The 57,145-nt window shown below is 55.5% G+C and carries 52 protein-coding genes (2 of these 52 running past the window's edge); 24 read left to right on the forward strand and 28 right to left on the reverse strand.

The window, feature by feature from the left end; translation table 11 throughout:
• Window positions 1-2,128 carry the 3' portion of a glycoside hydrolase family 3 protein gene (locus O5O45_RS26795; protein ID WP_305902364.1) on the forward strand. 1,043 nt of this gene lie to the left of the window's left edge, so only the last 2,128 of its 3,171 coding nucleotides appear in the window; its start codon lies off the left edge, out of view; its stop codon occupies window positions 2,126-2,128.
• A 111-nt stretch (window positions 2,129-2,239) separates the two neighbouring features.
• Here the strand turns inward: O5O45_RS26795 and O5O45_RS26800 are convergent, their stop codons facing one another.
• Window positions 2,240-3,610 (reverse strand): MATE family efflux transporter, encoded by a 1,371-nt coding sequence (locus O5O45_RS26800; RefSeq protein WP_305902365.1) that lies wholly within the window; start codon window positions 3,608-3,610, stop codon window positions 2,240-2,242.
• 565 nt (window positions 3,611-4,175) lie between these two features.
• On the opposite strand from O5O45_RS26800, the gene O5O45_RS26805 reads away from it, so the two are divergent.
• The 3 genes from O5O45_RS26805 to O5O45_RS26815 all read left to right on the forward strand — a co-directional run bounded on the left by O5O45_RS26805 (window position 4,176) and on the right by O5O45_RS26815 (window position 7,890).
• A complete protein-coding gene (locus O5O45_RS26805; RefSeq protein ID WP_305902366.1) occupies window positions 4,176-6,401 on the forward strand; it encodes a hypothetical protein in 2,226 nt (741 codons plus the stop codon).
• Window positions 6,402-6,525: 124 nt separating this feature from the next.
• Window positions 6,526-7,641: a TonB-dependent receptor gene (locus O5O45_RS26810; protein ID WP_305902367.1), complete on the forward strand. Its 1,116-nt coding sequence runs from the start codon at window positions 6,526-6,528 to the stop codon at window positions 7,639-7,641.
• Between the two features lie 42 nt (window positions 7,642-7,683).
• Window positions 7,684-7,890 (forward strand): hypothetical protein, encoded by a 207-nt coding sequence (locus tag O5O45_RS26815; RefSeq protein ID WP_305902368.1) that lies wholly within the window; start codon window positions 7,684-7,686, stop codon window positions 7,888-7,890.
• A gap of 1 nt (window position 7,891) precedes the next feature.
• Here O5O45_RS26815 and O5O45_RS26820 read toward each other — a convergent pair whose 3' ends face one another.
• From O5O45_RS26820 to O5O45_RS26830, 3 genes are all read right to left on the reverse strand, one after another.
• The gene (locus O5O45_RS26820; protein ID WP_305902369.1) at window positions 7,892-8,848 is read right to left on the reverse strand and encodes an ABC transporter substrate-binding protein; all 957 of its coding nucleotides are present in this window, start codon (window positions 8,846-8,848) and stop codon (window positions 7,892-7,894) included.
• 106 nt (window positions 8,849-8,954) lie between these two features.
• Window positions 8,955-9,971, reverse strand: coding sequence for a hypothetical protein (locus O5O45_RS26825; RefSeq protein ID WP_305902370.1), 1,017 nt, complete (start codon window positions 9,969-9,971; stop codon window positions 8,955-8,957).
• Window positions 9,972-10,033: 62 nt separating this feature from the next.
• Window positions 10,034-11,017 carry a carbohydrate kinase family protein gene (locus O5O45_RS26830; protein WP_305902371.1) on the reverse strand — a complete coding sequence of 328 codons (984 nt, stop codon included), beginning with the start codon at window positions 11,015-11,017 and terminating at the stop codon, window positions 10,034-10,036.
• A gap of 187 nt (window positions 11,018-11,204) precedes the next feature.
• Here O5O45_RS26830 and O5O45_RS26835 point away from each other — a divergent pair, with 187 nt between their 5' ends.
• Complete coding sequence (locus tag O5O45_RS26835; RefSeq protein WP_305902372.1) at window positions 11,205-11,492, forward strand: hypothetical protein; 288 nt, start codon at window positions 11,205-11,207, stop codon at window positions 11,490-11,492.
• Between the two features lie 71 nt (window positions 11,493-11,563).
• On the opposite strand, the gene O5O45_RS26840 is transcribed toward O5O45_RS26835, so the two are convergent.
• Together O5O45_RS26840 and O5O45_RS26845 are read right to left on the reverse strand one after the other, a co-directional pair.
• Window positions 11,564-12,325: an SDR family NAD(P)-dependent oxidoreductase gene (locus O5O45_RS26840; protein WP_305902373.1), complete on the reverse strand. Its 762-nt coding sequence runs from the start codon at window positions 12,323-12,325 to the stop codon at window positions 11,564-11,566.
• Between the two features lie 11 nt (window positions 12,326-12,336).
• A complete protein-coding gene (locus O5O45_RS26845) occupies window positions 12,337-13,350 on the reverse strand; it encodes an NADP-dependent oxidoreductase (RefSeq protein WP_305902374.1) in 1,014 nt (337 codons plus the stop codon).
• 319 nt (window positions 13,351-13,669) lie between these two features.
• On the opposite strand from O5O45_RS26845, the gene O5O45_RS26850 reads away from it, so the two are divergent.
• A complete protein-coding gene (locus tag O5O45_RS26850; RefSeq protein ID WP_305902375.1) occupies window positions 13,670-14,443 on the forward strand; it encodes a substrate-binding periplasmic protein in 774 nt (257 codons plus the stop codon).
• Between the two features lie 39 nt (window positions 14,444-14,482).
• Here O5O45_RS26850 and O5O45_RS26855 read toward each other — a convergent pair whose 3' ends face one another.
• The 3 genes from O5O45_RS26855 to O5O45_RS26865 form a co-directional block, all read right to left on the reverse strand.
• The gene (locus O5O45_RS26855) at window positions 14,483-15,583 is read right to left on the reverse strand and encodes an acyltransferase family protein (RefSeq protein WP_305902376.1); all 1,101 of its coding nucleotides are present in this window, start codon (window positions 15,581-15,583) and stop codon (window positions 14,483-14,485) included.
• 264 nt (window positions 15,584-15,847) lie between these two features.
• Complete coding sequence (locus tag O5O45_RS26860) at window positions 15,848-16,741, reverse strand: NAD(P)-dependent oxidoreductase (protein ID WP_305902377.1); 894 nt, start codon at window positions 16,739-16,741, stop codon at window positions 15,848-15,850.
• A 27-nt stretch (window positions 16,742-16,768) separates the two neighbouring features.
• Window positions 16,769-17,182, reverse strand: a complete 414-nt coding sequence (locus O5O45_RS26865; RefSeq protein WP_305902378.1) for a VOC family protein — start codon at window positions 17,180-17,182, stop codon at window positions 16,769-16,771.
• A gap of 104 nt (window positions 17,183-17,286) precedes the next feature.
• Between O5O45_RS26865 and O5O45_RS26870 the strand changes: the two genes are divergently transcribed.
• Window positions 17,287-18,243 carry a LysR substrate-binding domain-containing protein gene (locus O5O45_RS26870; protein WP_305902379.1) on the forward strand — a complete coding sequence of 319 codons (957 nt, stop codon included), beginning with the start codon at window positions 17,287-17,289 and terminating at the stop codon, window positions 18,241-18,243.
• A complete protein-coding gene (locus O5O45_RS26875; protein WP_305902380.1) occupies window positions 18,243-18,716 on the forward strand; it encodes a hypothetical protein in 474 nt (157 codons plus the stop codon). The genes O5O45_RS26870 and O5O45_RS26875 overlap by 1 nt, the downstream gene beginning before the upstream one ends.
• On the opposite strand, the gene O5O45_RS26880 is transcribed toward O5O45_RS26875, so the two are convergent.
• Window positions 18,710-19,480 (reverse strand): substrate-binding periplasmic protein, encoded by a 771-nt coding sequence (locus O5O45_RS26880; RefSeq protein ID WP_305902381.1) that lies wholly within the window; start codon window positions 19,478-19,480, stop codon window positions 18,710-18,712. The genes O5O45_RS26875 and O5O45_RS26880 overlap by 7 nt on opposite strands.
• A gap of 271 nt (window positions 19,481-19,751) precedes the next feature.
• Between O5O45_RS26880 and O5O45_RS26885 the strand changes: the two genes are divergently transcribed.
• Window positions 19,752-20,207, forward strand: a complete 456-nt coding sequence (locus O5O45_RS26885) for a GNAT family N-acetyltransferase (protein ID WP_305902382.1) — start codon at window positions 19,752-19,754, stop codon at window positions 20,205-20,207.
• Window positions 20,208-20,216: 9 nt separating this feature from the next.
• Here O5O45_RS26885 and O5O45_RS26890 read toward each other — a convergent pair whose 3' ends face one another.
• Window positions 20,217-20,981: a zinc ribbon domain-containing protein gene (locus tag O5O45_RS26890; RefSeq protein ID WP_305902383.1), complete on the reverse strand. Its 765-nt coding sequence runs from the start codon at window positions 20,979-20,981 to the stop codon at window positions 20,217-20,219.
• 143 nt (window positions 20,982-21,124) lie between these two features.
• Here O5O45_RS26890 and O5O45_RS26895 point away from each other — a divergent pair, with 143 nt between their 5' ends.
• Window positions 21,125-22,681, forward strand: a complete 1,557-nt coding sequence (locus O5O45_RS26895) for a cryptochrome/photolyase family protein (RefSeq protein ID WP_305902384.1) — start codon at window positions 21,125-21,127, stop codon at window positions 22,679-22,681.
• Here the strand turns inward: O5O45_RS26895 and O5O45_RS26900 are convergent, their stop codons facing one another.
• From O5O45_RS26900 to O5O45_RS26910, 3 genes are all read right to left on the reverse strand, one after another.
• Entirely contained in the window at window positions 22,682-23,131 is a 450-nt protein-coding gene (locus O5O45_RS26900; protein WP_305902385.1) for a hypothetical protein, read from the reverse strand. It abuts the gene before it with no gap.
• 51 nt (window positions 23,132-23,182) lie between these two features.
• The gene (locus O5O45_RS26905) at window positions 23,183-23,602 is read right to left on the reverse strand and encodes a MarR family winged helix-turn-helix transcriptional regulator (protein WP_305902386.1); all 420 of its coding nucleotides are present in this window, start codon (window positions 23,600-23,602) and stop codon (window positions 23,183-23,185) included.
• Window positions 23,603-23,670: 68 nt separating this feature from the next.
• The gene (locus O5O45_RS26910; protein ID WP_305902387.1) at window positions 23,671-24,549 is read right to left on the reverse strand and encodes a metal-dependent hydrolase; all 879 of its coding nucleotides are present in this window, start codon (window positions 24,547-24,549) and stop codon (window positions 23,671-23,673) included.
• Between the two features lie 163 nt (window positions 24,550-24,712).
• On the opposite strand from O5O45_RS26910, the gene O5O45_RS26915 reads away from it, so the two are divergent.
• The 3 genes from O5O45_RS26915 to O5O45_RS26925 all read left to right on the forward strand — a co-directional run bounded on the left by O5O45_RS26915 (window position 24,713) and on the right by O5O45_RS26925 (window position 29,339).
• A complete protein-coding gene (locus O5O45_RS26915) occupies window positions 24,713-25,696 on the forward strand; it encodes an AraC family transcriptional regulator (RefSeq protein ID WP_305902388.1) in 984 nt (327 codons plus the stop codon).
• 72 nt (window positions 25,697-25,768) lie between these two features.
• Window positions 25,769-27,541 (forward strand): gamma-glutamyltransferase, encoded by a 1,773-nt coding sequence (gene ggt, locus O5O45_RS26920; protein WP_305902389.1) that lies wholly within the window; start codon window positions 25,769-25,771, stop codon window positions 27,539-27,541.
• A 178-nt stretch (window positions 27,542-27,719) separates the two neighbouring features.
• Window positions 27,720-29,339 (forward strand): NINE protein, encoded by a 1,620-nt coding sequence (locus O5O45_RS26925; RefSeq protein WP_305902390.1) that lies wholly within the window; start codon window positions 27,720-27,722, stop codon window positions 29,337-29,339.
• A gap of 8 nt (window positions 29,340-29,347) precedes the next feature.
• Here the strand turns inward: O5O45_RS26925 and O5O45_RS26930 are convergent, their stop codons facing one another.
• Window positions 29,348-29,899, reverse strand: coding sequence for a TetR/AcrR family transcriptional regulator (locus O5O45_RS26930; protein ID WP_305902391.1), 552 nt, complete (start codon window positions 29,897-29,899; stop codon window positions 29,348-29,350).
• Window positions 29,900-30,030: 131 nt separating this feature from the next.
• Here O5O45_RS26930 and O5O45_RS26935 point away from each other — a divergent pair, with 131 nt between their 5' ends.
• Window positions 30,031-30,471: a nuclear transport factor 2 family protein gene (locus O5O45_RS26935; protein ID WP_305902392.1), complete on the forward strand. Its 441-nt coding sequence runs from the start codon at window positions 30,031-30,033 to the stop codon at window positions 30,469-30,471.
• Between the two features lie 3 nt (window positions 30,472-30,474).
• On the opposite strand, the gene O5O45_RS26940 is transcribed toward O5O45_RS26935, so the two are convergent.
• Complete coding sequence (locus tag O5O45_RS26940; protein ID WP_305902393.1) at window positions 30,475-31,401, reverse strand: isopenicillin N synthase family dioxygenase; 927 nt, start codon at window positions 31,399-31,401, stop codon at window positions 30,475-30,477.
• Between the two features lie 405 nt (window positions 31,402-31,806).
• Here O5O45_RS26940 and O5O45_RS26945 point away from each other — a divergent pair, with 405 nt between their 5' ends.
• Together O5O45_RS26945 and O5O45_RS26950 are read left to right on the forward strand one after the other, a co-directional pair.
• Window positions 31,807-32,601 (forward strand): DUF4349 domain-containing protein, encoded by a 795-nt coding sequence (locus O5O45_RS26945; RefSeq protein ID WP_305902394.1) that lies wholly within the window; start codon window positions 31,807-31,809, stop codon window positions 32,599-32,601.
• Window positions 32,602-32,775: 174 nt separating this feature from the next.
• Window positions 32,776-34,455: a glycosyl hydrolase family 8 gene (locus O5O45_RS26950; protein ID WP_305902395.1), complete on the forward strand. Its 1,680-nt coding sequence runs from the start codon at window positions 32,776-32,778 to the stop codon at window positions 34,453-34,455.
• A 15-nt stretch (window positions 34,456-34,470) separates the two neighbouring features.
• Here the strand turns inward: O5O45_RS26950 and O5O45_RS26955 are convergent, their stop codons facing one another.
• Window positions 34,471-37,593, reverse strand: coding sequence for a transglycosylase domain-containing protein (locus tag O5O45_RS26955; RefSeq protein WP_305902396.1), 3,123 nt, complete (start codon window positions 37,591-37,593; stop codon window positions 34,471-34,473).
• A 300-nt stretch (window positions 37,594-37,893) separates the two neighbouring features.
• On the reverse strand, window positions 37,894-38,625 hold the full coding sequence (locus tag O5O45_RS26960; RefSeq protein ID WP_305902397.1) for a hypothetical protein: 732 nt from the start codon (window positions 38,623-38,625) through the stop codon (window positions 37,894-37,896).
• 274 nt (window positions 38,626-38,899) lie between these two features.
• Here O5O45_RS26960 and O5O45_RS26965 point away from each other — a divergent pair, with 274 nt between their 5' ends.
• Complete coding sequence (locus O5O45_RS26965) at window positions 38,900-40,108, forward strand: IS256 family transposase (protein ID WP_305900391.1); 1,209 nt, start codon at window positions 38,900-38,902, stop codon at window positions 40,106-40,108.
• Window positions 40,109-40,133: 25 nt separating this feature from the next.
• Here the strand turns inward: O5O45_RS26965 and O5O45_RS26970 are convergent, their stop codons facing one another.
• The 4 genes from O5O45_RS26970 to O5O45_RS26985 form a co-directional block, all read right to left on the reverse strand.
• Window positions 40,134-40,766 carry a hypothetical protein gene (locus O5O45_RS26970; RefSeq protein WP_305902398.1) on the reverse strand — a complete coding sequence of 211 codons (633 nt, stop codon included), beginning with the start codon at window positions 40,764-40,766 and terminating at the stop codon, window positions 40,134-40,136.
• A gap of 147 nt (window positions 40,767-40,913) precedes the next feature.
• Window positions 40,914-41,642, reverse strand: a complete 729-nt coding sequence (locus O5O45_RS26975; protein WP_305902399.1) for a hypothetical protein — start codon at window positions 41,640-41,642, stop codon at window positions 40,914-40,916.
• Complete coding sequence (locus O5O45_RS26980; RefSeq protein ID WP_305902400.1) at window positions 41,642-43,042, reverse strand: hypothetical protein; 1,401 nt, start codon at window positions 43,040-43,042, stop codon at window positions 41,642-41,644. Before O5O45_RS26980 ends, O5O45_RS26975 begins: the two co-directional genes overlap by 1 nt.
• Window positions 43,043-43,252: 210 nt before the next feature.
• Window positions 43,253-44,128, reverse strand: coding sequence for a LysR family transcriptional regulator (locus tag O5O45_RS26985; RefSeq protein WP_305902401.1), 876 nt, complete (start codon window positions 44,126-44,128; stop codon window positions 43,253-43,255).
• 231 nt (window positions 44,129-44,359) lie between these two features.
• Here O5O45_RS26985 and O5O45_RS26990 point away from each other — a divergent pair, with 231 nt between their 5' ends.
• From O5O45_RS26990 to O5O45_RS27000, 3 genes are all read left to right on the forward strand, one after another.
• Entirely contained in the window at window positions 44,360-45,565 is a 1,206-nt protein-coding gene (locus O5O45_RS26990) for an MFS transporter (protein WP_305902402.1), read from the forward strand.
• 65 nt (window positions 45,566-45,630) lie between these two features.
• Window positions 45,631-46,506, forward strand: a complete 876-nt coding sequence (locus O5O45_RS26995; RefSeq protein ID WP_305902403.1) for a substrate-binding periplasmic protein — start codon at window positions 45,631-45,633, stop codon at window positions 46,504-46,506.
• 272 nt (window positions 46,507-46,778) lie between these two features.
• Entirely contained in the window at window positions 46,779-48,113 is a 1,335-nt protein-coding gene (locus O5O45_RS27000) for a reverse transcriptase family protein (protein ID WP_305902404.1), read from the forward strand.
• Window positions 48,114-48,135: 22 nt separating this feature from the next.
• On the opposite strand, the gene O5O45_RS27005 is transcribed toward O5O45_RS27000, so the two are convergent.
• Together O5O45_RS27005 and O5O45_RS27010 are read right to left on the reverse strand one after the other, a co-directional pair.
• Window positions 48,136-48,501: a thiol-disulfide oxidoreductase DCC family protein gene (locus O5O45_RS27005; RefSeq protein ID WP_305902405.1), complete on the reverse strand. Its 366-nt coding sequence runs from the start codon at window positions 48,499-48,501 to the stop codon at window positions 48,136-48,138.
• A gap of 20 nt (window positions 48,502-48,521) precedes the next feature.
• A complete protein-coding gene (locus tag O5O45_RS27010) occupies window positions 48,522-48,971 on the reverse strand; it encodes a tellurite resistance TerB family protein (RefSeq protein ID WP_305902406.1) in 450 nt (149 codons plus the stop codon).
• A gap of 116 nt (window positions 48,972-49,087) precedes the next feature.
• On the opposite strand from O5O45_RS27010, the gene O5O45_RS27015 reads away from it, so the two are divergent.
• Entirely contained in the window at window positions 49,088-50,023 is a 936-nt protein-coding gene (locus O5O45_RS27015) for a hypothetical protein (RefSeq protein WP_305902407.1), read from the forward strand.
• A 6-nt stretch (window positions 50,024-50,029) separates the two neighbouring features.
• Here O5O45_RS27015 and O5O45_RS27020 read toward each other — a convergent pair whose 3' ends face one another.
• The 4 genes from O5O45_RS27020 to O5O45_RS27035 are packed head-to-tail and all read right to left on the reverse strand — an operon-like array spanning window position 50,030 to window position 53,961.
• On the reverse strand, window positions 50,030-50,500 hold the full coding sequence (locus O5O45_RS27020; protein ID WP_305902408.1) for a DUF411 domain-containing protein: 471 nt from the start codon (window positions 50,498-50,500) through the stop codon (window positions 50,030-50,032).
• A 39-nt stretch (window positions 50,501-50,539) separates the two neighbouring features.
• Window positions 50,540-50,899 carry a cupredoxin domain-containing protein gene (locus tag O5O45_RS27025; protein WP_305902409.1) on the reverse strand — a complete coding sequence of 120 codons (360 nt, stop codon included), beginning with the start codon at window positions 50,897-50,899 and terminating at the stop codon, window positions 50,540-50,542.
• Window positions 50,896-53,502 (reverse strand): heavy metal translocating P-type ATPase, encoded by a 2,607-nt coding sequence (locus O5O45_RS27030; protein WP_305902410.1) that lies wholly within the window; start codon window positions 53,500-53,502, stop codon window positions 50,896-50,898. The genes O5O45_RS27025 and O5O45_RS27030 overlap by 4 nt, the downstream gene beginning before the upstream one ends.
• 27 nt (window positions 53,503-53,529) lie before the next feature.
• On the reverse strand, window positions 53,530-53,961 hold the full coding sequence (locus tag O5O45_RS27035) for a MerR family transcriptional regulator (protein ID WP_305902411.1): 432 nt from the start codon (window positions 53,959-53,961) through the stop codon (window positions 53,530-53,532).
• 181 nt (window positions 53,962-54,142) lie between these two features.
• On the opposite strand from O5O45_RS27035, the gene O5O45_RS27040 reads away from it, so the two are divergent.
• The 3 genes from O5O45_RS27040 to O5O45_RS27050 all read left to right on the forward strand — a co-directional run.
• A complete protein-coding gene (locus O5O45_RS27040) occupies window positions 54,143-54,487 on the forward strand; it encodes a winged helix-turn-helix transcriptional regulator (protein ID WP_305902412.1) in 345 nt (114 codons plus the stop codon).
• A gap of 268 nt (window positions 54,488-54,755) precedes the next feature.
• The gene (locus tag O5O45_RS27045) at window positions 54,756-55,271 is read left to right on the forward strand and encodes a lactoylglutathione lyase family protein (RefSeq protein WP_305902413.1); all 516 of its coding nucleotides are present in this window, start codon (window positions 54,756-54,758) and stop codon (window positions 55,269-55,271) included.
• A gap of 339 nt (window positions 55,272-55,610) precedes the next feature.
• Window positions 55,611-57,145 carry the 5' portion of an AGE family epimerase/isomerase gene (locus tag O5O45_RS27050; protein WP_305902414.1) on the forward strand. 409 nt of this gene lie beyond the right edge of the window, so the window shows 1,535 of its 1,944 coding nt (coding positions 1-1,535); it begins with the start codon at window positions 55,611-55,613; its stop codon lies beyond the right edge, outside the window.

The following is a 57,145-nucleotide window of genomic DNA, read 5'->3' on the forward strand; positions in this document are numbered from 1 at the left end:
CAACTGTCCGCAGGCGGTCAATGCAGGCATCGATTTGTTTATGGTGCCCTACAAAGTGGATTGGAAGGCGTTTTATCAAAATACCATCGACTCCGTAAACGCCGGCGCCATTGAGATGTCGCGTATCGATGACGCCGTAGCTCGCATCCTGCGGGTCAAACTGCGCGCAGGCTTGTTTGAGAAGCCAAAGCCCTCCCAGCGCGCTCTGGCGGGGAAAGTGGAAGTACTGGGCTCCAACGAGCATCGGGAATTGGCGCGGGAAGCGGTGCGTAAGTCGCTGGTGCTGTTGAAGAATAAAAACGGCATCCTGCCTCTGAGCCGGGATGCACGAATTCTGGTGGTGGGAAAATCCGCGGACAGCCTGTCCAATCAAAGCGGCGGCTGGACTATTTCCTGGCAGGGAACCGGCCTCAATGAAGCGGAGGACTTTCCCGGCGCGACGTCGATCCTGAAAGGCATTCAGGATGTCGCTTCCAATGTGACTTACGATGCGGACGGCGGCGACGCTGACCCTAACCTGCACGACGTGGCGATTGTAGTGATCGGGGAAACGCCCTATGCGGAAGGCGTCGGCGATCTTGAAGGCGCCAAGACGCTGGAGCACGCGCGCAATTATGCGCAGGATCTGGCGGTGCTGGAAACCATCCGCAACGCCGGCGTGCCGGTGGTGACGGTATTTCTGTCCGGGCGTCCCTTGTATGTGAATAAAGAGCTGAATCGCTCCAACGCCTTTGTCGCCGCCTGGTTACCCGGCAGTGAGGGTGAGGGCGTGGCGGATGTGCTGTTCGCCAAAGCCGAAGGCGGCGTCAATTTCGACTTCGTCGGGAAGCTGTCTTATTCCTGGCCCAATTCACCCTGTCATACGCCCTTGAATAAAGGCGACGCCAGCGACGCGCTGTTCGCCTACGGCTTTGGACTGAGCTATCAGGATGCGGACAGTCTGGGCGACGACCTGAGCGAGGCAAGTCAGGCCTTCGGCTGTGATCAGAGCGACCCCGGCGACGGTGGAACCACCAACGTGAATCTTGATCTGTTCACCAGCGGACAGAATCAGGGCGACTGGGTCATGCGCATCGGCGGCCCTTCCAACTGGGGCGGAACGCCTGTCAGCATGGACCCGGCGGTGACCACGGCGCTGGAAGGAAATGAGGTGAGCGTCTCCACGGAAGACGGCGCTATTCAGTTCAGCGCCAAACGGGTGAAGTGGACTGATGTGGGCCAAGTTTACATGCAGGCGACGGAAGATAACGAAGGCAAGGATCTGACGCCGTACTACAACTCAAAAACGTCGGTGAAGTTCCGGGTCAAAGTGAATGAAGCGCCTGCTGGCGACGTTAATCTTTCGCTGCATTGCGTCTACCCCTGTTTGGGTGAAGTCGCGGTTGGCGACTTCATGCGTGGTCTGCCAGTGGGCGAATGGACGGAAGTAAGCATTCCATTCCAATGCTTTGTCGATGACGGCCTTGATTTCAGCAACGTCAATACGCCGTTTCTGCTTTACTCTGGCGGCGCCATGGATCTGTCTCTGGAAAATATCCGTTGGGAGCCGAATACCGCCGCGGACACCCCGGACTGCAGCAGTTTCGCCCAGGAAAATATAGCGTTGACGGAAACCACGGACGTTTACACGGATGGCGTGACGAATACGGAGCTATTCGCTCAACCCGGCGTGTGGGCGGTCTCCTCCTGGGACCCCTATCAGGAAGACGCCAGCTTCGTGACTCTCGACGCGGCGCTTGCTGACGGAGCGGGAACCGTTGTGGATGCGCAATACGGCGCTCCGGCGGCGGAGCATGCAGCGAAAGGCGTTGTGCTGTTCAAGTCGGCCAAGCCGCTAAACGTTTCCGCCCTGAGCAAGCTCACTTTCGATGTAAAAGTCATCGATTTCGCCGCCTCTACCGGACTGGTGGCGAAAGTGAATTGCGGCGCGGATTGCGGCACGGGTGATATCGCTATTCTGGACAGCGCCGCCGCGCTGAATGTCTGGCATCCGGTGGAGATTAACTTTGCAGACTATGATGGCCTCAATACAGCGGAGGTGACTTCAGTGCTGGAGATTTTGCCAGTGTGGGATTCAGAAATGCGCAATGTGCATTTCCAGGTGGATAACGTACGGCTGGTGAAATAAGTCCTGCGCCGTCTCTTACCTGATATGGCAATTTGACCAAGACGCGACAGGGATGCGCGAACCATGAAAAAAGCCCGGTTTCCCGGGCTTTTCTTTATCAAGAGAGGCGCATCAGGCGGGGATTTCCGCCATACCCTCCTCGTCGGTGTCGTGGCGGATGCCTTTGCTGCGCCACTTGCCGGTGCGCCAGCGCCACAGGTTGATGACCGCCCGCAGGGATTCATCCACGACAAAGCACATCCACACGCCCAGCATACCGTAGCCCATATCGAGCCCGACCCAGAACACGAAAGGAATCACCGCCCACATGAAGATCATGCTGTTGACGGCGGAAAAGCGGGCGTCGCCCACCCCTTTCAGACCCATGCCGGCGATGATATTCACCGCTCGCGCCGGCTCCATGATGATACAGGCCGCCAGCATCCACTTGCCCAGTTCGATAATCTGCTGATTATCCGTGAACAGGGTCAGCAGGCTGTCGTAGATCCATACAAACATCAGCATGTTGATGAAGGCGAAACCAGACGCGTAGGCCACTGACTTCCAGAAGATGCGGTTCACCTCTTTGAAGTTCTCAGCGCCCATGAAATGGGCCATCAGAATCTGGCTGCCGGCGCCCAGGGCGAAAGCGAAGGTGATTTCCACCACCAGCACCCGCAACACATAGGTGTTGGCGCCCATCGCCTCCAGCCCCAGACTGATTACCGCCATGGATACGACAATCTGCTGCACGGTGTAACTGAACGGCTCCATCGCCGAAGGGATGCCGATTTTCAGAATCGGACGCATCACGCGTCGAATCGGCCCGGACATGCCTTTGAAGCGAAAACGGATCTTCATCGGTCCATGCACCACCCACATCACCAGCAGCGCGCCCACGGCGAAGGAAATCGACGTCGCCATGGCGATGCCCAAAAGCCCCATCTTGGGCAGCCCGAACCAGCCCAGGAAGAACGCAGCGTTCAACACCACGTTGAGCGCATTGGTCGCCAGCGCAGTGGCCATGTTCCAGTGAGTCATGCCCCGAGACGCCAGGATAGAGGCGTAGGAGAAACGCACTGCGATACAGAAGAAGCTGAACGACACCGCCATGAGATAAGTCTCTGAGTGCGCGTTCAACTCCGGCGTCATGCCCAGCCACAAGCCGACGCGGTCGGCGTAGATGAAGCTGACGATGAACATCAGCAACCCAAGCAGACTGCTGATGCCGATATTCGCCATGTAGGTTGGCAATATATGCTGCGTTTTTTTCGCGCCCATATATTGCGAGGCGACGCTGGTGCCTGCAGTGGTGAACATCGGGATGATGAAGAACCCCAGTAATAACACTGGCAGCAGCACGCCAACCGTAGCGGCGACTTCGTCTGAGATTCGGCTGAGGAAATAGGCGTCGGCGAGAAACACCAGACCGCCGGTTATTTCTTCAATAAAGATTGGCCATGAAAGCACCCACAGGTTGTGGGACCTTAATTCGTGGTTCATTGATTGTATACCCTGGCTAAAAGCCTACAACTGGCCTGCGGCGCAGATAGAGCGCAATCCCGGTAAATAAACGGGAATATTCGAAGACCTATTTGTTTCTGTCAGAAAATATCAATAAGGGGGTCGCTGATGACGCGCGTTGTGCGCAACGCGCCCGGGCGCGATCAATATCAGCCGGCCTGGAGCGTTCTTCGTCAGGCGACGAGAGGAATGTTTTCAGTTTGCATGGACGCCAGGCCTCCATTGGGGTTTGGAGTTGAAGAGAGCTGGCCAATATACACCCGCGATCAAAAAATGCCAATAGCGCTAAACACTTACGCAGTGGCCCAAAAACTGGTAACAAATAGTCACGATTTATCCAGCCCGCCAAGCATTCCGTCAGGCCTACTGTGCTTTACTTAAATACTGCGCCAAGTACGAATTATGGTCGACACAGACTCAGCTTCGTCATTCGGGAGGGGGATTTCGCTGTTGGCGCCGGCGGGTAAGTACGAAACATTCACAGGCCTGACGCGATTATTCACAACTGAAGCCCCAGGCTACGGCTATCGTGAGGAGCAAAAGCATGTCTAAGTTTGATAAGTTCAAAAATAATCTGACGCCTCTTGTGCTGGCGGTTGCTTTGACCGCATGTGGAGGAGGCGGTGGCGGCGGCGATGATGACGACGACGATGACAGCGTGACTCTGAGTGGCGCCGCATCCAAGGGGATTATCATCGGCGGTCTTGTACGCGCTTATCCCGTGATCAATGGCGAGGCGGATACTTCCAATATTCTGGGGCAGGCCACAACGGGTTCGGATGGAACTTACAACCTGACAATAGACTCGGGATACAGTGGTCCTGTGGTCGTGCGTGTAACGCCAACCACTGGCACGCTGATGCGATGCGACCTCAGCGGAGGATGTGGAAGCGGCGTGGACTTTGGACAGGATTACGCTCTGACGGACAGCGGTTTTGCATTGAACGCAGTGGTCCCCTCGGGCTCGTCGAACATATCGGTCAATATAACGGTGTTGACTGATGTCGCCACCCAAGTGGCGTTGCAAGATATCACCATGGGCGGCATCACCAGCGCCGCTGAAATCCAGGCGGCGGTGACGGCGGCGAATTCGAAGGTGGCGAATCGTTTTGGCGTAGCGGGTGATCTGACCAAAATCGCAGTAGTGGACATCACCAATCCGACAGCGGTGGCCGCCGCTGGTCAAGGCGGGATCAAATACAACACGCTAAGCGCAGCCATTGTGCAGGCGGTGCAGGGAGACTCTCCTGGACTCAGTATTGAGCAAGCAGTGGCGGCTTTCGCGGAAGACTTCGCTGATGGCGGCATTGCGGATACAGCAGATTCGGATGGCGTTGGCACAACCCTTGAGGAAATTCTGGAGAGCACGCTGGAGATATTAAATGCAGCAGTAGCGGCGGATGAGTCCGGCGATTTGGATCTGGATGGCCTGATCACCATCATTGCGGCGGAAGAAAGCGACGCCCAGAATAATGGATCATCCGAAGAGTCCCAGGGTGAGGCCAGCGATACCGCTAACGCGACGGAACTGGCGCAGGCCAAGGCTATGGTGCAGGCGATTCGCAACTTGGGGACTGGCATGCTACTGAGCAGTGAAGACCGCAGTGCGCTGGAAGATTTCGCCGGTCAGATAGAGGCCGCCACGTTTGCTTCAGAAGATAACACCGCTGAAGTCGTGAATGTGATGACTGTCGCGTTGGAGCAGATTGCCATGTCCTATATGGCTTATGCGGAAGACGGCTCTCTGGATGGCTCTCCCATAGTCGACGTTAGTGTGAATAGTGATGAGGTTACTTTCTCTGTTGACACTACAATTGAAGGCGTGGCGGTGTCGCTGACCGCTACAGATGCTTCTGTTGTGGAAGTTGGCGATGAGGTCGAAACCCCGACGACAGGGGGAACCAATACGACCCAGGAAATCTCCGTTGAGGTCAGTTTCTCCATCAATGGCAGTGTCGCATCCAGTTCCGTTTCACTCACGATTAACGACGGAAGCCGCGCCGAAGTTATGGCTTCATTCAGTAGCAATGAAGATGAAACGACTAATGGCGACGTAACTACCACCGAGTTGGAGGAATCTTTTAACGTCAACGATATGGACTTGAGCCTGAGTGTGACATTGTCGGAAGTCGGCGTTACGGATCCTGTTTCATTCACAGGCAGCATGGACGTTCAGTTGTCGTCGTTCACTGCGGACATTTCTGAAACTGATACAGAAACCAGCTCCAGCTATGAGGAAATCTGGACGGAAGTCTTTACGGCGGGGACATTGGGCATGACCCTGGCTGGTGAGTTCAGCAATACTACTGGCGAGGCATTTAGCGGCTCCCTTTCAATCAATGCTGACGCCACTGGTTTGACTTTGACTTGCGAAGGGAGCGAGACCAACGGCTCTTTCTCTGAAAACTGTACGGATGAAAGCGAGGACGGCTACGTGGACGTCAATATCGGGTTGGCGTTTATGGCGGAGATCAATGGCGTATCCGATGCTGTTTCCGTCACATTGTCTGCGGAACGGACCGGACTGGAGTCCGGACAGGTAGGAGTGAGTTTGTCTTATGATGGCATTACGCTGGAAGCGAGCTTGGATTCTGAGGCGGAAACGTTGACTGTCACCAACCAAGATGGCGTCACACTGTCCGTGGAGGAAGGCGAAGATGGCAAAGCCACCGGCTCCATCACTAACAACGGAACCCAGTACGCCACCATTTCCGAAGTGAGTGGTGTGGTGTTGGTGCGGTTCAGCGATGGTGACTTTGAATCGTTTTAAACTAAGCTGAATACAGCGTGCGCAACGTAAAGGGAGGCTTGTCCTCCCTTTCTAACGAATGGCGCATGCGAAACGGATCACTGGTAAGTGACTGGAATGAATCACTAAAAACGGAATCTGGCTTTTGTCTGATTATGGAAAAAAGGTAAGGCGTATTGCGCAGATCGGCGCATTAGGCTGGACATTGGTCTGTGCGAAGACGGGTGCGGCGAGCGACGATGGCTGGCGGCTGTATACGGAGGTGGAGAGCTTTTCCTACAGCAATGCGGCGCCGATTTATCAGATCGCTCATGACCTGAAAGGCGATCCGGTGGCGCGGGGCGATGTGGCGTACACGCATGATCATATCGAGATCGGCGCCGAGTATCGCAATCTCAGTCTTTCCTTTGTCGAGCGTTATGACTATTACCTTGAATTCAGTTCCGACGCGGCGGAACTGATATACCTCTACAACAATGACCTTCCTCATGAAAGCGACGCCCACTATGACCTTTACCTGGCGGCGAACCAACTGCGTGCTAAAGGCGTTAAGCTGGGTTACCGGTTTGCATTAACGGAGGCCTTCAACGTCAAATTGGCCCTTTCATACTTGCGTGCGGATGAGCTGACCGAAGGGTATCTGCGCGGTTATCTGGATACGCCGGACGCCTCTCCCACGGGAGAGCTGGAGCTGGATTACGCCTATACGGAAGACCGCCTGTTGGACCGATCGCCGGAAAACGTCAGCGGTGATGGGTTTGCGGTGGATCTGTATCTGCGATGGCGGCCTCACCCGCAGTGGGAGGCGCGATTGGCGCTGGAGGATGCTTTCAATCGCATATACTGGGATCGCGCTACGGCGACAGTCGCCCGCGCTACCTCCGACACCATTTCTTATGATGAAGATGGGGCTTTGGATGTGTCGCCGGCGTTGAGCGGCAATGAAGGCTATCGCGACCACATACAGGAGTTGCCGTTGCGAGGGTTTTTATGGAGCGAATATCGCCTGAATGATGCAGTCAGTCTGGGCGCCGGTTGGCGGCGTTACGATAATATCGATCTGGGGCTGGTAGGGGCCGCCTACCGTTTTAATGAGAGGCTGACACTGGAGGGGCGTTATTATTTCAACGCTGACGCCCTCAATCTCAATCTGCAGGTTTTTGACCTGTATCTTGGCGTGACCATGGATCGTCTGCAGTGGAAGCAGGCGAAAACGTTAGGGCTGAGTCTGTGGTGGAGTTATCGTTTCGGTGGCGTCTGATAGGATTTAATGAGACCTTCAGGTTTTGATCAGGAGAGGTTCATGCTTGCCAGACTGGTCAGCCGCGCCTATCGGCTCAGGCTATGCGGCGTGTTGCTGCTCTTATTGTTTCTACTCAATCTCGTGTTGCCTGAGGAGGCGACTCAGTCGCCGCCTGGATGGTTGATTACGCTGTATATTTTCGGCTGCTCGATATCTATGGTGTTCGCCATGGATCTGTTTCGCTGGTTTCAAGGCGACCGCGATTAATTCAGGGCTTGGGCAGCGGCTGCAGTAGTTTGACGCCGGTGTCGGTGAACGCCGGTATGGGGTTTCCTTTGATCAGATCCAATGCTCTCTGCACCGCCAGATAGCCCATATACTCCGGATTCTGTACCACCAGATTACTGATTTCTCCCGCATACATGGCTGCTTCCAATTCTTCGGTCTGATCGAAGCCGATGAAGCCAAACCGCTTTGACATGCCCGATTGTCGAATCGCCACTAACGCGCCGATAGTGGTGGACTCATTGGGTGTAAACAGGCCGTCGATGGTCGGCAATTCCTTCAGCAGCCGCAACATTTCGCTGCGTGCGGCTCCGCGATCGTCTCCTACATACGGAGCGGCGGCGATGCGGATTTTGTCGTAATCCATCAGGACGTCCAGAAATCCCTGTTCCCGCTGATCAGTCGAGGCGTTGCCCGCCCGCAGGCGCAGCAGCACAATATTGCGTTTCTCGCTCAAATCGAGAGTGGCGAGCAGGGCGCGGGCGGCCAGTTGACCGGCGGCGTAATTGTCGGTGGCGACCAGCCCTTGATGAGCGTTGCCGGCGAGATTGGAGTCCACCACCAGCACAGGGATATTTCTGGTGCGGTATTGAGCCACGCTGGCGGACAGATCCTCGTCGGAGTTCGGCGCCAGAATCAGGACGTCCGGCGGCGTTTGACTGAGATGATAAGACAGAATCTGTATTTGTCCCGCTATATCGCCGTCATCTTTAGTGCTGCGATGCAGCATAGTGACGCCGGCTTCTTCGGCGGCTTTCTGCGCACCCTGATAAACCTGGCGCCAATAGGCGTTGCTTTCGCCTTTTAACACAAGCAAAAGCTTGGGGTGATGGATGTCGGCCTGGGATAACGGACAGGCGATGAGCCACACTAACGCCAGTAGCGCAGCGCAAACACTGAAATATCGGACGGCTCCGGGCGAACGGAGTGCGGAAGGCATAAATCTGGTCGGTCTGTTGGATTTATTTACTTTAAGTTTAGACGGGCTTTCACAATAGCCAATGAAAAAGGGCGGCAGCGCCGCCCTTAATACTCGCCCAGTGGAATTATTTGCGGCTCATTTGCTCGGTAAAGGCGTATTCCCGGGACTGGGTTGCAATAAGATCCTGCACCAGGGCCAGAACCACTGCGATGGCTTTTTCCACGCCTGAATTGTGCTGGGACAGCTGTTGTTTGATTTCTTCGTCCGCGTCGTGATAGCCCAGAGCTGGACGGCGCACGGGGTGCTCACCGAGAAACAGAGCGTGACGCAGGCGATACAGCTCTTTGAAGCAGTCCGCCGACTCAGGGGGGCGGCCGAGCACAAGACTGACCCGCTCGCGCAGGTGCTGCATGTCTTCGTCATTGCGGGCGCCAATCAGCATTTCCAGCTGATTGGCGACCAGCATGGCGGTGCGGGCGCCGTAACGATAGCGTTGCTGGGCGATTTTCAGCATATCCACCAGCACTTTGTTGGCGGTGGAAATCGCCGTATTGCGTTGGCTGACGCCCAGCATTTCGAACCAGTCCCAGACCTTGGCGAAACTCAATTGGGTGATGTGCGGCCAGCCGTGATCCACGGCGCTCTGATTGGCGTCGTAGAACGCCTTGGAATCAAAATCCTGCGCTTCGAAGCGGTGCGCCTGCTTGCCGAGGAATTGGGTCGCCAAGAGCTGGCAGGAGCCCGGCAGTGCGATGTTCATGCCCAGCATCAGTTGTTGAATGAACACGCTGGCGGCGTGGTAAATGGAATAGGGAGCGGTCAAGTCATTGCGGGCCACTACCTTCAGGTTCAGCGTGGCGCCCAGGCTGACGCTGCTGTCCTCAGCATGCTTGCGGCGATAGTGATTGAAACTGCCGGAGCTGTCCTTGGCTTGTTGCAGGGCGCGCACCATGTCTGATGCGTCCAAAGATATATCGTACTCCCCGAGGCTGCCGCGATAGGGATCTTCCACCTTGAAAGGACGATCCTTGAAGAAACCGTCAATCTGACGCCATAAGTCGATGCACAACGCCGTCTCTTGTTCGCCGCCGCTGGGAACCGCGTTTTTGACTTCCAATTGAATCGTTTCTGTGCTTTGCATTAAAGAGGCTCCACTGTCGTGCTGTGCGCTGCGGGGCGCGTCATTCGGACGCCGCCGGCGAGTTATAAATTCAGTGTTTCAATATCTCTACGGGTTCTGGCTGCAATATCCCGTAGCTCCACTAATGGTAACAGCTTTTCCTTGGCGCCTTTATGTTGCAGGACAGATTCCGAGTTTGTCATGGCGTAGTGGAGAGCTGTGGCGGTATTCTCGCCGAGAATAATAGCTGCGGTAAAGGTTGCGGCGAAGGCGTCGCCAGCGCCGGTGGTCTCCACCACCTGCAGGTCCGGCAGAGGGCGCGCATAGTACAAATGCTCGCGATCATAGACATATGCTCCTTCTGCGCCATCAGTGATGGCGAAAATGGCCGGCGGCAGTTTCGCCAGCTCTGGGATCAGGTCGGGAACCGATGGTGATTTGAAGAAATTGAGGCCGAGGAATTTGCAGGCTTCTTCTTTATTCATAACCAGAATCTCCACCCGGTCGATCAATTTCGCCAGCTTGGCGTAACCTAACTCCGCCTGATAGTTGCTGGGATTGAAGGCCAGTTTGAAGCCGTTGCCGGCGACCAGATCGCAGACGGTCTGGAAGCTCTGCTCCAGCATGCTCGACAGATATACCCAACGGGTCTGAAAGGGCTGAATATCCGCGGCTTCAAGATGATCGTTAGCCCCTTTGTAGGCGAGAATGGAGCGATCATCCTTGATGCTGTTGAGGATAACGGAGAAGCCGGTCTGTCCTCCCCGGGCGCCAATGAAACTGATGTGTTCCTCGCGCAGTTTATCCAGTACGAAATCGCCGTTAGCGTCATCGCCTATTTTGCCCAGGAAACCGGTATTCAGTCCCAGCCTGGAGAACGCCACCGCGGTATTGGTGCCGCCGCCGCCAGTGGTGGTTCTGAGCTCTTTGATTAAAAGTTTACTACCTAACGGGAAGGCGATGAGTTCGGAATGGCTGGTGCGCGTGTCGATGCGGATCAGCTCGGAATCCGTGTCTGCGAAGTGATCTACGGTGGCGCTGCCGATGGTGACAACATCAAATGTCATAGGCAATATCCTTAATTATTGTTAGCGGAGTTTCGGAATATTACTAGGATAGCTCTAGCTAACGCTATCTTGCTGACCCAAGTCAAGTGCGCGGACGACATCGTTTTTCTGCCTTGGATCAAACTCCTTGTGATACCAAAGAGTATAGTATTTTCGCATGTGGAATAACCTGCGGAGGAGCGGAGCGATGCATGAATTTGAACTTACGTGCGGGGTCGACGGACTGAGCGATTTTCTCGACGCATTGGGTGGGCAACTGGATGAACCACTGGCGCAGGACAAAATCGCGCTGGCGTTAGCGGCCCTGGCTCAACTGGGCGACGGAGAGGAGGAAGACATCGAGTTTGATCTGCGCTACCAGGAGGCGCTAACTCCGATCGTCATCAAAGCGGCGGTGACCCATAATGTCGGTCCCCGGTTGGTGTTCGCCACGCCCTCAGAATCTCTCTACGAGACGGCGCGCCGATTGGCGTAATTACCTTGCTGCAAGTCCGGCGTCGCGTCTTCAACTGACGAACGACGCCGGGATGCCTACGCAAGATTAGCTTAGGCGGTCAGCCCGCCATCCAGCGCCACCGCCTGTCCGGTCATGAAGCTGGATTCGTCTGAACACAGCCAGGCGATCATGCGTCCTATTTCCTCAGGCTCGCCCAGCCGTTGCATCGGGTTGGCGCGCACCACCTTCTGCGCCTTTTTCTCATCCATCGCCTGTAGCGCGCGTTGCACCATGGGCGTGTTGATAAAGCTGGGACAAACCGCATTGATGCGAATTCCGGAGCTGGCGTATTCGACCGCTGCGGACTTGCTCAGCCCGACCACGCCGAACTTGCTGGCGGAGTACGGCGCAAGCGACGGTGCGCTGCGCAGACCAGCGATGGAGGCGAGATTGATGATGCGTCCGTCACGGCGCGGCAGCATGCATTTGATCTGCTCGCGCATGCACAGGAACACGCCCTTCAGGTTGATGTCGATTACCTGATCCCAGGTGGCTTCGTCGATGTCCGCCATCCTGGCGTTGACGTGCTCCACGCCCGCACTGTTGACGGCGCAATCGAGCCTGCCGCAGACTTCCATTACGAAGGCGTGTAAATGGGCGACTTGCACCGCCTGTGTCACATCAGCGGCGCAGAAATGCGCCCGGCCGCCCTGGTCGCGAATCAACGCGGCGACAGCGTCGCCCTGTTCCGCATTGATGTCGGACAGGATCAATTCCGCCCCCAACTGAGCCAGTAGAAGGGCGGTCTCTTTACCAATACCGGAGGCGGCGCCGGTGATCAAATTCACCTTGTCCTGCAGATCGTAAGCCATATCCGCGCTCCTTAGTTGTCCGCTACCTTGAGCACCAACTTGCCGAAGTTGTCGCCGCTGAACAGCATCATCAGCGTGTTGGGGAAGTTTTCAATGCCTTCCACCACGTGCTCTTTCGCTTTCAGCTTGCCAGCGGCCATCCAGCCGGCCATTTCCATCGCCGCTTTGCCGTAATGCTTGGCGTTGTCGAACACCACAATGCCCTCCATGCGGGCGCGATTGACCAGCAGTGACAGATAGTTGGAAGGACCTTTCACCGGCTTGGTGTTGTTGTATTGGGAAATAGCGCCGCAAATCACAATGCGCGCATGCAGATTGATGCGGGTGAGCACGGCGTCCAGGATATCGCCGCCGACATTGTCGAAGAACACGTCGACACCATTGGGACATTCCCGTTTCAGGCCGGCCATGACGTCCTCGTTTTTGTAATCCACCACGCCGTCAAAGCCAAGTTCTTCGGTCAGATAGCGACATTTCTCTGGACCGCCGGCGATGCCCACAACGCGACATCCTTTGATCTTGGCGATCTGACCTACCACACCGCCCACCGCGCCTGCGGCGCCGGACACCACCACGGTCTCGCCCTCTTGCGGCTTGCCGGTGTCCAACAGTCCGAAATAGGCGGTCATGCCGGGCATGCCGAGGACGCCAAGATAGCGTGGCGCCGGAGCGATGCGCGTATCGACTTTGTGCAGTTCTTTACCATTGCAGATGGCGTATTGCTGGACGCCCAGCATGCCCACCACCATGTCGCCGGGACTGAAATCTGCGTGGTTGGAGGCGATGACTTCGCCGACGGCGCCGGCGCGCATGACCTCGCCGATTTGCACCGGCGCAATATAGGACTTGCCTTCGTTGAGCCAGCCGCGCATGGCAGGATCAAGGGAGACGTATTGAATTTTCACCAGTACTTCATCAGCGCCCGGCTGCGCGACAGGTTGCTCGCAGAATTCCCAGGTATCGTCGCCGGGTTCGCCCACTGGTCGCTTGGCCAGACGATATTGCTTATTAAGCAGTTCGCTCATGGATGTATTACCTTTATTGTTGATTGCGTCTACTGTGTTTCAGATAGCCATTTGGATTTTTCAGCGTCGCACATGGCGTTGAGGATTAATACTGGCGTATATGACATAAAACAGGTTGTTTTAGCCATATCTTTGCCTCTGTACGGCGCCATTGGAAAGGCGTGAAGGCTGCGAATCCTTAATCCTGGAGGGGTTAAAAAGCGGCGCGCAGGGGCATAGAATGGGTCAGGTTCAGGTCTAATACTCCCGGTCCGGACACCGCTTCAAGCAGGACAATCCCACGCCGGGACCGCGCTTTCAGCCACAAGGGATACCCCTGATGATGACAAAATTTTCTGCTCTGATCAGACTTTCCATTCGCCTCGCCTTGCTGTGTTTCGCATTGGCGGGCGCCTGCCGCGCCGCAGACAATTTAAATATGATGACGGAGGACTACGCTCCGCTGAACTTTGCAGAGAATGGTCGTCTGCAAGGCGTATCTGTGGATCTGATGGAAGAGATGCTGCAGATCGCCGGTTACTCGCAAACCCGCGCGGATATGTTGTTAATGCCTTGGGCGCGGGCGTACACCCATGTGCAGCAAAGCCGCAATGCGGTGCTGTTCGCCATGACCCGCACAGAACACCGCGATGGGCTGTTCAAGTGGGTGGGGCCGATTATTCCCTCTCATATCGTGATCACCGCCCGCCGTGACAAATCCCTGCGTGTTGCGTCTCTGCAGGACTTGAAGACGTTGCGCATCGCCACCGTGCGCGACGATATCGGCGAGCAGTTGTTACTGAATAACGGCGTGCCCGACAGCGCGTTGCGTCGCACCTCCAGCCCGCAGGTGGCGTTGGCGATGCTGAGCCTTGGACAGGTGGACGCCTGGGCCTACGGCAGGCTTGGCGCAGCCTGGTACATCAAGCAGATGAAGCTGAAACCGGCGGACTACGAAGAGATCTTTACCCTGAAAGATTCGGATCAATATTTCGCGTTCAGCCTGCAGACTCCCGATGAAATAGTGCAGCGCTTTCAGCAGGCGTTGGACCAGCTGAAGAACAACGGCCGCCATCAGGCCATTGTGAACAAATATGTGGAAGGGGCGTTGTAAACGGACCCGATGCGTCTGCCGCAACGGGCCCATTTGCGTTTAACGTTTCAATACCAGAGCGGAAAGACGCGCCGCCCGCACATGGAAATCCGGCGCGGTGTAAAGAAAGACGCCAGGACCGCGATTGGTGAGGCTCCAGACGAACAGAGACAGCGCAGTCACGCCAAGGGTGGCCAGGGTGGGATACAGTGCGTACCAGCCGGTGATCGCCGCACTACTGTCGAACACGCCGGCTTTGACCAGCGCCGGCGCCAGCCAGACTCCCGCCATTTCAATAAATATCCGATGCAGGACATAGATCTGCAGCGTGTTCTTACCCATCCACCGCAACATTTTGAAATCCGCAATGGACTGCGTGAATGCGAAACCCATGATGCTGATGCTCACCAGCAGTAGACTGGTGAAAAGAAAGTGTTCCCAGTGCAGCAGCTTCAGGCTCAGGGACGCCAGACCGAAAACCGCCAATAGTCCGATACTGCGTAGACTGATGCGGCTGAGCAGGGAAAACAGATGGCGGCCGAAGAAGCAGCCCAGCCCGTAAAATACGCCATTGGCGATGATACTTTTGGTGGGCCAGTCATGGACAAAGGTTTGCCCGATAAAATGACCCGTCAGCAAAACCAGCATCGCCAGCGGCCAACGACTGGATAACAGTTTGCAGATGGCGAAATACCAGGGCAGGGCGTAGAGATACCAAAGGCTGCTGGAGCCGGTCAGGGTCAGAGAGATGAACTCCGCCGGATTGGAGGAATATAGCGCGTTGGTGACTTCCGTCAGTTGTTTTTCAGAACCGCCGGCCCAGTTCACCAGGGTGACGCCCAGCCATTGCAGCGCGCCCCAAAGCACAAAAAGGTAAGCCAGATTATAGATGCGCTTCTGCGCCACATCGCTCCAACGATACTGAGTGACGGCGCGATGCACCAGAAAGCCGGAGATCATGAAAAACAGCGGCATGCGCAACGGCGCCAGATAAATGCTCACCAAATGGTGAAAATGTTCAAATTTGACGGCGGTGGAGCTTAACTCAACTCCAGGCAAAGCATAGGAAGTAATAATGACGTGGTGAAGCACCACCAACAAAATACAAACGCCCTTCGCCGTATCAATCCAGTCGATGTTGGTTTTGGCTTGGTTCGCCATGGTGTAACCCTTATCCATTGGTGGCGGTAAAAGTGGAAAGTCCCGGAAGATAACAAAAAACTTTTACCCTGCATACCGCGTACCAAAAGGCGCTGCCTGGCAAGTGAGTGAGCGCACGCTTTTTGCTGTTTTAACAAGATAAAAAGTCGTGTTTGGGCCGATAAAAATAGCCCTGAAATGAGGCGTATCAACGATGTGGCGCCCGTCCATGACGCGGGAGAAGGAAGAAGAGATGAATAACGACGTTGGGAGCGGTTGCGGGGTTCAGTCCAGCCCTCGCTCCCGCAGAATATCCATGACTTCCCGCAACGCCGGTTCGATTTGGGTGGGTGCACTTTGATGGGGCGTCACCCACACTTTAGGGTGGTTCCATAGCGGATGCGTGGCGGGTAAGGGTTCCTGCTGGAATACATCCATCATCGCCCCGCGTAAATGGCCGTTGTCCAAGTGTTCCAGAAGGGCGTTTTCGTTCGTCACCGCGCCGCGGGATAAGCACACTACGGCGGCCCCTTGCGGCAAGCGGGAGAGGCGGTTCAGACTCAGGAAACCTTCCGTCGCCGCGTTATGAGGCAGCATATTGATAAGAATGTCACATTGCCTGAGAAATTCATTCAGCGCGGTCTCTCCGGCGAAAGTGGCGACGCCGGCCAGGGACTTGCCGCTACGCGACCAGCCTGACGTTGAGTATCCCAACTGACTCAGATGTTGCGCAACTGTCCCTCCCAGGCTGCCCAGTCCCAGCACGCCGACGCGGGTGTCCCGATTGGCGCGGTAGTAAGGGCTGTGAGGCAGCCAGACTTTGTCCTGTTGCGCCTGCCGAAACTGGTCGAAGTTGCGTTGAAAGTGCAGCACGGCGTAGGTGGCGTATTCCGACATAGCCTGACGCATGCCGGCGTCCCGCATACGCTCTACGGGCGTTCCCGCCGGCAGGCGCAACTGTCGGATCAGTCCATCTATGCCTGCGCCCAATCCAATGACCAGTTTCAGATTGCGCGCCTGGGTCCAGTCCGTCAGGGTGGGGCGCCAAATGAGCAGAACATCGATCTCTTCGATAGCGATTTCTTCCGGCGCCAGAAGCTGGAGTGCGGGACTGATGGTCTGCGCCGCCTGTCGCCATTCCTGCAGGTCGAACGCGCCGCTGTGAAACACGATGTTCATGAGAATCTCTATGGTTGTTAAACGGGATCAGGTTCTGAAAATATCGGCGTCGCTGTTGAAGTATTTAAACTCCAGCACGTTGCCCGACGGGTCGCTGACAAAGAAAGTGCCTTGCTCGCCAGGTTCACCGACGAAGCGGATTTTCGGCGGCAGCAGGAAGGTGTCGCAGCGTTCGGTGATGCGATCACGCACTTTTTCCCATTCGCTTTTATCCAGAATAACGCCGAAATGCGGTACGCGGATGCTGTCGCCATCAACGGCGTTGCGGCCGGCGTCTTCCTGGGGGCTTTCCACGAGATGGGCGGTAATCTGGTGGCCGAAAAAGTCAAAGTCGATCCAGCGCTCCGCAGTACGACCGATGGCGCAGCCGAAACGATCCACATAAAAGGCGCGGGCGGCGTCCAGATTGGTCACGGGAAAGGCCAGATGAAACGGCCGCATACATACCTCCTGAAATAAGTGATAATTGAGCTGTGTGCAATTATCACTGTGAAATTCGCGATTAAGAAGCGATATTAATTCAATTTGATTGAGATTTTCTCACAATGCGGATGCTGCCTCCTTTAAACGCGGTGCGTACGTTTGAATGCGCCGCCCGTCATCTCAGCTTCACCAAGGCCGCAGAAGAACTCTGTGTGACGCCGGGCGCCGTGAGTCGCGCTATCGCCGGACTGGAGGAGCGTCTGCAAACGCCATTGTTCAGTCAGCACAAGCGTCGCCTGCAACTTACCGCCGCCGGACGCGCCTACCTGTTTCATGTCACACAGGCGTTAGACCGCCTGTCCCTGGGCACGGATGAATTGCTGCAACATCGAGGCGAGGGCGGCCTGCTGACGATCGGCGCGTTGCCGACGTTAGGCTCCCGATGGCTGATTCCCAAGCTGCAGGACTTTCAGCGGCGCTATCCCAATATCTCCGTAGAAGTGAAAACGACGCCTTCCGATTTCTCCAAGGCGTTCACCGAACTGGATCTGAATGAGCACGGGCTGGATGTGGCGCTGTATATCGGTCAGGGCGACTGGTCCGGCGTGCGACGCCATAAACTGTTCCCGGAGCGGTTGCTGCCGGTGGCGGCGCCATCGCTGCGCGAGGAGCTGGAGGCCTTGGGGCGGGGCGAGGCTGACCCTGGTCGCTTACTGTTGCATTCCACCCGGCCCCATGTGTGGGCGCATTGGTTTGAAGCGCAGGGTTTTGACTTTACGACGCCAACCTGGCGCGCCCGCTTTGAACATTACTACATGGTGATCGAGGCGGCCATGCATGGACTGGGCGTCGCCCTGTTGCCGGAGGTGTTGGTGGCGCAGGAACTGCGCTCCGGCGCGCTGCTGGCGTTGAGTGAACGGGACTTGCCGCAAGCGGAAAATTACTATTTATTGCATCACCCGGCGCGCAGTGAGGAAAATAAAATCCGCGCGTTCAGGGACTGGTTGATGCGGACGGAAGGCGCGAGAGAAAACCCCGTCTTAAAGGGCAAATCTGCCGATGTGGAAAAGGATGGTTGATGAAAAACATGGCGCTCAAAGTGTTTAAAGTGTTGTTGGGCCTACTGTTTATTCTGCCAACGACGGTGTTGTATGTAATGGGAGTCTCTCTTGTCATTGAGAACTCCATATCGGATGCACGTTTTCCTCCTCTTGGTTCGATGGCGTATTTGGCAATGGCCTTTGTGGCGCTTCTGTCATTGATTTGGCTATGGGCGCGACACTCAGGCTATGTATTGAAAGATATCCAGATATGGGTATGGTTGGGTTTGATCATAGGGAATGGATTATTTTTTCATGTTATGAGTGACCCAGGCCCACTTGGCGTCTACACCATGACTAACAAGCTGATGATGGGTAACTTTAAAGTACTGCTGTGGTTTTGGCTTGTCGGCGGCGGACCCGCGCTGTTCTCATGGTATTTACTGTATAAGGTGTACAGGCAAGGTACGCGTCCACCACTACAGGATTACCCGACTGAAAACTCTCAGTGAGCGGGAATCAGCCGGCGGTTTTCCAGCGCGCCCTCATACTCCAGCACTTCCCGGAAACCATGGCGGGTATATATATCCTGTAGGGTTCCGTCTCTTTTCACGGCTTTCAATCCTGCGTTGAAGGCCGCCAGTTGATCTTCATAGTCAGGCGCTTTTTTGGAAAACACCACGTACAGGAATTTAACTTCCAGGGGCGGCTCCAGAAAACGGAGGTCGCGCAGATATTGTGGGTAGTTTTTTTCCAGCAGGTAGCGGGCGACGAATTTGTCGATGAAGATAAGCTGCACCCGATTATAGTAAAGACGCTGTAAGTTGGTGAGGTCGTCGACGACGTCTTCCTTGTACAGGAAGGACGCGCTGTCAAAAGTGTCGGTGTTGATATAGCCGCGCACCACGCCGAATTTATACTGTGACAGCGCCTGTAACGCCGCAAGCTGATTGATTCTGGGGTCTACGCTGAACTGGATGTCGCTGTCGTTGCGTACATAGAAGCCCACCGGACCGCCGAGAAAGGGATCGGAGTAAGCGAAATCCTCCAGGCGGGAGGAGGAGTAATATTCCGGGAACAGCGCGTCCATTTCCCCTCGTTCGGTCATATCCAGCGCCCGCGCCCAGGGCAGGAACTTGACGTTGGGAGTGTAGCCGCCGCGCTTGAAAGCCTCCGTCACCAGTTCGTAGACGAATCCAGAATTACGCATCTCTTCGCCGACATAAGGCTCCCAGTTGAGTGTGGCCAATGTCGTCGTCGGTCTTTGTGTCGCCATGACGGATGCGGACGGGAGCAGTAGGAAAGACAGCGTCAGCCCGGCGACTGCGCGGCGCGCTGATCCTGATCGCAGGAGGAGCCGTATCCAGTGAAAACGCCGTATCATCGGATATCCGTTATGATGTTTTGATTTACGGGTGCGTTCTAAAGCTTAGGTGAGTCCACCGTATTTGGCCAAAACAGGCGCTTCCTGTCGCCTGCGCCGGTGGATGGGGACGGCGAGCGGCGGCTGTCCGATCAGGCTATGCTTGTTCGAGAGGTAGTGAACGATGAATGTAGTATTGCGACCGGCCACGGCGGCTGACGCCGATACCGTGACCGATATTATGTTGGCGTCGCGAAAGAAGTTTCTGGCTTATGCTCCTATGGCCCACTCGGAACGGGAAGTCCGCGGTTGGGTGCGATATCTGTTGCTTCCCCGCGAGTCCGTGACCCTCGCCGTGGCGGATGAGCGTATTGCCGGCTTTCTCTCGCTGGACAAAGGCGACCGCCTGACCTGGCTGACTCAGTTTTATCTCGCCCCTGAATTTGTCGGACGCGGCATCGGCTCCCAGCTGTTGAGCCATGCATTGTCGCTGGCGTCGAAGCCGATCAGGCTGCATTGTTTTCAGCAAAACCAGGATGCCCGACGCTTCTACGAACGCCATGGGTTTGTCCCGGTGCGCTTTACCGACGGCTCCGGCAATGAAGAACGTTGTCCCGACGTTCTTTACGAGTTGGCGTAGCCGTCGGCGTTAGTCCTGTTCGCGCATCAGAAGAAACTGGCCATACAGCACCAGGCCGCCCCAGATGACCGCTGCAATCATGATCAACGAGCCCAGTAAATGGGCGCCTTGGGCGATGCCATGGTCGAAGCGCAGCAACCCGGTTTCCGTGAGCAGATATTCCCAGTCATGGAAGCCGTAAGGGGAAGAGTGACCGAAGTTGCCGCCCAGCAACGGCAGTTGGCCCGCCCGTGCGTCGTTGATGTAAGGCGCCAGGTCGAGAAAGTTTTCTCCGAACCACCAGGCGCAAACGGCGGCGCCAAAGGTGTTGTGATGTTTGAACAGCAGAACGCCAAAACAGATGGCGGGCATGATCAGTTGTCCCAGACTGCCTCCCAGGGAGGCGATGAACTGCCCGAACGGACGAAAAATCACATGCCCGGCTTCGTGAAAAGGCAGATTAATCAGGTGAAGAAAGGATTCGCCCGCCGCATTGGACGCGATGGGGGACGTCATCAACCACATTCCCCAGAGCGTCAGCGCCGCCAACAGCAGCGCGCGTCCGCCGACGGAAATGGGATCAGGAGAGGCGTCACCGGGATACAGCAAAATTTCCCGCCAGGAAACTTTATCTTCTGCTTCCTCCGCTTCCAGTTCGGGTTCCTGCGCCGGGCGCTGGCCGTCATGGGCCTGTTGCGGCGGGTGATATTTCAAATATTTTGCGAAAACAATGCCGCAGCTTTCGCAGTCGACGTTGCTATCCCTCTGTTCAAAACCGCACTTGGGACATTTCATATACGGGCGTGATCTTTTCGTAAATGGGTTTTGTGATTCTAGGTCAGCAGAGATCCGAAGCAAGCGTCAGGGCGTAATCATGACAACCCGTTTGCAACACTCATGCAAAGGGGCTTCACCGTTCAAGCCAGGCAGAGTGTATTATGTCCGCCCATTTTCACACGCTGAGGTTGTTGCTCGGCGATCAGCTCAACGCCGCCCACAGTTGGTTTCGGGAAACAGATCAGGGCGTCCTTTACGTGATTGCGGAGCTGCCACAGGAAGTCGATTATGTAATGCATCATGTGCAGAAAGTCTGCGCCTTCTTCGCCTCTATGCAGGCATTCGCCTATGCCCTGCGGAAGGCCGGCCATGAAGTGCGGCATCTGACCCTGGATGACACTCAGAAGTTCGCCGACTTGCCGGCGCTATTGAAACATCTGTGCGAGCTTCATCAAGTGCGCCGTTTCGAGTATCAGCGCCCGGACGAATACCGTCTGTTGCAGCAGATGGAGCGACTGCAATTAGGAGAGCGGATTGAAATCGCACAGGCGGACACGGAGCATTTTCTGCTGCCTTTTGCGGAAATCTCCGACCATTTTGTGCGCGGCGAGCATCTCACCATGGAGAATTTTTACCGGCGCATGCGCAAGCGTTTCGCCATCCTGATGCAGGACGGCGCGCCACTGGGCGGCAAGTGGAATTTCGACAGCGAAAATCGCAATAAAATCAAAGCGGAGCAGTTAACGGATATCCCCGATCCCCTGTGTTTCGATAATGATGTGAGCGCTATTCTCGAACGTCTGCGGCGACATGGGGCGAAGACCTTCGGCGTCGCCCATGAGCGTTTGCTGTGGCCGGTGACGCGACGTCAGGCGCTGCAATTGCTGCAACACTTTTGCGAACGTTGTCTGCCTCAGTTCGGGCGCTTTCAGGACGCCATGACCGACGCAGTGGAGGCGCAATGGAGTTTGTACCACTCCCGCCTGTCGTTCGCCTTGAATACCAAAATGCTGCATCCCATGCAGGTGATCCGCGCCGCGCTGGAGCGTTATGAACAGGCCGGGGGCGACATCAGCCTGCCTCAAATCGAGGGCTTCGTGCGGCAGATTCTTGGCTGGCGTGAATACGTACGTGGCGTGTATTGGGCGAATATGCCGGAATATATGCAAAGCAACGCGCATGACGCAGGGCGAAACCTTCCCCGTTATTTCTGGGACGGCGACACCCACATGCGTTGCGTCAGCAAGGTGGTGGGGCAATCGCTGCAGTACGCCTACGCCCACCATATTCAACGGCTGATGGTGACGGGCAACTTCTGTCTGCTGACCGGGATCGATCCAGACCAAGTGGATCAATGGTATCTAGGCGTTTACGTGGACGCCATTGAGTGGGTGGAAGCCCCCAACACCCGGGGCATGAGCCAGTTCGCCGACGGCGGCCTGATTGCCACCAAACCTTACGTCAGCGGCGGCGCTTATATTCATCGCATGAGCGATTACTGCAAGGGGTGCCGCTACGACGTCAAAGCCAAAACCGGCGCCAACGCCTGTCCCTTCAACAGTCTGTACTGGCGCTTTATAGAGCAACATCGGGAGCGGCTCCAGAACAACCCCCGGCTCGCCATGATCTACCGGACCTGGGCGCGTTTCTCTCAGGAGCAGCAGCGGGAGATCCTGGCGCAGGCGGAGGATTATCTGGAGCGGATTGAGTCTCTGTGATCAGGCGGCGGGCTGGCTGCGGCGGAAGGGTTTCTTAATCGCCACCACCACAAGGGCCAGTATCAGCAGCACGTTGAATGCGCCGAATACCGCTTCCCTCAACATGGCGTGGTCAAAGACCTGATTGGCGTCGTTGACGGTCTCCAGGGATAGCAGAATGGCCGGATATACCATCAACTGCGCATTCAGGGCGATCAGAACGAACCCGGCGACTTTTATCCATAACCAGGTCGCTTTGGGCTTTCCAGATAACAGAATGCCGCTGAGGCCGGCGAGCCACATCGCCGGCAGCGTCAGCCAGGCTGTGCCGGCGGCGACCCACTCCCGGTTCAGCGTCAGGGCGCGTAAGTCGTCTTCCGGCAGGATCGCCCCGAAGAAGATATAGGCGGCGATGCTGCCAAAGAACACGGCGATCGCCAGTAGATGAACGGTTTTCAGTAAAGTTCTCACAAACATACTCCTTTTTTGTTAGTGCGCTAACTATGTATTTAAAAAAACGCCTTACGATATGTTTTTCAAAACGCGCCGCAAGTAATTTTTGAATTCGGAGGCCTCTTCGGGCGTAAAGGCGTTTAATGCCCGCGCATTAATGTCCTGGGCCAGGATCGGCAACTCGCCCATCAGCTCGACGCCCTTGGCGCTGATGTGTATCCGATAAGCGCGTTGATCGCTTGCGTCCGGGACTTTCAGGATCAGCCCTTTGGCGTCCAGCCTGCGGATAATGCCCGACATGGTGGGGCGGTCGAAAAACAGCGATTTTCCCAGCTCGCTGATTTTCTGGCCGTCGTTTTGCCGCAATCGCGCCAGCACAGACCATTGTCCCGGCGTCAGATCATAAGGGCGCAGCGCCATCTCCAGAGCGAATTTCATTTCCCCGGCGGCTTTGTTGAGCAGAAAACCCAGGCTGTCATCTAATTTCATAGCGCAGTATGTTAGTGCGCTAACAATATCTCTGCAAGTAGAAGTTTAAACAGCGCCTTCCAGAGCTCTCAAGCCGCCTCCGTTGGGCGCTCATTATTGTTGAGCCAGCGCGCCACTTCCTCCCGGTCATCCACTTCCCAGGGATGGAAGTCGCGACGTAAATAGCGCAGAAACTGAGGCAATGACTGGCGTAGCACGCCGGGTTTGCCCCACAGAAAATTCAGTCCGTGCAGCCAGGTTTTCAGATCCCAGAATTTTCCTTCTGTTTTCAGCATGGAGCAGGTGTTCAGGAAGGTGAAGCGGAAGAACTGGAAGGTCACGATCCAGAACGCCACGAAGCGCATGCGATAGAGACCGACCTGACTTTGGTAGACATCGAAGGCCACGGATTTATGCTCGATTTCCTCCACCGCATGCCAGCGCCATAACGCCTGCATGGTTGGGCTGGCGCCCGCCATCCAGTCAGGATTCTTCAATACGCCGTGAGCCAATACGGCGGTGTAGTGTTCGGCGGCGCAGGTTCCCGCCAGGCGGCGACTGCGTTTGAATCCGCCGACAAACTCCATGTGTTTGTGAAAGCGGGCGTTCATTTTGTCCAGGTTATAGCCCCGTTGCGCCAGGGCGTCGTTGTAGCGGGCGTGCTCCCGGCTATGCATGCCTTCCTGTCCGATAAACCCCCGAATATGTTGTTGCAGCTGGGGATCTTTCACATGCTTGCGGTAGTCGCGCACGGCCTTGATGAACAGATGCTCGCCCTCGGGAAATTGCAGGGAGAGCGCATTGAAGAATGCGGTTTTAAACGCGTCGCCGCTGTGCCACAGGGTGCTTAATTCGGCCTCCACATCGAAGCTGAGATTGCGCGGTTCGACGTTGATTTCCGGTGGTGTGCGGCTGTCGCTTGTTTCGGCGATGGCGTGGCGTGGGGCGGTTGTGTGTTCCATTGTCATGACGGCGTCTCCCGTTGACCCAAGTGATCTGATTACAATCTATAACCGGGAGCGGCTCGCAAACAGGTTGCGGCCCATCGAATAGCGGGTCATTCTTTGTCACAACGACAGACTCGGCGCCGGACGCCGCCAACAACAATAAACCAGAGCGGATAAAGCTGTCATGAGAGGTCATTACGTTGCAGCGTTGATCGACTTGTTAGTGGAGCGAGGCGTTGATCGCGCGGAATTTCTACAGGATTGCCAGTTACAGGAAGACGAACTCAATGCGGACACCCTGATTGATCAACGCCGATTAGAGCGGGTGACACGCTTGGCGGCGGAGCGGGTGCAAGAGACCGGTATTGGCCTGCTGGTAGGGCGACGCCTGAACATCAATACGCATGGCGCGCTGGGTTACGCCGCCATGGCCAGCGCCAGCTATGAACAGGCGTTGCAGCTACTGGTGAAGTTCTACACAGTGCAGGCGCCCAAGGCGCACTTTGAGCTGCGGGAGCGGAGCGACGTATACGAACTCGTTTGCGAATCCAGTTTCATCCTGCCGGAACGGCCCTGGGTGACCACGGAATTTCTGATTAGCAGCATCTACACCTCCACGGAATTCCTCCTGAGCGGACGCATGCAGGGCGTGGAAATCCACCTCCGTTACGCCGAGCCACCTCATGTGGCCTTGTATCGAGAGATGTTTCAGGCGCCGGTGCGGTTTCAGCAGGCGTTTACCGGCATCCTCATTCCCTTCTCCGTGGCGCGGCAGCCGCTGCCTTCGGCGGACCCCTTGGCGGCGAGCCTGTTCACCAAACGCTGTGAGTCCATCCAGCATGACGACCGGGACGAACAACTGCCGCGACGGGTGAAGGAAATGCTGTACGCCGGCGCAGGAGAATTCCCCAGTCAGACCGAACTCGCCTCGCGATTGCACATGAGTGTGAGCACCTTGCACCGTAAGCTGGCGGAGCAGGGCGCTACTTACAAAGCGTTGCTGGCGGAAGTGAAAAAAGAACTGGCGCTACAGCACTTGCGGGACAGCCGTCTCACCGTGGATGAAATCGCGCAGTTACTGGGCTTCAGCGACGCTTCCAATTTCCGCCGCGCCTTCGTCGGCTGGACCGGCGAGACGCCCAGTGAATTTCGCAAACGATGCTTGTAGGCGCTTGTTATTACTGGCATGTTATTGGCGTACAAGAACGGCATTGTCCATTCACCAATAAGGAATGTTGTTATGCTAAGCGAAACAAAAAAAATAACTGACGCTCGCCTTTTTGGCTTCAAGTCTCTCGTATCCATCCTCTCGAAACCTTTCCTGCTCACCCTGACCCTGACGGTTGCGGCGCCGACCAACGCTGAATTCATTCTGGAAGGAGACCGGAGCGTTCCCACGGAAGCGCATCATGGCATGGTGGCCACCAGCCATACTCTGGCGACGGAAGAAGCATTGAAGGTGTTGAAAAACGGCGGCAACGCCATTGACGCTGCAGTCACCGCCGCCTTCGCCCTGGCGGTGACGCAGCCCCGTTCCGGCAATATTGGCGGCGGCGGCTTCATGCTGATCTCCTCGGAAAGCCGTAATGAAGTGATCGCTATCGATTACCGGGAAAAAGCGCCGGCGGCCGCGTCCCGGGATATGTATCTGAACAAGGACGGCGAGGCGGATAGCAATCTGAGTCGCTTCTCCCACAAAGCGGCGGGCGTGCCCGGCACTGTGGCGGGATTGGCGCTGGCGCTGGAGAAGTACGGCACGATTTCCCTGCAAGAGGCCCTGGCCCCGGCCATCCGGCTGGCGGATGAAGGCTTTATTGTCACGCCCCGCTTCAGCCATGGCGTCAAAGACAGCGCCGAAAGACTGCGTAAATGGGACTCTTCCCGCAAAGTGTTTTTCAAACAGGACGGCTCTTTCTATGAACCCGGCGACCGCTTTATCCAGAAAGATCTGGCGGCGACCCTGAAACGCATTTCCGAGCAAGGGATTAAAGGATTCTATGAGGGTGAAACCGCCAAGCTGATCGTGGAGGAAATGAAGCGCGGCGGCGGACTGATTACGCTGGAAGACCTGAAGAGCTATCAGCCAGTCATTCGCGAGCCCGTTCATGGGACTTACCGGGGCTTTGATATCTATTCCATGAGTCCGCCCAGCTCCGGCGGCATTCATGTGATTCAGATTCTGAACATTCTGGAAGGCTATCCCATCGGCTATCTTGGGCATAACTCCGCACAAACGATTCACCTGATGTCAGAAGCCATGAAGCGGGCTTATGCGGACCGCTCCAAGTACCTGGGCGATCCCGATTTTGTGGACGTGCCGCAGAAAGGGTTGATGTCCAAAGACTACGCGGCGAAGCAGCGTAAGGACATTCCCATGAATCGCGCCACGCCCAGCGCCACGCTGGCGCCGGACAACCCCTTGCCTTATGAAAGCAATGAGACCACGCACTTCTCCGTCGCCGACAACAAGGGCAATGCGGTGTCCACGACATACACCATTAACTTCAGCTACGGGTCGCACATTGTGGTCGATGGCGCCGGCTTTCTGTTGAACAACGAAATGGACGACTTCAGCGCTAAACCGGGCGTGCCCAACGCTTATGGCTTATTGGGCGGCGAGGCTAACAAGATTGAAGGCAATAAGCGCATGCTCAGCTCCATGTCGCCCACGATTGTGAAAAACAAAGGCAAGAACTTTCTGATTACCGGCAGCCCTGGCGGTTCTCGCATCATCACTACGACCTTGCAGGTGATCATGAATGTCATCGACCATCGCCTGAATATTCAGGCTGCGGTGAACGCGCCTCGTATTCACCATCAGTGGTCGCCGGATGAGATTCGCGTGGAGGAAGGCCTCAGTCCCGATACCGTCAAGTTGTTGGAAGGAATGGGGCACGCGGTGAACCAGAAGGCGGCCATGGGCGCCAGCCAAAGTATTCTCATCGATGAAAACGGCGTGTTTTTTGGCGCCGCCGACCCTCGTCGCAGTACGTCCTCCGCCATGGGTTTTTGACCCTTCGGGCTTTTAAACTATCCTTACATCCTAGTACTATGCGCCGCTTTTTCTTAACGGAGAAGCGGACGCTTCTCCTATCTCAGTTTTGACCACCACGTCGTAGAACGAACTCAGGATGGTCGTATAATAGCGTAGTATCAATCACTTAGCGGCTGTAAGGCTGACAGGAATAGTCGTGTCTGAATTAAAATTCGATGTTGTTTTATTGGGGCAGTGCCAACAGGGCATGAACCCAGATGATGTAATAAACAAACTGGCCGCCTTGTTCAGGACGGATGTGGACAAGGTGGAAAAAATGATGGTGAAGAGCCGTCATGTGATCAAGAAAAATGTCGATGGCGCTACCGCCAAAAAATATAAAACGGCGATAGAACAAGCCGGCGGCGTATGTGAAGTGGTCAAGAGCGCGGCGGCGCCAGTGAAGAAAGAACCTCCTATACGCGCAGCCCAGCCTGCGCCAAAGCCCAGCGCCCCCAAACCCGCTGCGGCGCAAAAGACGGCTACCAATGCCGCCGTGAATAACGCCTACCGCGCGCCTGTGGCGCCGGTGGTAAGAGATCAAATCGTATATTGCCGTCAGTGCGGCGCACATATCTCCGCCACCTTGACGGAGTGTCCTCATTGTCACGCCAAACAATCCCCCACCAGCGCCAAGAGCAAAGTGACGGCGGGGCTGCTGGCGTTTTTCCTGGGCGGACTGGGCGTGCACCGGTTCTATCTGGGTCAATGGTGGGGCATTTTCTATCTGTTGTTCTGGTTTACGATGATTCCCAGTGTGGTCTCATTGATTGAGGCGATCGTCTTCTTCGCGTCATCGGAAGACAAATGGCAGGAAAAATACGGTCAGGTGCGCGGCGGCGGAGGCCTAATGGTTGTCGCGGCGATTGGGGGGCTGTTTGTTTTGGTCGCCTTTACCGGCATCCTGGCGGCGATTGCGATTCCCGCCTATCAAGACTATGTGACGCGATCTCAAGTCCAGACCTCCATGCCGTTTGTGAAGGAAAACCAGGATAAAGTCAGCGCGTTTATCCAGCGCACGGGCTTCTATCCCAACCAGAACCTGGATGCAGGGTTGCCTGAGGATCTGCGTGATAAAGTCGCCAGTATTCAACTGCAACAAAACGCCCGCATGGTCGTGACCTACGACATCAAGAGCCTGCGCGAAAATAACACCATTGACTGGACTCCCGCAGAAAAGAACGGCCAGATTGAATGGTCCTGTATGGAAGGCTCCATGCCTGACCAATACCGCCCGGCTGTGTGCCGGGGCGGAAGCCACAGCAGCAGCGGAGACCAGCGCGTCTCCGCCGCATCAGCCAAATTGGACAATGTGCTGCGCAGCGCTGACGGACGTTTGTCCCTCAGCGTGCCCGGACGCTGGAAGAAAATGGATGATCTGAATGAAGAAGCGTCCCTGGGGGCCGGCAATTTGTTCGATGACGCCTATGCGCTGATCCTGGAAGAGTCGCGCGCGGACTTTGAGGACGGCTATACGCTGACAGACTACTCAGAACTGATCGTGTCGTTGATGCAGGAATCATTGGTGAATCACCGCACGCTGGGCGAGTGGCGGCCGCTGGTAGTCAACGGCCTGCCGGCGCGTCAAGTGGCGCTGACGGGGTCCGTCGATGGCGTCAAAGTGACTTACCTGATCACCACCGTCATGGGCGAAGAGAACTTCTATCAAGTGTTGGGCTGGACGCTGGCGTCCCGCTACGACAACAAAAGTGAGCAGTTGCAGGCGGTGGCCGCCAGTTTTAAAGAACGCCAGAATAGCGGCCCGGTGGCCAAGTAACCGTCAGTCTAGATGCGTATCAGCGTTGCGCACAATGACCGCGCCGCGCCGGCATAGTCAGCGTCGCCAAAACACTGGGCGCGAATAATAGCGCCGTCGATCAGCATTCCAATTTGCCGCGCCAGGTCTGCATCCTCCACGCCCGCTTCCCGTAGCCATTGGGCGACCTTTTCATCCATATCCTGCTTATGTCGCCGCGCCAGCTCCCGTTCCGGCTCCTGAGCGTCATAGATTTCCGCCGTCACATTCAAAAACGCGCAGCCGCGAAACTCGGGATCGTCGAACCATTCCCGTAAGGCGTCGAAGATGCCCAGCACCCGCTCTTTGCCCGGCGGGTTGAGTGCTTCCACTCTGTCGGTGAACCATTGCATCCAGCGTTGGTGGCGCTCCTGCAATGCATCCATCACCACATCCTGTTTGCTGGGAAAATGCTTGTAGAAGGTGCGTTTGGCCACCTCTGATTCCTGAATCACCTGATCCACCTGAGTGGCGCGAAGTCCTTGCCGATAAAACAGACGGTAGGCGCTCTCAATAATTTTTTCTCGTGCTGAAACTTTCATAATCAATCACTTAAACAACAAGTAGACGAAATTGTCTACTTTCTGATTGCAAAGGTAGACTGGTTTATCTACTCTCTCCGGCGTAAGTAGACAATATAGTCTACTTTTTGATGAAAACAGAGAGGCAATTCATGTTTATCGAAATAGACGGCAAGCAAATTCCCGTTCCTCCTTTTACCGATGCGTCCGCCCGCGCCAAAGTGAAGATGGCGGAAGACGCCTGGAATACCTGCAATCCGGATGTCGTTGCGTTAGGTTACACGGAAGATTCGCAGTGGCGTAATCGCGCTGAATTTTTCCAGGGACGTGAGCGAATACGGGAGTTTTTGACTCGCAAATGGGAGCGGGAAACCCGGTACAAACTGATGAAGGAATTATGGTGTTATCAGGACAACCGCATTTCCGTGCGTTTTGAGTATGAATGGTATGACGCGGAAGCGGAGAAATGGATGCGCACTCATGGCAATGAACACTGGGAGTTCAATGCCGAGGGACTGATGTCGCGGCGCGATATGAGCGCCAATGAATACGCCATCAACCCCTCAGAGCTGCGTTACGCAGTGGCCGGCTGAGACTTACTTCTTCAGCAGACCGATCTGGCGCAGACGCTCAACCAGATAGTCGTGAGACAGAATGGGCTCGTCGCGCACTGGATTCTCTTCGGTAACGCACTGCGGCAGAGCGGTCAACCACACGTCCGGATTGGGATGCACGAAGAACGGAATTGAGTAACGGCTGTGTTTGGACGCTTCGCCTTTGGGATTCACCACACGGTGAGTGGTGGAAGGCAGTACGTGGTTGGTCATGCGTTGCAGCATGTCGCCGACGTTACAGATAATGGCGCCTTCGATCATGGAGATCGGCGTCCACTCGCCTTTTTTGCTCAACACTTCCAGACCTTCCTGCTCGGAACCGACCAGCAAGGTGATCAGGTTGATGTCTTCGTGAGCGGCGGCGCGCACGTTAGGCAGGGAATCATCGTTGATCGGCGGATAGTGCAGGGGACGCAGGATGCTGTTGCCGAAGTTGATTTTCTCGCGAAAAAAGTTTTCATCTTCGCCCAGGAACAAGGCGAAAGCGGACAACATGCGGTTGGACAGATGGTCCAGGGCCTGATACAGCTCCAGCATGGCGGACTTGAAGTCCGGCAGTTCTTCCGGCCATACGTTGGGGATCAGTTGCTCGTAAGGCGGTTCGCCTTGTACTTCCCGGCCTACATGCCAGAACTCTTTCAGGTCGACAACGGCGGCGTCTTTGGCGATTTCTGTGCCGAAAGGGGTATAACCGCGTGCGCCGTAGTTATCCAGGAAGTACTTTTTCTTCACCTCTTCCGGTAAAGCGAAGAACTTTTCCGCGGCGCGCAGGGCGTTGAAGATAGTTTCTTTAGGTATGCCGTGTCCGGTAATTCCCGCAAAGCCCCATTCTTTATATGCGGCACCTAGATCGGCCAGAAACGCCTGCCGGTCTGAGTCAAACCGGGAAATATCGAGAGCTGGTATCATAAAAAAACCCTTCTGTTTAACTGTTATTGTTAGCGGGAGTGTAATAGAAAACTCGACCATTTGGTTAAGAAATTTAAAACTGCCGCTTAAAATTTGCGATGCGTCAAACCTGGCGCGCAGGAATGCGGTGGCGGTGAAATCACCCGCGCCATTCGGCCGGGCCGCTGGGTTGACGGACAATTCGGGGGCGCAATTTTAAGCGCCCGCTCGTGGATTTACTAACACTTCTTGGGCAATAGTCCTTAAGATAACGGCGGCCGTTAAGAATCAAACATCAGGGAGGATTCGGCTGTCGCGATGCGCCATCTCCTCCTTGCTTAATGAGTAATATGTCGAAGTCGGCGTTCTCCGTCTGTCCGGCCGATAATTTGTCCATCATCCCTGTTCCAGAAGGAAGTGATCTCCATGCAGAAACCGATTGTGCGCCGCTTTATGTTGGCGATACTCATGCTGATGCTGGCCGCCTGTAGTCCCGTCGATTATTCGGGACGGATGGAAGGCGATGCGTCATTGCGGGCGGAGTCCGCGCAACGTGAATCCAATCCCTACCTGGCTTATGAACACTCTGTTCGCGCGCGTTTGCAGGAAGACAATATCGCCGCCACGCACCAGCAAATCATGGACGCCTGTGCGGCGGACCGGGAAAATCAGTGCACGCTGCTCGACGCTGATCTGAACCGGGAATACGCTCGCGCCAGTCTGCGCTTACGGATCAAGCCCGCGGGCGTGAAGCCGATTCTGCAACAATTGGCGCAGGCGGGCGACGTGACGCAGGTGAATACCCATGTGGAGGATCTGGCGGCGGCCATCGTTGATGCGGATAAACAAGTGGAGATGTTGACCAGTTATCGGGATCGGCTGTTGGAGCTGGAGAAACGTTCCGCCGACAACATTGATTCACTGATCAAAATCGCTTCGCAACTGGCGCAAACCCAGGCGGAACTGGAGCAGGCCATGGGCGATAACGCCTATCTGCTGCAGCGGGTGAACATGGATATCCTCAACATCTCCTTCGACGCGGAGCACAATGAGTCCTTCTGGAATCCTATCAGTCGCTCGCTGTCCTCGTTCTCGGAAGACCTGTCCGAAGCCATCTCGGAAGTTATCACCGCCTTCGCCTACCTGCTGCCGTGGCTGGTGTTGCTGAGCCTTCTGTTCTTCCCTCTGCGCTTCATTTGGCGCAAGCTGCGCCAGCGTTAACCGGGTGGAGAAATAGCGTCCTTTGCAATTTTGGCGCTCTTTATTGCAAGAGCGCCTACCCCATATCCCCTGTCGGAATACGTCGGCATTTACGCCATTCGGGTGATCGTTTGGGAACGATTCCCATCCTAGACTCGGGCGACAACCTGAAAAAACGAGTAAAGGAAGCGGACCATGATGCCTGATACATTTCGAATCGCGCCTTTGGCGGCGCGGGTGATTCTACTCTCCGGATTAGCCTTGAGCGCGCAGACAGCGCTCGCCGGTTGCGCGGACTCGACGGCGAAAACAACCATCGCTGTGACGGGTGCGGTTTGTCAGGAAGCCCTGGCGCAGCAAGCGCAGGCGGCGCGGCCGTTTCCTCAGGCGCTTGAGTTCGCCGGCAAAATCAAACCGGATCATGTGTCTCAGACGCAGATGAACGCCAAGGTCGCCCAATTTTATGATTATTGGAAAGACGCTTACGTTAAGCCCTCCAACGGCAATACGCCCGGCGGCGGCTATTACGTCAATATGAAGGGCACTGGCGGCGACGGTAACGAGATCACCACCTCGGAGGCGCATGGCTACGGCATGATGCTGTTCGCGCTGATGGCTGGCCATGACAGCGAGGCGAAGCAGTACTTCGACGGCATGTACAACATGTACGACAAACATCGCTCCACGCTCAACAACCATTTGATGTCATGGGTCATCGACGCCAGCGAAAACACGAGCAAGGATTCCGATTCCGCCACTGACGGCGATATGGACATCGCCTACGCGCTACTGCTGGCGCATTATCAATGGGGCTCCGATGGCGCCATCAATTACCTGCAACAGGCCAAGCGCATCATCAATAACGGTCTGAAAGGGGATGACGTGCACCGCTCCTCCAAACGCACCATGCTGGGGGATTGGGACGACAACCAGTGGACCACCCGTTCGTCGGATTGGATGACGGACCACATGCACGCCTATCAGCAGGCCACCGGCGACGCATTCTGGGGCGAAGCGGCGGACACTGCCTATGGGATCATCGATAAGATGATCAAAAACTACGCCAGCGCCACCGGGCTGATGTCGGACTTCGTTATCGACAGCGATCCCCGTCCGGCGCCGCCAAACTTCCTGGAAGCGGACACGGACGACGACTTCTCCTGGAACGCCTGTCGCTATCCTTTGCGCATCGCCATTGATGCGGCGCATTTCGGCGACGCGCGCGCCAGCGCCGCTATGAACAAATTAATGCAATGGGCGATCAACGCCACGGGCGGCGATCCCGGCGGCGTCATGGCGGGTTACAAGCTCAATGGCGAGCCTTTAGTGGGCTATTCCGCCATGGCGTTCACCGCGCCGATGGTGGCGGCGGCCTCAGTCACCGGACATCAGAGCTTTCTCAATCAGGGATGGGATCTGATCAGCGGCAATCGCTCTGATTACTACTCCGATTCCATCAATCTGCTGTCCATGCTGTTTATCTCCGGTAACTGGTGGTCGCCGGTAGAGGGCGGCGGTGACGACGGTGGCGACAATGGTGGGGACGATGGCGGCGATGACGGAGACAACGGTGACAACGGTGACAACGGAGGCGATGATGGAGGAGACGGCGGCGATCAGGACAACCCCGCGCAAACCACCCTGCGTAAAACCGATGACTGGGGCGACGGCTATTGCGCTAACGTGCGCGTTATCAATTCCAGCGACCGCGATCTGGTCTGGTCCGTGTCCGTTCCCATCGAAGGACAGGCTTACACCGTGTGGAGCGCGAACTGGAGCCAGTCAGGTAATGCGCTGAACGCGTCCGGCGTGCATTGGAATCGGGAGTTGGGACCACAGGAAAGCACGGAGTTCGGTTTTTGCGCCAATCGGTGAGCGATCACCCGGAAGCTATAACGGCGGAAGCATTTCCACTTCCGCCTGCGCCAGCTCCTGATGCGGCTTAACGGTGTCAATGCAAAGGGTTACGTCGCCGGGGGTGAGGTAGGGCTCCAGAATCGGCGCCATGCCGCGTAATACTTGCACCGGCAGCGCGGAGGTGAAATGGAAGTCGCTGGAGGCTTTGCCGGGCACATAGGCGGTGAGCGCGCCGAAATGGTTGCTTCCCAGATAGAACACAAAAGTAGCGGTGCGATTAAGCGCTGTGCCGCCGCTGCGGCGTCCGTTATCGGAAATATTGAAGATGCGGTTGTCGCCGGTGCCGGTCTTGCCGCCCAACGCCAGCATGCGTCCATCGGGCAGCACGAAACCGCCTTGCAGGCGCCGCGCTGTGCCCGCCTCCACCACGTCAGACAAAGCTTCTCGCAAAGCCGCGGCTACAAAAGGGTCCATGACCCGGTCGGCAGTGGTGCGATGGTGTCGCAATTTCACTTCATAAGGGGTCTCCGCAGCGAAGTGCAACTGATCCAGACGGAAGGTGGGTTGGCGCAGTCCGTCATTAAGGATGATGCCCATCAATTCCGCCAGGGCGGCGGGACGGTCGCCGGAACTGCCCAGAGCGGAGGCTAGCGACGGCACCAGATGATCAAAGGGATAACCCAGGCGGCGCCAGCGCTGATGCAGGTTGGCGAAGGCCTCCACTTCGAGCATGGTGCGTATGCGGGCGTCCTGAGCGTTTTTAGCGCGGGTGCGGAACAGCCAGCCGTAGACTTCCTGGCGGTCGTCGCGACTGGCGGCGGAGATGTCGGCGAACTGCGCTTGGGGATATTTCTGCATATACGCCAGCAACCATAACTCCAAAGGGTGCGCTTCGGCGATATAGGCTTGATCGGGAAGGCTGAAGGCGCCGGGCGCATAGCGCACGAAAAGCTCCTCCATGCGGTCGTCGCTGATTCTGTCATGGGGTAATCGCTGCGTTAGAAAAGTCTCGAAGGTACGCAGGTCCGAATAGGGAAAGATATAGCGATGCGCCGCCGCCAGCCGCACTGGATTCAAGCGCAGGCGCTCCAGAAATATATCCAGTTGCTCCTCGCTGCTTTTACCCTGATAGGCGCTCCAGAAACGTTGCAAAAAGATCAGTCCTTCGCGGTCGGCGAAGCGCGCCAGATATTCATGGCGGCGGGGATCGTTGGGGTCTCCCAGTAATTGCCGACTGTCTTGCTGGTTGGCGTTGATCTCATGGCGCACCAGATCCTGCAACAGGCGCACGAAGGGCAGGTTGATGGACTCACGCAGCGACTCCCGCACGGTGGGAAAGCGGTGGTTATCCTGACTGCTGAAATTGCGGAAAGTATGAACGCCGCCGCCCGTGAAGAACATCTCTTCCGGATTGGCGGAATAACGTCTTTCCAGCGCCGCCTGCAGCATGGGCGGCAGGGATTTGTCCTGCGCCTGGACTAGATACTCCAGCGCCCAGGCGGTGATGGGATCATGGGACGCCTTGGCTGTGAGGCGCAGGACTTCTTCGTCCTCGGCGGCGTAAGTCAGATGCAAAGTGGCGATCAATTCCAGATAGCTGGCCAGCACCCGCAGCTTGGCGGTGGAGCCCAGCTCCAGCTTGCTGCCTTCGTTGATGTCGAAGGGCTGTCCGGTGTTGTCGGTCTGCACTCGCACCCGGTTGCCGGTGGCGGAGCGCTCGAACAGGGTGAAGCTGTAATACACCTCCCGCGCCTGCCCCTCGGACAGCAAACGCGGACCAACCAGTCCAGTGGCCTTGGCGAATTCAGGATCGCTGAGGCCACGCAGGTAGGCGGACACCTGATGTTGCAGGCTGCCTTGCAGGGTGGAGGAGGCAGTCAGGTCGGTGCGATCCAGGTCGTACAGAGACAGATTGAACATCCGCGCCAGACGCAGACGCGCCACATTAACGCCTTTGTCCGCATCTACCGGCGTCACCACGCGCGCGTCCGTGAAATCGCGGTAGCGGGTGCGTTGCGCCAGAGCGGCGTCCCGCAACGGCGCGCCGATCTCGCCGCCATTGGCCATCAGGCGCAGATAGCTGTCAGTGAGACTTTCCAGGTCGGCGCGGCCTTGCATCAGATAATAGGAAGGGCGTCGGTGCGCGATCATCAACGACAGTATGCGACGCAGTGTCTGCGCCTGCTTTTCCAGCAGTTCGCCTTCCGCGCCGTTCATGTTGAGCAGGTGGTTGGCCTCAAGAAAGTCCGCCCCGAACCAGACCCACAAACCATCGCCGACGCCATGCACTTCGCCCTGACCGGGCGCGGCGGCTAGCGGGACGGTATTAAGGTAGGACAGCACCAGATCCTTACGGGCGGAAAGGGTTTCCGGCCCGGCCTGATAGGCGCGCACGCTGGCGGACAGCATTTGCAGCAGCTTGTCGCGGGGCGAGAAGGTCAGTCCTTCGGCGGAATGGCGATACTTTTCCATTTGCGTGGCCAGGGTGCTGCCTCCCATGGAAGAAAAATCCCCGCCCAGGGTGTTGCCGATACGCACGACGGCGGCCTTGCTAAAGCGCCCCCAGTCCACCGCGGGATTTATCAGCGGCTGGTCTGTATCCAGCAGGTTGCGGTTCTCAATAAACAACAGTGTGCTCGCCACCAGCGGCGGTATGGATTCAAAATCGTCGTATATACGCTGCGGGTAACGGTTGCGATACATCACGTCCCCGCGACAATCGAGAATATCCAACCCAGCCTGTGACTTTTCCCGATAGGGCGGAAACAGGCCGTGGGAGGTGTACTCCATCAAGGCGGGAGAGAAACTGGCCTGGGATTTAATTTCCCAGCTTTGTTGATTCAGTTGCTGCAGAAAGTCCGGCAGAGCCACATAGCCCAGACGCTTATCAAACGGCCCCTGCTCAGGATAACGCACCGCCTCCGCAGGCCCCGCAGTAAGGCTGTAGTTCAGTTGACCGGCGTAGCGCGAAAACAACCGCGCCTGAAACCGGGAAGTGTGACTTTCAAAGTAAAAAAGGAGAGTTCCCACGACCAGAAGAAGCGCGGTAATGCGCAACAACACCCTCTTCAACCCCGCCCCTTGCTCATTTTCGACAAAAGAGGGCAGAGAATCCGGCTGGGATTCGGAGTCAGGTAGATGAAGATGCGGAAACACGCCCATCTTTGAACCGAACGCAAGTGCTGTTGCTGATTGTGACGACGACAAGGACTGTCATAGATCTGCGCCGTATTACTACTCCCCGGCGGGCCTACGCCTTCACTCTCAGTATAGTCCACCGCACCCCGGCGCGTGGGGGCGGTAACGAAATTTTACGGAATGGGATGTGGGGGCTGGGTGGAGTGAAAGTTCGAGTATGTGAGCCGAAATTTTCTAACCCATAGACGTGCAAAATATAGAGGGAGGTCTAGAAGTGAGGTGCATAGCGCTTGTGAGCGCTATGCAGGAGGATGAGGGTTAGTCGAGCTTAATATGAACGTTTTCTATAAACTCTTTAATCGTACACTCAATTGCGTTATCTAAGTCATGCTCAGGTTCGTAATAGTCACGTCCTAACGCGGAGGGGTTAAAGAGAATTGCTAATTCATGATCTTCAGTAATAGGGGTATGCCATCGACGCTTTTTTGAATCATTGAGAGTGTCAACAACATAAGAGAACCATTGAAGATCGTTAATAACTGTTTTCTTGATTTCCTTTGCTTCTTTCGGGTAACGCCAAAAATCTCTCTCTGGGCTAATAGGCCGGACTTTTCTTTCTGGGTGCGCCACCAACTCCCTATTTAGATGCCCCCATAAACCATCAGCGTAGGTTAACAACCATTGTTCCATATCCTCTTGATTGAGCATTGAGTCGATCTCACGGAAATGGGGGTCTCTGCGATGTAACATTACGTTTATATTCAGGTAACCCAGTGCCCCTTCACCAAGTGGCTTATCCCAGTACTTCCAGCCCGTACTGAGCAGGAGCACTGACATTCCAGTATTACACTCATCCCACTGCTCAAAAATACTATCCTGATAAAGGTTGATAGCGCCCTGATACATTTTAAAAGGACCACTCATTTCATGAGCAGGGCAACGAAACCGTAACTTTTTATCAGAAAGACCAAAATTAATCCAAGGGGCGGATGAGAAATCCGGGCCTAGTGGATTCATTTTTGACGCCTTTAGTCTTTTAAGCCAGCGCATAAGAAGCGACTCCCTGGATTCTGAATTACATTGTCAGTGTAACAAGAGGCGCATAGCGCTTGTGAGCGCTATGCAGGAGGATGAGGGTTAGTCGAGCTTAATATGAACGTTTTCTATAAACTCTTTGATAGTATTTTCTATTGCGTTATCTAAGTCATGCTCATTTGAGTAGTAGTCTCTTCCTAAAGGCTGCGGGTCAAAATCGAGACTGTAATTTAATTTGTGTATCTGCCTATCACTAGTACCCTATAGCGGGGTTAAGGATAGGTAGACAATGAACCAGAAAGAATTAGAAGCATTTGCCCGTGAGGCAGCCAAATCTCTGAAAACAGAAAAGGATCTCAACGAGTTCCGTCAGATGCTCACCAAGGCGACCGTGGAAGCCGCGCTCAATGCAGAGCTGGATGTGCATCTGGGATACGAGAAACATCAATCTTCAAATTCAGACAATAGCCGTAACGGCTATTCCAGCAAGACCCTCCGTACCGAGGACGGTCAGTTTGAAGTTAATACTCCCAGAGATCGTCAGGGCAGCTTTGAGCCTCTACTGGTCAAGAAGCAGCAGACCCGCTTCACCACCATGGACGACAAGATTCTCAGCCTCTACGCCAAAGGCATGAGCACCCGAGAGATCGTGGCCACCTTTAAGGAAATGTATGGCGCGGATGTCTCTCCCACCTTAATCTCCAAAGTCACGGATGCCGTGATTGAGCGGGTGGTGGAATGGCAGTCTCGTCCTCTGGATGCGGTTTATCCCATCGTATACCTGGACTGTATTGTGGTGAAGATCCGCCAGGATAAGCAGGTGATCAACAAGGCGATCTATCTTGCCTTGGGAGTGAATCTGGAAGGTCACAAAGAACTGTTAGGGATGTGGATCTCTGAAACCGAAGGGGCGAAGTTCTGGCTTAATGTGCTGACCGAGTTACAGAACCGGGGCGTGAAGGACATTCTGATCGCCTGTGTGGATGGTCTGAAGGGTTTCCCCGAAGCGATCAATACCGTGTATCCCCAAACCCGGATACAGCTCTGTATCGTGCACATGGTGCGCAATGCGGTGAAGTATGTGCCATGGAAAGACTATAAGCCGGTCACAACAGATCTGAAGCGGATCTACCAATCGGCCACCGAAGAGGAAGCCCTCTCAGAGCTGGACAAATTTGCCGAACGATGGGATGAGAAATATCCCCAGATCAGCCGATCCTGGCGGCTTCACTGGGAGAATCTCAACACTCTGTTCCGCTACCCGGAAGACATTCGCAGGGCCATCTACACGACCAATGCCATTGAGTCCCTTAACAGCGTCATTAGGAAAGTGATCAAGAAACGGAAGCTGTTCCCCACGGATGATTCCGCGAGAAAGGTGGTGTATCTGGCGATCATGGATGCGTCGAAGAAATGGACGATGCCGATCAGGAATTGGAAGTCAGCGCTGAACCGATTTATGATCGAGTTCGAAGATCGCTTAACGGAGTATCTTTAATAACCAGGCAGATACACAGAATTATTTACAGGGTCTCAAAATCAAAAGCCAACTCATGGTCTTCAGTGATCGCAGTGTGCCAAACACGCTCTCTTGCTCTATTTGGCATATCTACAACGTAAGAAAACCAGTTAACCCCATTCACGCAGACTCTTTTTATATCATTTCCCGCTTTCGGATATCGCCAAAAGCCTCGCTCAGGATCTACAGGCATGGCTTGTCTTTCAGGGTGCGCCAGTAGTCCCTTATTAAACTCTCCCCACATATTTTTGTTGTATGTGAGTAGCCATTGCACCATTTCCTCTGGGTTTAATAGAGAGTCAATCTCTCTATAATGAGGATCCCGGCGATTCAGCCTAACTTCAAAATTAAGATAAGCTAGCGCGCCTTCTCCCATGGGTCTGTCCCAAAACTTCCAGCCCGTACTAATAAGGCTTAGAGACATCCCTGTATTATTCTTAGTCCATTTTCTGTAAAGATCATCTTGATAAAGGTTTACTAATTCAGACCTTTTTTTAAAAGGTCCACTCATTTCATGAGTTGGGCATAGAAACCTTAGCTTTTTACCTGAAAGGTTAAATTCAACCCATGGCGCGGATGAAAAGTCCGGACCTAGTGGATTCATTTTTGACGCTTTTAGCCTTTTAAGCCAGCGCATTAGGAACGACTCCCTAGGTCCTTTATTACATAGATAGTGGGTCGTCATAGATATTCGTAATTAGCTTCAACCATTCTGTTAAAAATGCAATCGTCAGTGTAGTGAGAGACGCATAGCGCTTTTGAGCGCTATGCAGGAGGAAAAGGGCTAGTCGAGCTTAATATGAACGTTTTCTATAAACTCATGGACTGTTCGTTCTACTGCGCCATCTAGATCATGATCATCTTTATAATAGTTGCGTCCTATGGCGGAAGGTATAAAAGAGAATGTTAGTTCGTGATCTTCAGATATTGGTGTGTGAAACAAACGCCACTTAGTGCTGCTAGGTAATTCAGCAGTATATGAATACCACTGAATATTGTTTATAAATATAGACTTGATATCAGTACTAGATCCTGGATATCTCCAATAATCCTTTTCTGGAATAATAGGGCGAACTTTCAGTTCTGCCCGTTCATCTAAATCTCTATTAAGGACACCCCAAACTCCATCAGCGTAGGCTAATAACCATTGTTCCATATCCTTCTGGTTTAACATTGAGTCTATTTTTCTATAGTGGGGATCTCTACGGTGTAACCTTAATTCGAGTAGTAGATATCCAAGTGCTCCCTCGCCATAAGGGCGGTCCCAGAATTTCCAGCCAGTACTTAATAGGTCAACCGACATTCCTGTTTCGTTATTCCAATGTTCAAAGTCTTCATCTTGATAGATATTTATTTTTTTAGAATGTCTCTGAACTGGGCCACTCATTTCATTGTGAGGGCAGCGAAACTTTAGCTTTCTACCAGAAAGATCAAAATCTATCCATGGAGCCGTTGAAAAATCTGGACCCATTGGGTTTAGCTTGGATGCTTTTAGCCTTTTAAGCCAGCGCATCAAGAACGTCTCCCAAGTTCCTTCATTACACCGATAAAGGATTTCCCTAAACCTTCATATTTAGCCTCAACCATAGTATTAAAATCACCGCTGCTCATATGTGGGTTCATATGCGGGTTGATTTCAGGGTTCATTGTATGGGTTGCGAATAAATTTCTAATTAACTCAGCGTTCTTATACAGAAGAAAGAGAGTGCTGCCTAAGCCTGACATACCACCGACTGCTGCAGCTAATGCAGAAAAAGCGGACATATCTGCTGATATTGCTGCAATGATTCCACCCATAGACATGCCTGCGCTTGAAGCTATCAACCCCTGGGTGATGGCCGTATTTCTGGATTTTCGTGCGTCCCCTCTCAATTTATAAGAGTAGAGCTTGTACTCTGGTCCCAAATCCTTAACACGCTGGGCCACTTGAAATAACAGTTGAGTCCTCGCAATTGTGTCTCGGAAGTCATCCGACTGATTTTTGATGAGCTCCTTCGCCAACTTCATTTCTTTTATTTTAATGTGATCAAGAACACCCAGGATTGCTCTTGATGGAGCCCCAAAATATAGAGTGTGCATGTTCAGCTTAAAGTGTCGAGGGAGCTTGTTCAGAGCATTAAGAAATAAGTCGGCGCCATCACCATGAATAGTCCACTTTATTTCTTTGCCAGCCACTTGAGCGTCGTAAAGGCTTTTAGCAACGAGTTGTGCAGTAAAGTCCGCCGAAGTTACTTTTTGCTCTGGAGTTGTCCATTCTGTTCCTCTTGAGTATAAGGGCCTTGGGTTGTAAGCAAGTGTATAACCTTTACTCTTATCCAGGCTATCGTCACCTCCGTACCCTCCGTCTATTACATTGGGCAACACTTTAGTTGCAGCATATTCCATGTTTTCGGCCATTCCATTAATTGCTGCATGTTCAGTAGTGATCTCATTTTCTGATACAGGAGAGGCGAACCATCTCTTACCAGGCTTTTTGACTAGATAGAAACCAGGGGCGTGGCCTTCAGCATGATTCACAAACTCGATATCAGTGATATAGATGCCAGGTCCTAATCCGCTAACAGTGTCTTGCCGAATGATGTAGCTGATTCTGAGGTTTTCAACGATGTCTACATGTTCAAATGCATCACGTTTATTCGAATAGGATTGAAAACCGCCTGCGCAAGATCTCAAGCGCGAAAGCCTGGATAGGATCAGTTGTTCAGTATGACTGCCCTGCATCTTCACCAGCTTGGCAAAGTGCATTCCCAACGAACCGCCGGGAACATAAATTTTGCGGCCTGACTCATTGCCAACGCCATCAAACATCAAGATATAGCCAGATGCGGCATTACCAAAAGCACGTTTAAAGCCGAAATTAGTGAGGCTGTCCTGACTGATTGAAGGCTGGGGTCTCTTTGCGGGGGCGTTCAAGGGTAAATCTCCTTATTTGGGGGGCTCTGAAAGGTAAAACTGGCCGTATAGTAGCCAAGTCCAGGCAAACGCTGAATCAGCCTAATGGCATAAATTTTTCTGGTCAATTTTACTGTCTAAAACGACGCTAAAAGTCCGGCCTGTGAGGAACTTAGGTTGTTGAAAAGTGTATATGTAAGGACTTCGTTTTAAGGGGCGTTATTTTCCCCCTCAACGCCTACTATGCTCCAGCAAAAACTCCACAAAGGCCTGATTGGCTCGGGAGAGGTAGCCGTTGCGGCGCCAGGCGATGCTGAGGTCGAGCCAGATGGGGGGATCGAAGGGGATGGTGACGAGGCTTTCGTTTTCTTCCACTACCATTCCCAGCAGGGTGGAGATGCCGAAGCCTTGTTTGATGATGGATTTGATCAGTGGCAGCAGGTTGGTTTCGAAACCGATGTTGGGGGTGACGCCAGCGGCTTTGGCGAGTCTGTCGACGACTTTGCGGTGAAAGTAGCCTTCCTTGAACATCACCAGCTCCTCCTGGAAAAACTGCTCCGGCGTGACGCTTTTCTGTTTGGCGAACGGGTGCTCCTGCGACACGGTCACCAGCATTTGCTCCCGTAGAAAAGGGCGGGCCTCCAACTCCTCCGGTACGAATTCCGCCACGATGACGCCCAGATCCAGTTCCCCTTGCTCCAGCATTTGCTGCAAACGCCAGGTGCCGCCCTCGATGACCGACAGATTCAGCGTGGGGTAACGATGGCGAAAAGCCATCAGTATGGGCGGGAAGTAAAAAGACCCCAACATGCTGGGCACTCCCACGCGCACCTCGCCGCGAGTCAGGCCTTTCAGCTCGCTCATCTCCAGCGCGGCGTCGTCCGCGGCTCTCAGTATCTTTTCCGCATGGCGATACAGAATCGCACCCTCGTCGGTGAGAGAAATGCGGCGGTCGTTACGATGCAGCAGCGTTAACGTCAGCTCCGTCTCCAGTTTACGCAGCGCCATGCTGACTGCTGGTTGCGCGACTCCGAGGGATTCAGCGGCGCGGGTGAAACTACCGAGGCGGGCGACCTCGTAAAAGTAGCGCAGGCTTTTAATGTCCATAAGTAATCGTTATTAACTGTATAAGCAGCATATATTTTATTGATGATAACTGTAGCTCTATAGTGATCCTGCATCCAGCTTCATATTAATAGTCAGGCGCATGGATGCGCCTGCGCGGCGGCGAGCCGCGGGAGACAGGGCCTGACATGTGCAGGCCCTGTCGTTGCAGACAAATAGAAGGAAGCTATTTGTCTGTCTGATTAATGATAACGGCGGTTGAGGAGCAGTAGCATGATCGAATCGGGCGGCAGACAATTCTGGTTGGCGACGTTGGCGCTGTGTATCGGTTCCTTCATGACGTTCGCCAACGTCTACATCACCCAGCCGCTGCTGCCGATGATCGCCGACGCTTTTGACCTGACCGTGCTGCAAGCCAACGGCAGCTTCACCATCACCACTCTGATGCTGGGACTGTCGCTGCTCATATACGGGCCGCTGTCCGACGCCGTTGGCCGCAAGCCCATCATGCTCATTTCACTGGTCGGCGCTACGGCGTGTACCTTGCTGCTGACGCAGGTTGAGTCCTATTCCTCTCTGGTCGCGCTACGCGCCGCGCAGGGCTTTTTCCTTGGCGGTCTGCCAGCGGTGGCTATCGCCTACATGGGCGATGAGTTCTCGCCCAAGGCGTTGCTGTTCGCCGTGGGACTGTATATTGGCGGCAACAGTCTGGGCGGTATCGGCGGACGCCTGATTGGCGGTTTTGTCGGCGAGGCATTTTCCTGGCGATCCGCCTTTGTGGCGATGACCATCGTCAGCGTTCTGTGTCTGATCGTGTTCGCATTGATGCTGCCCAATTCCCGCGGTTTCACCCGTAAACCGCTGCGGCCGCGGCAAATGCTGGCGGATCTCGGCGGGCACCTGCGTAATCCGATTCTGCTCACTTGCTACCTGATCGGCGGCCTGAATTTCTTCATCTTCATCAACCAGTACAGCTACATCATCTTCGTGCTGGAAGACGCCCCGTTTAACCTGTCCGCCCAGTATCTTGGGCTGCTATTTCTCACTTATCTGGCCGGCACGGTGGGATCGTCCCTGTCCGGCAAGATTGCCTTAAAAGTCCCGCAGCCCCTGTGCATCGCCCTGGGCGTGGCCATCCTGATGAGCGGAACCCTGTTGACCCTGGCGCAAACGCTGCCAACGATTATTGCGGGACTGTTGATCAACAGCTTCGGCTTCTTCCTGGCGCATTCCTCCGCCAGCAGTCTGGTCAATCGCAGCGCCCGTGGGGCCAAAGCCAGCGCCTCTTCCCTGTATTTGGTGTTTTATTATCTCGGCGCCAGCAGCGGCGGTTTCTATCTGCATCCCTTCTGGAGCGCCATGGGCTGGGACGGGGTCGTGCTGGGATCCATGCTGGTGCTGACCGGCGTATTGGGCGCCGCCATCTGGTTATATCGCCGGGAATGCGAACCAGTTGGAGAACCTGACGTCTGCGTGTGATGCCTTCCTCTTTTGTCTATGCTTAACTATGGGGATTTGTAGTCTAGCCGGACGGGGAAAAATTTGTGCATACATTACGTTGGGCGGTGGCGTCCGCGTTATTGTTGATGACGCTCGCGGTCGCTGCGGAAACCATAGTGGTGCGATATCCGCGGCCAGAGGCGGATGTGGACAAGCGGACCGAATATCCGCTGAAGCTGCTTGAACTCGCGTTTCAGAAAATGAAAGTGGACTACAGTCTGGTTCCCACTGAACAACTGATGAACCAGGGGCGCGCGCTGCAACTGTTGCGCTCCGGCTCTAATCTGGACGTGGTCTGGAGTATGACCTCGGACGAGCGCGAAAAGGAATTGCTGCCGGTGCGCATCCCCATCTACAAAGGCCTGATTGGCTGGCGCATCTTTCTGATCAATGAAAGCGATGTGGAACGCCTCAGCCGTCCCATGACGGCGCATGACATGAAACAGTTCCTGATGGTGCAGGGCCACGACTGGCCGGATGCGAAAATCCTGCAGATGAATGGCTATAAAGTGCTGGGCACGCCCAATTACGAAACCATCTTCGATATGCTGGCGCGCCGCCGCGTGGACCTGTTTCCCCGCTCCATCGTGGAGATCTGGGCGGAGCTGGAGAATCATCGGGAAATGGGACTCGCGATTGAGCAGACCAAGTTACTGCGCTATCCCACCGCCTTTTACTATTTCGTCGCCCCGGATAACAAGGAACTGGAGGCGTTGATCGAAGAGGGCCTGCTGCGCGCCTTGGCGGACGGCTCTTTCGACGATATGTTTTTCTACTATCACGGCGAGCTGCTGAATAAAGCCAAGCTGGCGCACCGTGAAGTGTACATGCTGACCAACCCCATCCTGCCTGAAAAAACCCCTCTGCATCGCGAAGGTCTTTGGTATCAAGGTTACGAGGACTCGCCGCGAGTGCGTTGATCCCTTGGCGTCGGGCTTGCGGCGTTGACAAGGACGATTGTTGTCCTCTACCTTGCACTGCGACGACGCTTCAAGCGAACGTGATCCAGAACCGGCGCGACCGGGCCGGATCCGTTGCTCCGGGGCTACCCCGGGGTTACATGTTGACTGAACATATCGACGTCCATACCGCCCTACGCCAAGGCGTAGAACGGTATCGACCACGGGAGGAGGGTTGGAGCGTCGTCCCCTTTCCTTTTTAGCGCCCAATACTCTCCAGGGACTTTTTGGCGATGAGATATGACCGCTGGTTGGCCGCCCGTCTCGCCGACGCCTACCAATCCGGCCCGCCGATAAGGCGGGAGATGAATCAGCGCGCCGAGCTGGCTTTAGCGCAACATCCTGTCTGGCTCACGCCATTGACGCGCCGGATGCGGGCGCGGTTCCATCAGGCCTGGGAAATCACCTCCGCCCATACTCTGACTGAAGCCATTCTGGCTGACCGGGGCTTTCAACAAGGTCTTGCCTTATCTTCCGACCCAGTTCAGGTGCGACATATATTTTTGCCGCCGCCCCAAGAGTTGCCGCCAGACTCTCCGGCGGCGCAATGGGGCTTACCGACGTTGCGTTGTGTTGGCGATATGGTGGGCTGGCTGCGATTGACTCTGGAGGACCTTAACTGGCTGACGCAGGCTCGTGGGGAGCCGGGCAAGGCTCCATCCAGATTGGGACATTACTCTTATCGCTGGCTGGATAAACCCCGTGGCGGCGCCAGATTGCTGGAGTCCCCCAAATCCTGGCTGAAGACAGTGCAGCGACGTATCCATCAGGAGATTCTTGCTCCGCTTCCTCTGCATGACGCCGTTCATGGGTTTCGCGCGCAACGCTCCAGCCTGACTCACGCCCGCGTCCATGTCGGACAGCCGTTGCTGCTCAAGTTTGACCTCAAGGACTTCTTTCCATCGGTGAGTTATACGCAGATTTATCACGCGTTCCGGCGGCTTGGATACGGTCATCAGGTCGCACGCCTGCTCAGTAAGCTATGCTCCCATGTCTCGCCTAACGAGATACTCCGCCATCCGGCGGCGCGTCAACTGGAACGCGGCGATGAGTTGTTGCGTCGCGCACATCTACCCCAAGGCGCGCCGACGTCCCCGGCCTTGGCCAATCTCGCCGCCGCCCATCTGGATCGACGTCTGAGCGCGTTGGCTGACAGTATGGGGCGGCGTTACAGTCGATATGCCGACGACTTTGTTTTATCAGGGCCGTCGATGAGTCCCGGCGCGATCGAGCGCTTACAAGCCTTGGTCGGCGCTATCGCGTTAGAAGAAGGCTTCGTTCTGAATACGCGCAAAAGCGCTGTGATCGGGCAGGGCGCGCGTCAACAGGTGGGAGGCGTGGTGGTGAACGCCAAGACCAATATTCCGCGCAAGGACTACGATGAACTGAAAGCGGTGCTGCACAACTGCTTACGCTTCGGTCCCGTTGGACAGAATCGCCAGGGCCATGAGGACTGGGCGGCGCATTTAAGAGGGCGAATCGCGTATATGGCGGGGATCAATCCGGGAAAAGGACGCAAGCTGTTGGCGCTGTATCAGCGTATCGACTGGCCGCAGGAATCAGCCTGATCGCTGACATTGGAGCTGTCGCTTACACGCGTCCGCTTTTCTGCAAACGTTGCATGACGCTGCGGCGATACCAGCGGGACAGCAGGCTTTTCAAGCCAGGCAGGCTCAATAGCCAGGCCAGGGGACGCAGCAGCAGAGTGCGGCGCATGAGCAGGATATAGGCGTCCAGTTCCCGATGAATATCGCCGTATTCATCGCGTACGTGTAATTCCGTTAAGGCGGCGTGAGGATCGATGCCTTCTCGGCGCAGGTCGTCATCGCGGCCAGTGATATCCAGCCAGCACACTTCGGCGGCGCGGTCGCCCGCCAGCTTTTCGTAATTGCGACGGTCGCGCACGCAGCGGGGACAGGCTCCGTCGTAGTAAACCGTCAGTTTAGGTTGGGTCATCGTCTCCCCTCCCAGGGGGCTCAAGCTTGCTCTTGCGCCTCCAGTTTAGCGCGAATGAACTCAGCATGGGGCACATAGATCAACTCCGCCGCCCGTCGCACAAAATGCTCCTCGTATTTGTCCAGCTGGCCATCGGCGTAAGCCACGCGCCACAGGTTCAGAATGATGCTGTATTTATCCTGGGGCGAGCAGATTTCGTTGATGTGCGAGGTGAATTCATACAGGGAGGTGGCGCTTTCGGCTTCTTTGGCGGCGGCTTCCATCAGCTCGGTCAACTCGGCACCGTCCACATGGAAGGCCTGGCGCACATACTTTTCCACCACCTGCAGCTCTGCGTTATCCACGTGTTGGTCGACTCTCGCCAGTTGTATTAACAGGGCCGCGGTGACCCGCTCCAATGCGGGTTGCTTGATCGGCATGCGCGCGTCAGTGGCCAGCTCCTGAAAGATCGCCTGTAACTTTTTCAGCATGAATACTCCCATGATATGATGTGGCGTTTATCGCCGTCGGGCGCTTTTTGACTTGCCCCTGACGGAATTCATACCATCATTAACTGATGGATACTCCGCTAACAACAGGCAAGGCTATGAGTTCAGGGATACTACGCGGAGCTGTCATCGTCGCGGCCATATCTATGATGTATGGTTGCGGAGGCGATGAATCAACCGCGCAGCCGCCGAAGATTCCGGAAAAAGGAATCGCGGCGCTGGTGCAGGCGAACTTACCCGCTTCCGGCGCCCAGGCGCAGGTGGGCGCGGTGATTTTCAAGGATAGCGTAAGGCAGCCCTTGGTGGGCGGCGATGTCATTGTCGCCGAGAGCGCCATCGACAAGGTGCGCCTGAATGCGCTGGAAAACCTCAGCGGCGACTACCAGGGACTCCTGGACGTGGCGTCCGAATTCGACACCGTTTATTTCAGCGTGGAATATGATGTAGCCGCGGCGCAGGACAAGAGCTGGTTCACTTCCGGTCTGCCTGATGTCAGCGCTCGCCCCGGCGAACTGGTGGGGTTGACCACCTCTATCGAATTCCCTCCCGCGATTCATTTGGCTTCACCCGCCGCGCAGATGGAATACGCCTCGCGCAGCGACCGTATTGCATTGCAATGGGCGCCTCTGGGCGAAAACGATCAGATCCGCTACACCGTGCGTGGCCGCTGCGACTATAGCAACGGCCGTCGGCAGTATTACACCCGCTCAGAAGTATTGGGACGGGAAGACGGTGCAGGCGCGGCGGAAGGTTACGCGGAGATCAAAGTAGGGGACATCATCGCCTCACAGGACGGCGCCGAAAGCGGCTTCCTTGCCGATATGAGCGCGCGTCTGGTCGGCGCGGTGGTGGATGCGCTGACGTTTGGCTCCCCCGAGGTGGACATGCGCAACGGCGAGTTGCAGTCCTGCGAGTTTGATTTGTCGCTGTTGCGCGAACGTATTTCCACGCCCGCGCAGCCTTTTGATGGCGGGCGCATCATCGCCAGCCGCAGTGACACCGTGCGGCTGTATTATCACCCCATCGGCGAGTGACGCGGCTTATTCGTAGTGACTGTAGGGAACGGCTCCGCCGTCTTTGCTCACCAGCAATACGTCAAACCTGGCTTTGACCCCGGGAACCTCCATGCCTGGGACATTTTCCCCGGCGGGCATCCCTGGAACACTGAGGCCCAAGGCGTCAGGCTTTTCCTGCAATAAACGCTGAATATCCGCCGCTGGCACATGGCCCTCGATCAGATAGCCGTTGATGAACGCGGTATGACAGGAGGCGAGATTCTGCGCCAGCCCCGCCTGTTGTTTCACTGGCGACACATCGCGGGTTTCATGCACGGTAACGTCGAACCCGGCGGCTTTGACGTGATCGACCCATACTTTACAGCAACCGCAGGTGGGCGATTTGTAGACCGTCATTTCTTCCGCTGTGGCCTGCTGCGCGCCGGCGAATCCAGCGGTCAGCGCCAGCAGCGCGCCGCTGAGGCGGCGCGGCAAGGTGGGTATGTTTGAGATCATGATTGGCTCCTTTTGGTTCATGCTATATATCGCTGGCGTTCAGACAACTTTCAGCGATCCCTGGTACATGTTCATCTGACAATTAAATTTATAGACGCCTTTTTCCTGTGTTTGGATACGGATGTCCTTGGCGTGGCCGACCGGCAACTCCTCGCTGATATTCAGGCCGTCGAAAATCACCATGGCGGCGCAGGGACTGGGGTCCTTGCGCAGAAAGCGCAAGGTGGCGCTTTCTCCAGCGGGTATTTCTATGTGGTTAGGGCTGTAAACGCCGTCCGCCACGGTGATTTCGATGGCGCCGCCGGTGCTGTGCGCGGCGTTTTGCGGCCGCCACAGCCAGAACCAATAGATCACGAAAGCAATGGCCCCCAGGCCGAGCAGATTGACCAGAATACTCATGCCGCTTTCTCCTCTTGTTGATGTTGCGCACTGGCCGCGCTGCTTTTGAACAGGCGCAGGCGATTGGCGTTGCTGACCACGGTGACCGACGACATGGACATGGCTGCGCCGGCCAGCACCGGGCTCATCAGCACGCCGAACAGGGGATACAGCAGGCCTGCCGCGACAGGAATCCCCAACACGTTATAGACAAAAGCGCCGAACAGGTTCTGTTTGATATTACGCACCGTGGCGCGGGAAACTTCAATGGCGTCGGCGAGACCGTGCAGAGAGCCGCGCATCAGGGTGATGTCGGCGCTCTCGATCGCCACGTCCGTACCCGTACCGATAGCGAAGCCCACGTCCGCTTCGGCCAGCGCCGGAGCGTCGTTGACGCCGTCGCCCACCATGCCCACCAGCTCGCCCTGTGCGGCTTTCTGGCGCAGGTCGCGAATCACTCGCGCTTTATCTTCCGGCAGCACTTCAGCGATGACTTCATCCACACCCACCTGCTTGGCGATGGCCTCGGCGGAGCGTTTTACATCGCCGGTCAGCATGATGACGCGCATACCGCGTTCACGCAGACGGGCGATGGCGTCGCGGGAGTCGGACTTGATTTTGTCCGCCACGGCGATGACCCCCGCCAGCGCGCCATCTGTCGCCATAAACAGTGGCGTGGCGGCCTGCTCCGCCAGTTTATCCGCCATCTCGGTGAGCGGGCTGGCGTCAATGTGATTGGTCTCCATCCAGCGGCGATTGCCGAGCAGTACGGTGACGCCATCGATAACGCCGGTTACGCCCTGACCGGACTCGCTATGGAAGTCGACGGGATCGCTCAGGGTCAGGGACTGATCGCGAGCGGATTCCACAATCGCCATGCCCAGCGGATGCTCGGAGGCTTTCTCCAGGCTGGCGGCGAGACGCAATAGTTCAGTTTGATCGCGTCCGTCGACAGCGTGAATCTCCAGAACGGAAGGTTTGCCTTCGGTAATGGTGCCGGTTTTATCCAGCACCAGAGTGGCCAGTTCGCCCGCCTGCTGCAGGGCTCCGCCGTTGCGGATCAGCACGCCGGCTTCCGCTGCTTTACCGACCCCAACCATCACCGACATAGGCGTCGCCAAACCCAGAGCGCAGGGACAGGCGATGATCAACACGGTTGTCGCCGCCACCAGCATATGCGCGACCCGGGGATCAGGACCGAAGTTATACCAGACAAGGGCGGCGATAACGGCGATGATCAGGACCACCGGTACGAATACGGCGGAAATTTTGTCCGCCAGTCGCCCCAGCGGCGGTTTGGCGTTCTGAGCTTTTTTCACCATGGCGATGATTTGCGCAAGGGCCGTGTCCTTGCCGACTTTCACCGCGACATAGGTCATGGAGCCGGTTTTGTTTAGCGCGCCGGCGGATACCTTGTCCCCCTGTTTTTTCTCCACGGGAATGGGTTCGCCGGTCAGCATGGACTCATCCACCAGACTCTTTCCGTCGCGCACTTCGCCGTCCACCGCGATTTTCTCGCCGGGACGTACGCGTAGAAGGTCGCCTTTACGAACGTTCTCTATGGGAATGTCTTTCTCGTCGCCGTCGCGAATGACGCGGGCGGTTTTGGGCTGTAAGTCCAGCAGACGTTTTATAGCCTGGGAGGTTTTGCCGCGGGCGCGCACTTCCAGCGCCAGCCCCAGGTTGATCAACCCAATGATCATGGCGGAAGCCTCAAAGTAGACATGCCGCGCCATTTCCGGCACTGCCTGGGGCAGGGCCGCTACCGCCATGGAGTATAGCCAGGCCGCGCCGGTGCCGGTGGCGATCAGCGTGTCCATGTTGGCCGAATGATTTTTAAAGGCTTTCCAGGAGCCGGTGTAGAAGTGGCCGCCGGATTTGGCCATCACTCCCAAGGTGATCAGGCCGATCGCCAACCAGGCGAACTGGCTGAGTCCCGGCTGCACCATCATTTCACCGCCCAACAGGCCCCAGGCCATCAGGGGGACGCCCAAGCCAAGAGCCAGCCACATATTTCGCAGCAGCTGTTTATAGTAGGCCAGTTCCGCTTTCTCCTTGGCTTCCTGATCGGCGGCGTCATCCGTCGCCAGGGTGGCGCCGTATCCGATCTGCTCCACCGCCTGGATCAACGCGTCCATATCCGCATCGCCTTCCACCGCAGCAGTGCGGTCGGCGAAGTTCATGGAGGCGCTGGCGACGCCGGGAACGCTCTGCAACGCCTGTTCGATTTTACTGACGCAGGCTGCGCACTTGGCGCCGGTGATATTCAATTGGATGGCGCTGGCCTGACCTGTCGATTGCGGCGAGGCGTCCTGAGGCGCTGTGTCCTCCTTAGTTGCGGCTTCCGGTGCGGCGCTGAGTTCGCAATGGTCGCCAGCGGGGATCTCTTCGTGCTGCTCGTTCTCTTTCAGCTCAGCCGGATAGCCCAACTGGCGGATCGCTTCCAACGCGGCGGGAATATCCACGGCGGCGTCGATAGAAACGGTTTGTGCTTGCAGATCCACCGACACCTTGTCCGTGTCGGTCAGGGGAGCCAGCGCGTGCTTGATTTTTTTCACGCAACTTTGGCAACCGGCGCCTTGGATCGCGATGAGAGCGCCTTGTTCTGATAGTGCCTGGTTCATGTCAGCCTCCGTTATCAGAGCCTAGTGTTATACGTTGGATTCTTGTTCCCAATATTCGATCAATCGGCAGATGGTGTGGCCGTTGGGATCGCCGTCAGGCATGTGCTCCCAGGCGCTCATCGCTTCCTGCATACGGACTTTGAGCTGAGTGAGTTCGGTGATTTGACGTTCCACTTCGGCGAACTTCTCTTCAAACAAGCGTCGCACCATGGGGCAGGGGGAGTGATGATCCTCCGCCTGAAGCATGATTTGATTGATTTCCTTGACGCTAAACCCCAATTGCCGCGCCTTTTTGGCGAAGATCAGCTTTTGCAGGTCGTCCCGGTCATAGAGCTGGTAACCGTTGTCTGGATCGCGCCTGGGCTTCAAAAGGCCCTGTTTGGTATAGAAGCGCACCGTGTCTGCGGTGACCCCGCTGCGTTTCGCCATCTCGCTGACTTTCAGTTGTAAACCCGTCATGTTCCGGTACCTCCCATTGCCTGCGTCGATGAATTTAAGCTTAGTGTAAAACCTGGGAGTAACACATAAGTCAAGGGGGAGTAGAAAATGAATGAAAAGCGATTGCCTTAGGAGGATGTGATCGCGCTAACCCTGTATTACCATTCGCATTTTGGTTACTGACAAGTTCGCCGAGGGACGCATGTATATCTGGAATGACAAACCCTATCGATGCCCGGTGGAGATCGCTTTTGCGGCGGTGGGCGGCAAATGGAAGTGCTTGATACTGTGGCATCTGCATGTCGGCAAAATGCGCTTCAAGGAACTGGAGCGGATCGTGCCAGGGGTGAGTCAGAAGATGCTGACCCAGCAGCTCAAGGAAATGGAGCGTGACGGACTCATCGTGAAAACGGTTTTCCCGGAAATTCCCCCCAAGGTGGAGTATGAATTGACGGAGCGCGGCCACAGTATCTTTCCTATTTTGGAGCAGATGCATGCATGGGCCGTCGCGCAGTTCGACCTGAAAAAATCAGCGCAAGCGGAGTAGCTTCCTCCCGCCTCCGCTAAAGCCAGCAGTAGCGCGGATTTAACGGCAATCCTGCCTGTTCTGCAAGTTGGAGTCGCTGGCGGAAGAGAGGATGCTTACCAAAAAGTGCCTACTTGATCAGCCACTTAGCCCTGCCTATGATGCTCCCAGATCGCAGTCGCTCTGCGATATAGCCAAGAGAAAAAGTTCGGCCGACTTGTTTTTCTGCTTCTCATTTCTATGTGAAATGCGCCGGCTGGCGCGAGCAACAAAACATTGAGGTCAACAGATGGAAAAAAGATATCCAAGAGCCTTTTCCCACATCGGGATATCCGTTCCCGACATCGCCAAAGCCCTGGAGTTTTATCAACAGGCGCTGGGCTGGTACGTCATCATGGACGTCACTGAGGTGAAGGAAGAGCAGGACACCGCCATTGGCGCCATGTGCATCGATGTATTTGGCGAAGGCTGGGGCTCCTTCAAAATCGCCCACCTGTCCACCAGCGACAGCATTGGCGTCGAACTGTTCGAATTCCCGCAAAACAAAGCCCCCCGCCATGAGTTCAACCCCTATCAGACTGGCGTGTTCCATTTCTGCGTACAGGACCCGGATGTGGAAGGGCTGGCTCAACGCATTGTCGAACTGGGCGGCAAGCAAAGAATGCCGATCCGGGAATATTTCCCGGGTGAAAAACCATACAGAATGGTCTACATGGAAGACCCGTTCGGCAACATCGTGGAAATTTATTCGCACTCCTATGAGCTGCACTACAGCGCTGGAGCGTACCAGAATCAATCTGCGTAAAGGGCGACAGCCCCGCTGACAACGGGACTTTAGACCGGTTAATGCCAGGTTTGGTTATTACCATGCTTGGTTAATACCAAGTTTAGTAAATACATAAGCGATGCGTTGCGCCGGTCGGTGGCGGAGCGCGTTGTCCTCACAGACTTATTTCTGCGTTGTAAGCAATTCATATCTTCAAACAAGCGCCTGCGTGGGTGCGCAGACAGGGGGATCAGACCGGTTCAGCCGGTGAAAACAGGCAGTTTTCAGGCGCTTCCAGGGAGATGGAGCGATAGGGATTTTTGTTTATAGCACATTGGTAGTTGTTGACGTTAAACGAAAAGAAAACGAAAGAATAATATGTTTAAGAAGAAGATACTGGCCTGCGTTGTTACTGCTTCACTCTCTCCATTACTATCCACATCCAGTCTGGCCGTGGCGGCGAATGAGCCGCAGGCGGCAAGCGCTGTAGTCTCTGCGTCATCCATGGCGGAACGCACGGGATTTACTTTTTCCGATCTGGTCGCCGGTTACGTGACCGGATATGACCGCTCGAATAAGACCTTCGCCATGAAAACCCGCAATGGCCACAAGCTGTCCGTGAAAATCGGCGATAACGCTTATGCGGAATTCGTGCGCAACCTCGGGGAGGAATTCAAGAACGCCACGGATAAGCTGGACGTCATGCTGACCCAGGGCCGCTACGTATACGCCTATGGCGTGTTTTATCCCGATAGCGGTCAGTATGCTCTGGAAGCGACCCATCTGGTTTTCCCCACAAGTCAGGATAACCAATACGTCTTTGAACAAAGCGACTGGTGGAGCCGTCAGATCCGTGAACTGGCGGATTTTTATCTGCAGGCGGAGTTTGGCGATGGCCCCATTGATTACACACGCTATCGCACCAACCTGTCTCTGGAAGGGGATAAACTGGGTGACGGCATTCAGGAAGCCGCTACCTTATCGCGCCTGATATACGGTTTCGCCACCGCGTACATGATGACGGGGGAGGACCGCTACTGGGAGGCGGCGCAGAAGGGAACAGCGTACCTGCGCGCCAACTTTCAGGTGAACAAGGGCGACCAGTTCTATTGGCTGCATGCGTTGGACGTTAATGGCAAAAACGGCATTGAAATCTATGCGGGCTCGCGTTTTTCCGACGATTACAACGCCATTCCCTGTTACGAGCAGATCTATGATCTGGCGGGGCCGGTGCAGACCTACCGGATCACCGGCGATAGCGCTATTCTGCAGGATGTGGAGAAAACGCTCGCTCTGTTTGAAGATCGCTATCGGGACAAGAGTGCTCAGGGCGGCTATTTTTCCCATATCGACTCAAGCACGTTCAGTCCTCATGCGGAGTCTCTGGGCGATAACCGTAGCAAGAAGAACTGGAATTCCGTCGGCGATCACGCACCGGCGTATCTGATCAACCTGTGGCTGGCCACCGGGAAGACGGAATACGCAGACTTCCTGGAAGATACCTTCGACACTATCGTTGCCCGCTTCCCCAGCGTGACCGAGAGCCCCTTCGTCAACGAGCGCTTTTTCGCGGACTGGTCTGTGGACGCCGGCTACAAATGGCAGCAGGATCGGGCGGTGATCGGCCATGATCTGAAAATCGCCTGGAACCTGATGCGCATGAACAACCTGCGCCCGAAGGCGTCCTACTCCGAGTTGGCGCAAACTCTGGGCGACGCCATGCCGAAATACGGCGCGGACTTGCAGCGCGGCGGCTGGTATGACGTGGTGGAGCGCAAGCGTGACGACGGTCGGAGCCAGCACCGTTTCGCTTTCCATGATCGCAAAGCCTGGTGGCAGCAGGAGCAGGGCATTCTGGCCTATCAGATTCTGGCGGGCGTGACCGGCAATCCTGACTATCTGCAACTGGCGCG

Source organism: Hahella sp. HNIBRBA332, assembly GCF_030719035.1.
Taxonomy (GTDB): domain Bacteria; phylum Pseudomonadota; class Gammaproteobacteria; order Pseudomonadales; family Oleiphilaceae; genus Hahella.

Bases quoted from the DNA above. Each gene is read 5' to 3' on its own strand.
- O5O45_RS26800 (WP_305902365.1), bottom strand. From the start codon at position 3,610: ATGAACCACGAATTAAGGTCCCACAACCTGTGGGTGCTTTCATGGCCA.
- O5O45_RS26950 (WP_305902395.1), top strand. From the start codon at position 32,776: ATGATGCCTGATACATTTCGAATCGCGCCTTTGGCGGCGCGGGTGATT.
- O5O45_RS26890 (WP_305902383.1), bottom strand. From the start codon at position 20,981: ATGAAATGTCCCAAGTGCGGTTTTGAACAGAGGGATAGCAACGTCGAC.
- O5O45_RS26885 (WP_305902382.1), top strand. From the start codon at position 19,752: ATGAATGTAGTATTGCGACCGGCCACGGCGGCTGACGCCGATACCGTG.
- O5O45_RS26880 (WP_305902381.1), bottom strand. From the start codon at position 19,480: ATGGCGACACAAAGACCGACGACGACATTGGCCACACTCAACTGGGAG.
- O5O45_RS26990 (WP_305902402.1), top strand. From the start codon at position 44,360: ATGATCGAATCGGGCGGCAGACAATTCTGGTTGGCGACGTTGGCGCTG.
- O5O45_RS26960 (WP_305902397.1), bottom strand. From the start codon at position 38,625: ATGCGCTGGCTTAAAAGACTAAAGGCGTCAAAAATGAATCCACTAGGC.
- O5O45_RS26875 (WP_305902380.1), top strand. From the start codon at position 18,243: ATGAAAAACATGGCGCTCAAAGTGTTTAAAGTGTTGTTGGGCCTACTG.
- O5O45_RS26970 (WP_305902398.1), bottom strand. From the start codon at position 40,766: ATGCGCTGGCTTAAAAGGCTAAAAGCGTCAAAAATGAATCCACTAGGT.
- O5O45_RS26850 (WP_305902375.1), top strand. From the start codon at position 13,670: ATGATGACAAAATTTTCTGCTCTGATCAGACTTTCCATTCGCCTCGCC.
- O5O45_RS26860 (WP_305902377.1), bottom strand. From the start codon at position 16,741: ATGAACATCGTGTTTCACAGCGGCGCGTTCGACCTGCAGGAATGGCGA.
- O5O45_RS27025 (WP_305902409.1), bottom strand. From the start codon at position 50,899: ATGAGTATTCTGGTCAATCTGCTCGGCCTGGGGGCCATTGCTTTCGTG.
- O5O45_RS26945 (WP_305902394.1), top strand. From the start codon at position 31,807: ATGCAGAAACCGATTGTGCGCCGCTTTATGTTGGCGATACTCATGCTG.
- O5O45_RS26835 (WP_305902372.1), top strand. From the start codon at position 11,205: ATGCATGAATTTGAACTTACGTGCGGGGTCGACGGACTGAGCGATTTT.
- O5O45_RS26915 (WP_305902388.1), top strand. From the start codon at position 24,713: ATGAGAGGTCATTACGTTGCAGCGTTGATCGACTTGTTAGTGGAGCGA.
- O5O45_RS26855 (WP_305902376.1), bottom strand. From the start codon at position 15,583: ATGGCGAACCAAGCCAAAACCAACATCGACTGGATTGATACGGCGAAG.
- O5O45_RS27035 (WP_305902411.1), bottom strand. From the start codon at position 53,961: ATGACGGGTTTACAACTGAAAGTCAGCGAGATGGCGAAACGCAGCGGG.
- O5O45_RS26830 (WP_305902371.1), bottom strand. From the start codon at position 11,017: ATGACATTTGATGTTGTCACCATCGGCAGCGCCACCGTAGATCACTTC.
- O5O45_RS27045 (WP_305902413.1), top strand. From the start codon at position 54,756: ATGGAAAAAAGATATCCAAGAGCCTTTTCCCACATCGGGATATCCGTT.
- O5O45_RS26820 (WP_305902369.1), bottom strand. From the start codon at position 8,848: ATGCCTTCCGCACTCCGTTCGCCCGGAGCCGTCCGATATTTCAGTGTT.
- O5O45_RS26805 (WP_305902366.1), top strand. From the start codon at position 4,176: ATGTCTAAGTTTGATAAGTTCAAAAATAATCTGACGCCTCTTGTGCTG.
- O5O45_RS26825 (WP_305902370.1), bottom strand. From the start codon at position 9,971: ATGCAAAGCACAGAAACGATTCAATTGGAAGTCAAAAACGCGGTTCCC.
- O5O45_RS27030 (WP_305902410.1), bottom strand. From the start codon at position 53,502: ATGAACCAGGCACTATCAGAACAAGGCGCTCTCATCGCGATCCAAGGC.
- O5O45_RS27010 (WP_305902406.1), bottom strand. From the start codon at position 48,971: ATGCTGAAAAAGTTACAGGCGATCTTTCAGGAGCTGGCCACTGACGCG.
- O5O45_RS26865 (WP_305902378.1), bottom strand. From the start codon at position 17,182: ATGCGGCCGTTTCATCTGGCCTTTCCCGTGACCAATCTGGACGCCGCC.
- O5O45_RS26895 (WP_305902384.1), top strand. From the start codon at position 21,125: ATGTCCGCCCATTTTCACACGCTGAGGTTGTTGCTCGGCGATCAGCTC.
- O5O45_RS26935 (WP_305902392.1), top strand. From the start codon at position 30,031: ATGTTTATCGAAATAGACGGCAAGCAAATTCCCGTTCCTCCTTTTACC.
- O5O45_RS27005 (WP_305902405.1), bottom strand. From the start codon at position 48,501: ATGACCCAACCTAAACTGACGGTTTACTACGACGGAGCCTGTCCCCGC.
- O5O45_RS26840 (WP_305902373.1), bottom strand. From the start codon at position 12,325: ATGGCTTACGATCTGCAGGACAAGGTGAATTTGATCACCGGCGCCGCC.
- O5O45_RS26870 (WP_305902379.1), top strand. From the start codon at position 17,287: ATGCGGATGCTGCCTCCTTTAAACGCGGTGCGTACGTTTGAATGCGCC.
- O5O45_RS26930 (WP_305902391.1), bottom strand. From the start codon at position 29,899: ATGAAAGTTTCAGCACGAGAAAAAATTATTGAGAGCGCCTACCGTCTG.
- O5O45_RS27000 (WP_305902404.1), top strand. From the start codon at position 46,779: ATGAGATATGACCGCTGGTTGGCCGCCCGTCTCGCCGACGCCTACCAA.
- O5O45_RS26940 (WP_305902393.1), bottom strand. From the start codon at position 31,401: ATGATACCAGCTCTCGATATTTCCCGGTTTGACTCAGACCGGCAGGCG.
- O5O45_RS27020 (WP_305902408.1), bottom strand. From the start codon at position 50,500: ATGATCTCAAACATACCCACCTTGCCGCGCCGCCTCAGCGGCGCGCTG.
- O5O45_RS26815 (WP_305902368.1), top strand. From the start codon at position 7,684: ATGCTTGCCAGACTGGTCAGCCGCGCCTATCGGCTCAGGCTATGCGGC.
- O5O45_RS26975 (WP_305902399.1), bottom strand. From the start codon at position 41,642: ATGCGCTGGCTTAAAAGGCTAAAAGCATCCAAGCTAAACCCAATGGGT.
- O5O45_RS27015 (WP_305902407.1), top strand. From the start codon at position 49,088: ATGAGTTCAGGGATACTACGCGGAGCTGTCATCGTCGCGGCCATATCT.
- O5O45_RS27040 (WP_305902412.1), top strand. From the start codon at position 54,143: ATGTATATCTGGAATGACAAACCCTATCGATGCCCGGTGGAGATCGCT.
- O5O45_RS26910 (WP_305902387.1), bottom strand. From the start codon at position 24,549: ATGACAATGGAACACACAACCGCCCCACGCCACGCCATCGCCGAAACA.
- O5O45_RS26845 (WP_305902374.1), bottom strand. From the start codon at position 13,350: ATGAGCGAACTGCTTAATAAGCAATATCGTCTGGCCAAGCGACCAGTG.
- O5O45_RS26985 (WP_305902401.1), bottom strand. From the start codon at position 44,128: ATGGACATTAAAAGCCTGCGCTACTTTTACGAGGTCGCCCGCCTCGGT.
- O5O45_RS26965 (WP_305900391.1), top strand. From the start codon at position 38,900: ATGAACCAGAAAGAATTAGAAGCATTTGCCCGTGAGGCAGCCAAATCT.
- ggt (WP_305902389.1), top strand. From the start codon at position 25,769: ATGCTAAGCGAAACAAAAAAAATAACTGACGCTCGCCTTTTTGGCTTC.
- O5O45_RS26905 (WP_305902386.1), bottom strand. From the start codon at position 23,602: ATGAAATTAGATGACAGCCTGGGTTTTCTGCTCAACAAAGCCGCCGGG.